The sequence below is a fragment of the Caldimonas tepidiphila genome (assembly GCF_003569765.1).
Classification (GTDB): Bacteria; Pseudomonadota; Gammaproteobacteria; order Burkholderiales; family Burkholderiaceae_C; genus Caldimonas; species Caldimonas tepidiphila.
The window spans coordinates 1-55,786 of record NZ_QXMG01000034.1 but is presented as its reverse complement, the minus strand read 5'-3'; the positions used below and the strand labels follow the sequence as shown (position 1 = coordinate 55,786).

Sequence of the window (55,786 nt, the reverse complement as noted above, 5' to 3'; positions counted from 1 at the left end):
TGTCGGAGTGGTTCTCCTCGCTGACCAAGCACTGGCAGCTGCTGATGGGTGGCTTCATCATCCTCGTCGTCGCGCTGATGCCGCAGGGCCTCGCCGGCGGCATCGCCTCGCTGCGCCAGCGGCTTGCCCGCCGCCCGGCCGCCCCCGCAACAGAAGCCCCGCCCGCCCGCCCGGCGGCGCGTCCCCCGGCCCGCGGCGGCGACGGCACCCCGCAGATCACGCCCCAGCACAAGGAGCAGACGCCATGAGCAGCAGCACCCCGATGCTCAGCGCCAGCGCGCTCACCCGCCGCTTCGGCGCGCTCAAGGCGGTCGAGGACGTGTCGCTCGACCTCGCCGCCGACCAGATCCATGCCGTGATCGGCACCAACGGCGCCGGCAAGTCCACGCTGATCAACCTGCTGTCCGGGGAGCTTGCGGCGAGCTCGGGCACGGTGCGGCTGATGGGCGAGGACATCACCGCCTGGTCGCAGCCGAGGCGCGCGAAGGCCGGGCTCGGGCGCAGCTACCAGCGCAACAACATCTTCCTGCCGCTGACGGTGCGCGAGAACTGCCGGCTCGCCGCGCAGACGCACGCGCAGCATCCGTGGAAGGTCTGGCAGTCGGCGCAGGCCTGCGCCTTGAGCTGCGGGCGCGCCGACGAGGCGATGGAGCGCGCCGGCCTCGCCGCCGCCGCGAACCGGCCCGCCGCGAGCCTGTCGCATGGCCAGAAGCGCCAGCTCGAGGTGGCGATGTGCCTCGCGACGCAGCCGCGCGTGCTGCTGCTCGACGAGCCGCTCGCCGGCATGGGCGCCGAGGAGTCGGAGCGCATGCTCGCGCTGCTGCGCCGGCTGCGCGAGGGCCACGCGATCCTGCTCGTCGAGCACGACATGGACGCGGTGTTCGCGGTCGCGGACCGCATCACCGTGATGGTCAACGGCATGGTGATCGCGTCGGACGCCCCCGGCGCGATCCGCAGCAACCGCGACGTGCAGAACGCCTACCTGGGCGAGCACGCCTGAGGGCCCCGCGATGAACGACAAGACGACCTCCGGCGAGCCGCTGATCGACGCGCAGGGACTGCACGCCTGGTACGGCAGCAGCCACATCCTGCACGGCATCGATTTCCGCCTGCACCGCGGCGAGACGGTCGGCCTGCTCGGGCGCAACGGCATGGGCAAGTCCACGCTGATCCGCACCCTGCTCGGCCACGTGCGCCAGCGCGAGGGCCGCATCCGCGTGCAGGGCCGCGACCTCTCGAAGGGACAGCCCTACGAGGTGGCCAAGCTCGGAATCGCCTACGTGCCCGAGGGCCGTGGCATCTTCCCGACGCTCACCGTCAAGGAGAACCTCGTGATGGCGGCGCGGGCGGGCCTGCGCGGCCAGCGCGACTGGACCTTCGAGCGCATCCTCGAGACCTTCCCGCGCCTGTCCGAGCGGCTCGGCAACCTCGGCTCGCAGCTCTCCGGCGGCGAGCAGCAGATGCTCTCGATCGGCCGCGCGCTGATGACCAACCCGGACGCGATCATCCTCGACGAGGCCACCGAGGGCCTCGCGCCGCTGATCGTCAACGAGATCTGGCGCGTGATCGGCGAGATCCGCCGCAGCGGCCTGGCCACCCTGGTGGTGGACCGCAACTACCGCACCGTGATGGCCCACTCCGACCGGCTGCTCGTGCTCGAGAAGGGCCGCCGGGTGCTCGAGGGCCCGGCCGGCGAGCTGCAGCAGCGCCCCGAGGAGCTGGGACGCTACCTGGGGGTGTGAGCGGCGCGGGCCGGGCCGGTTTCCTGCGTTCGCCTCCTCTTTCGGGTTTTCCCCATGCCTCGTTGACAGGCTTGTGGACAACTTGGTGGCGGCGGGTGCAAGTAGTTGTTGCAGAAGGTTTTTCCTGCACTGCCTCGAAATGAGGCAGCGCAGGGCGCCCGCCCGGTGCGCGGCGCGCGGCCGCGGCGCTCAGGCGCCCGGCAGCAGCTGCCTGATCACCTTCACGAGGTCGGCGCTGCCGATCGGCTTGACCAGCCAGCCGCTCGCGCCGAGCTTCTTCGCCTCGTCGCGCTTGGCCTGCTGGCTCTCGGTGGTGAGCGCGAGGATGGGCGTGAAGCGCAGGATCTGGCGTGCCGCCCGGATCAGCTCCAGCCCGTCCATCTTCGGCATGTTGATGTCGGTGATCATCAGGTCGGGCTTGAGGCCGGCCTTGAGCTTGTCGAGCGCCTGGGCGCCGTCGGCGGCGGTGTCGACCTTGAAGCCGGCGATCTCCAGCGAGGACTTGAGGCTCATCAGCATGGTGGCGGAATCGTCGACGATCAGGAGGTGTTTCATCGTTTGCTTTCTTCGTTCGGGTGGCGGGGACTCTCCGCCGCCTGGGGACATGCCCAGGGCAGCAGCAGGCTGAAGACGCTGCCCACCCCGGGGTGGCTGACGACGGTGACGCGGCCGCCGTGGCTGGTGACGATGCCGTGCACCGCCGCCAGCCCGAGGCCGGTGCCCTCGCCGACAGGCTTGGTGGTGAAAAAGGGTTCGAAGATCTTGGGCTGCAACTCCGGCGGGATGCCCTCGCCGTCGTCGATCACGCGCAGCCGCGCCATCTTGCGCCGCCCGGGCACGGGGTCGACCTCGGGCGGCGCGGGCACGAGATCGGCCACGATGCGCACCAGCCCGCCGCGGCTGCGCATCGCGTGCACGGCGTTGTTCACGAGGTTGAGCAGCGCCTGCTCCATGCGCACCGCATCGACCCGCACCCAGCATCCGGCCGCGGCCTTCACGCTCAGCCGCACGCCGGGCGGCAGGCCGGCCTCGAACAGCGGGCGGCTGCGCTCGAGCAGCTCGTCCAGCGCCAGCGTCTCGATCTGCTGCGGCGTCTGGCGCGAGAAATCCAGCAGCTGCCGCACGAGCGCGCCCGCCTTGTGGCTCGCGGACAGGATGCGCGCGAGGTTGCGCGCCTGGCGCGAGCCCTCGGCCGCCTCGAGTTGGCACAGCTCCGCGAGCCCCATGATCGAGCCGAGCAGGTTGTTGAAGTCGTGCGCGATGCCGGCCGCCAGCGTCGCGATCGCCTGGAGCTTGTCGAACTCGCGCAGCCGCTCGTCGATCTGGCGCTGCTGGGTCACGTCGTAGATCGCGCCCTGCCAGACCACCGCTTCGCCGAGCTCCTGGTGCACCTGGCTGTGCACCCGCACCCAGCGCACGCGCTGCCCGGCGCCGATGAGGCGCAGCGTCGCCGGCTGCGTGCGCAGCGTCGCGCGGCTGCGCTCGAGCCCGGCCTTCAGGTCCTCCCGGTCGTCCGGATGGACCGCGAGGAAAAGCGGCGAGGCGTCGTCGACCAGCGTCGCCGGCTCCACCCCGCTCAGCTCGGCGAGGCCCTTGCTCGCATAGGGCAGGCGGTAGCGGCCGTGCGCGTCGCTCACCAGCCGGAACAGCACGCCCGGCATCTGCTCCGCGGTGCGCTGCGCCAGCAGCAGCTTGTCCTCCAGCGCCTTGCGCTGCTCCAGGCGCAGCAGCACGCAGTCGCTCGCCCCGCCGTCGCCCTCGCCCTGCAGCCTGCGGCTGGCGTTGAAGAGCACGTGCACGTCGCTGCCGTCGGCGGCGCGCAGGATCAGCGAGGCCTCCTCGACACGGCCCTCGAGCTGCAGCGCCGGCCGCAGCACCATCTGGTGATAGATGCGCGCGCCCGGGCTCAGCAGCTCATCGAAGCGGCGCCCCTGCAACGCGCCGGGCGGCAGCTGCAGCATGTGCAGCAGCGTCGCGTTCGCGGCGAGCACGCGCCCGTCGTCCGCGATGCTGAGCAGCCCGCACGGCATCGTGTCGGGGTCGAGCGGCAGTTCCTGGGCTGAGTGCGGCATCGGGGATCAGGCGGCGGCCTGCGCCAGGTAGTCGGCGATCACCGCGCGCGTCTCCTGCGGATGGCTCACATGCGGGCAGTGGCCGGTGGCGCGCATGCGCACCAGCGTGCTGCCGCGCAGCTGCCGGTGCAGGTACTCGCCCACCTCGGCCGGCACGACCATGTCCTGCGCGCACTGCATGATCAGCGCCGGCGTGCGCAGCTCGGGCAGCAGCGCGCGATGGTCGGAGAGGAAGGTGACGCGCGCGAACTCGCGCGTGATCAGCGGGTCGAGCGCGCAGAAGCTCTCGCGCAGCTCCTCGGCGAGCTCCGGGCGCTCCGGGTTCTGCATCACGGTGGCGGCGAGGAAGCTGGCCCAGCCGAGGTGGTTGCGGTCCATCAGCTCGAGCAGGCCCTCCAGGTCGGTGCGAGCGAAGCCGCCGCGGTAGTGCGGCGGGTCGTCGAGGTAGCAGGGCGACGGGGCGACGAGCACCAGGCGCTCGAAGCGCTGCGGCGCGCGCAGCGCGGCCAGCACGCCGATCATCGCACCCACCGAATGGCCGACGAAGCAGACCGGGTCGCCCCCCAGCGCCTCGCAGATCCCGATCACGTCCTGCGCGTAGCCCTCGAGGCTGCCGTGGCGGCTGTCGTAGGCGGCGCGGTCCGAGCGGCCGGCACCGACATGGTCGAAGCACGCCACGCGCCAGCCGGCCTCGAAGGCCGGCGCGACGTGCCGCCACATCGACTGGTCGCAGCCGAAGCCGTGCGCAAAGAGCAGCACCCGCCGCCCCTCGCCGCGGATGCGGACGTTGTTGCGGTGCAGGATCGCAGGAGCATCCATCGTCTTGCTCCGCGGCTCAGGCGCCGAGCGCCTGCGCGACCGCCTGCTGCAGCTGCGCGCGCCCGAAGGGCTTGGCCAGCCGGTGCGTCGCGCCGGCGAGGTCGGCGGTGTGCAGGTTGAACTCGGGCGACAGCACGCGCCGCCCGCCCGAGATCGCGAGGATCGGCAGCGCCGCGTGGCTGCGGCGCAGCTCGACGATCACCTGCGCGCCGTCGACCTGCGGCATCAGCACGTCGGTGATCACCAGGTCGAAGCGGCCCTGCGCGAAGCGCCGCAGCCCCTCGCCGCCATCGGCGGCCTCGGTCACTTGGTGTCCGTCGAGCTCCAGCATCTGGTGCACGGTGTCGCGCAGCAGCTCGTCGTCGTCGATCAACAGGATGCGGGCCATGCGGGGCCTCCTTCAGAACAGTTCGATGCGCGCACCCGGCTCGCCGGGCTGGGCCTCGGTCGCCGCGTCGGGGTCGCGGTGCAGCGCCTCGCTGGCCAGGTAGTCGGCCACCAGCGCCTGTGCGCGCTCGTCGAGGTCGGGGTTGTGCAGCCGGCCGCCGCGCAGCCGCGCGACCAGCTCGGCCGCGAGGGCCTGGCGCGCGTCGAAGGCGGGCGCGACGCGGTCGACGATCTGCTTGAACACGTCGTGGAACTGCGCCGTGTCGAGCAGCCCGGCGATGCCGTGGTCGAGTTCGGTGTTGTGCTGCGTCACCGCGGTCATCAGCATGCGGTAGAACTCGCGCATGTCGACGTAGCTCTCGTCGAGCTGGCGCGTTAGCGCCGACAGGCGCGCGGACTCGGCCTCGTTGTGCCGGGTGCGGGCCTGGAACTCCTCGCTGTAGCCGTTCTCGACCGTCTTCACCAGCGCGGCGATGTCGTGGTCGATGCGCCCGGCGGTCGCGTTCGACTCGGTCGCGAGCCGCCGCACCTCGCCGGCGAGCACCGCGAAGCCCCGGCCGGCCTCGCCGCCACGGGCCGCCTCGATCGCGGCGTTGATCGCCAGGATCTCGGTCTGGCGCGCCATGCGGCGGATCGTGTCGGTGAGATCCTGCAGCTTCTTCACCTCGCTCACGAGGCGGCCGAAATGCTGGCGCTCCTCGGCGATCTGCAGCGGCAGCTGCCGCACGAAGGCGCCGAGCTCGGCGATGATCGCCGCGTTCTGCTCGATGCCTTCCTGCATCGCCTCGCTCTGCTCGCGGGCATGCTGCAGGTAGTCCACCAGCCGCGACGACAGGCGCCGCAAGTCGCCCGCGCGCGCCATGCCGTCGAGCGCCTGCGTCTCCGACAGCGAGATGGCGCGCTGCAGCTGGGCGTAGACCTGCGCGTCGAGCTCGCCCATGCGCCCGGTGGCGAGGCAGGGCTCGTCGGCGGCGGGGACGATCGCCGCCGGCCCGGGCGCGCGCCGGGGCCAGCGCAGCGCGAAGCGCCGCCACAGCGACGGGGCGGCCGCCGCCGCGTCCTGCACCAGGGTCCTCAGGCCGGACATGGCTGCTCCTCGCCGGCCGCGCCGAGCACGGCCGCCAGCCACGGGTCCGCCGGCAGCGCGTCGATGCGCGGCGCGAGCGCCAGCAGCACCTGCAGCACCGCCGCATGCAGGTGCTCGCAACGGCCGAGATGCACCGTCGGCTTCTCCGCCTCGCGCAGGTACTGCATCAGCGCCTCCGCGTCCTCCACCGTCACCTGGCCTTCCAGCGCGGCGTGTTCCTTGAGATAACGGATGCCCATCAGATCAGCTCCTTCGGGTTGAGCACCATCAGCACGCTGCCGTCGCCCATCAGCGCGGTGCCGGCGAAGCCGGTGAGGCCGGCGAGCACGCCCTCGAGCGGCTTGAGGATGATGTCGCTGGCGCCGTGGAACTGGTCGACCACCAGGCCGACGTTCTCGCCGGCGATGCGCACCACCAGCACGGCAAGCTCGCCGTCGTCGTTGGCGAGCTCCGGCGCGTCGAGCGCGAGCAGCTCCCCGAGGCCGCGCAGCGGCACGATGCGCCCGCGCAGCACCGCGGTGCGTGCCTGCTTGAAGCGGTGGATGTCCTCGGCGTGCACGCGCACCGTCTCGACGATCAGGTCCATCGGCACGCCGAAGCGGCGGCCCGCGGCCTCGACGATCATCACGTTGGTGACCGCCATCGACAGCGGCAGCGACAGCCGGATCGTCGTGCCCAGCCCGCTGCGGCTCGACAGCGCGACCTGGCCGTTGACGCGCTCGACCGCGGTGCGCACCACGTCCATGCCGACGCCGCGCCCGGAGAGGTCGGAGATCGTCTCGGCGGTCGAGAAGCCGGGCAGGAAGATTAGCTGCACCGCGTCCTCGTCGGAGAGCGTCGCGGCGCGCTCGGCCGGCACCAGCCCCTGCGCCACCGCCTTCTCGCGCACCCGCGCCGCGTCGACGCCGGCGCCGTCGTCGTCGATCTCGATCACGACGCGGTCGCTGTCCTGCCGGGCGCGGATGCGGATCGTGCCCTGCGCCGGCTTGCCGGCGGCCAGGCGCCGCGCCGGCGGCTCGATGCCGTGGTCCAGGCTGTTGCGCAGCACATGGATCAGCGGGTCGGCCAGTGCCTCGATCACGTTCTTGTCGGCCTCGGTGTCCTCGCCCTCGATGAGGAGCTGCACCTCCTTGCCGAGCTTCTTCGAGATGTCGCGCACCAGCCGGCCGAAGCGCTGGAAGATCACGCCCACGGGCAGCATGCGCACCTCCATGATGGCGCGCTGCATGTCCTCGGCGATGCGGTTGATGACCGAGTACTGCGCCTTGATCTCGCGCGCCAGCTCGCGCTGCGCGAACACGCTCTCGGCGCGCTCGGCCAGGTAGGGCAGCGCGTTCTTGGCCACCACCATCTCGCCGATCAGGTCCATCAGCCGGTCGATCTTCTCCTGGCCGACCTTGAGCACGCGCTGAGTGCGCTCGCCGCCGCCCTCCTCGTCGCGGCGCGCCTCGCCGGCCTCGGCGGCGTCCGCCGCCTGCGCCTCGGCGCCGACCGCCGCGGGGCCGTGGCGGCGCGCCCAGGCGGCGAGCTCCGCCGCCGCGACGCCCGCGGGCAGCGCGTCGAGCGCGGCGAGCGCCGCGCCGCCCTCGGCCGGGGCCGCCTGCAGCAGCCCGCGCAGCGCGCGGCGGCCCGCCTCGGTCGCACCGGGGCTGCCGCCGCTGCGCGACAGCAGCTCGATCTGCTCGCCCCACAGCCGCAGCGCCTGCTCGCGCAGCACGGGGCTGTCGCCCGCGTCGGCCGCCACCGCATGCCACTGCAGCTGCTCCGGCACGAAGCGGAAGTGCTGCTGCAGATCCGCCAGCGGCGCCGTGCTCAGCAGCACGAGATCGAGGTTGCAGCGGTAGCAGTCCCAGTCGGCGAAACCCTCCCCCTGCGGCCAGGGCACGGCCGGCAGCGCCTGCACGTGCTCGAGCCCCGGCGCCGTCAGCACCAGGCGCCACGGGTCCTCGCCCTTGAAGAAGCACTCGGCCTCGGGCAGGTAGCGCAGCGCGGTGGCGCCCTCGTGCGCGTCGAGCAGCTCCCGAGGCAGGCGGGCGAGCCAGTGCGGCGCGGCCGCCGGCTGCGCCTGCGGCCTCACCACCGCCTGCGCCGCCGGGGCGGGCACCGCGCCGTCGAGCAGGCTGCGCAGCGCGCTGGCGAGCCGGTGCGAACGGTCCTCGGCGGCGCCGTCGAGCGAGCCCTGGCGCTCGATGCGGTCGACGAGCTCGGCGGTGTAGTCCATCGCCTCGAGCAGCGCGTCGGCGAGGTCGGGCCCGTAGGCCAGCTCGCCGTGGCGCACCCGGTCGAGGACGTCCTCGCCGGCATGCACCACGCGCTCGAGCGCCTTGAACTCGAACAGGCCGCAGTTGCCCTTGAGCGTGTGCACCGAGCGGAACAGGTCGTTGAGCAGCGCCGCGTTGGCTGGATCGCGCTCGACGTCGAGCAGGCGCTGGCCGATCGCCTCCAGGCACTCGCGCGCCTCGGTGACGAACTGGTCGAGGAGTTCGGCGGCATTCATTGCGGCACCTTCCGGGCGGCGCGCAGCGCGGTCGCGCGCTCGCCGAGCAGCAGCGCGGCGGTGAGCACGAGCGCCCCTGGCCGCGCGGGTTTGACGAGATAGGCGTTGGCGCCCGCGGCCAGCGCCGCGCTGCGGTCCTGCACCTGCGCCTCGGTGGAGACCATCACCACCGGCGCCTGGTGGCGCGCGGGCAGTCGGCGCAGCTCGCGCACGAAGCTGTAGCCGTCCATCTTGGGCATGTTGATGTCCACGACGTAGAGGTCGAAGGCCGCGTCCCCGGCCTGCGCGTGCACCTGCTCCAGCCCCTCGAGCCCGTTTCCGGCCTCCTCGACCTGCCAGCCCGCGTCGGCGAGCAGCTTGCGGTGGTACATGCGCACGGTGGCGGCATCGTCGATGACGAGGATGCGGGTCATTTCAGGGGCCTCTGGTGAACCATGGCGTCGGGGAAGCGGCGCACGTTGAACAGCGACGAGATCCGGCTCATCGACTCCGAATGACCCAGGCAGATGAAGCCCCCGGGCACCAGCGCGTCGTACATCGCCTCGGCGGCGACGCGCCGCGACAGGTCGTCGAAATAGATCAGCAGGTTGCGGCAGAAGATCACGTCGATGTCGCGGAAGCGCCGCGTGTCGTTCGCGTCGGTGAGGTTGACGCGGCTGAACTCGACCGACTCGACCAGCTCGCGCGAGATGCGCCACTGCCCGTCGGGCATCGGCTTGAAGTACTTGTCGAGGTAGGCCTGGGGCAGCTGCGCCACCGAGCGCTGCGAGAACACGCCGCGCTGCGCCGCGGCGAGCACGTTGGTGTCGATGTCCGAGGACAGGATCTCGACCTCGTAGGCGTCGATCTGCGCCCAGCGCTCGAGCAGGTAGATCGCGATCGAGTACGGCTCCTCGCCGGTGGACGAGGGCACCGACCAGATGCGGATGCGCTCGCCCGGCTGCTTGCGCGCCGCGACCTCGTCGAGCATGTGCCGCACCAGGCAGTCGAACTGGTAGGCCTCGCGGAAGAAGTAGGTCTCGTTGACCGTCATCGAGTTGACTAGGTGCTGCAGCTCCGCGCCCGAGGCCTCGAAGCGCAGCGAGACGAAGTAGTCGCGGAAATTCGACGCGCCCGTCGCCTCGATGCGCTCGACGAGGCGCTTGTCGACGAAGTAGCGCTTGCCCGCGTCGAAGCGCATCCCCGTCTTGCGGTAGAAGAACTCGGCGAACTTCTCGAAGTCCGCGTCCGAGATGGTCGGCTTGTCCGACCCCGCCGCCGATGAAACGCTCGGGGTTCTCATGCCGCGCGGATCCGCTCTTGCGCCAGCTCGGCGGCGAAGGAAATGTAGGGCTCGTCGGCGAAGCGCGCGCGCACCGCCTCGAGCGCCGGCAGCATCGCCTCATCGCCCACCTCGGCAGCGAGGTCCAGCGCGGCGCCGACCACGTTGACCTGCGTCTCCTCCAGCAGCACCCGGCCCAGCCAGCGCGGCACGTCCGCGTGGCGCAGCTCGCCCAGCAGGTTGACCGCGAAGATGCGCACGTCGCCGTCGGCGTCCGCGAGCAGCGCGTCGATCGACGGCGCCACCGCTGCCGGCAGCCCGGCGAGCACCTCGATCGCGCCGTTGCGCAGCGCCGCGTCCTCGCTGCGCAGCAGTGGCAGCAGCCCCTGCACCACCGGCTCGCCGCCGATGCGCGCGAGGCTCGCGAACAGCGCGGCGCGCACGCTCGCGTCGACCTCCCGCGCCAGCCGGGCGCACAGCGGCGCGGCCGCGGCCTCGTGCGTCGCGAGGTCGCGCGCGGCCCAGCGGCGCGCTTCCGCGTCCTCGTCGCCGAGCTGGGCGACGAGCCCCTCGAAGTCGCGCGCGTGGGCGCGCGGCTCGACGAGGTGCAGCGCCACGGTCCGGTCGCTCGTCTTCTTCAGTCCCATCACGGATTCCTTTGTTCCTTCAGCGCAGCCAGCTGCGCAGTTGCGCGGCGATCGCGCCGCAGGGCAGCACCAGCGAGGCGCCTCCGCGCTGGATCAGCTCCTGCGGCATGCCGAACACGACGGCGGTGTCGGCGGACTCGGCGACCGTGCGGCCCCCCGCCTGGTGCAGCCGCGTCATCGCCGCGGCGCCGTCGTAGCCCATGCCGGTGAGCATCACGCCGACGAGCTGCTGCGGCGCGAACACCTTCATGGCGCTGTCGACCAGCACGTCGACCGACGGGTGCCAGGGCATGCCGGCCGATTCGGGGCGCGGCAGCGCGTAGGGCTGGCCGCCGCGCAGGCTGACCGCGAGGTCGGTGCCGGCGCGGCCGATGTAGACCCGCCCGGGCTCGAGCGGCATCGGCGCTGCGACCTCGCGCACGTCGAGCGGGCACATCGCGTCCATGCGGCGCGCGAAGGCGTCGGTGAAGTTCAGCGGCATGTGCTGCGCGATCAGCACCGGCCACGGGAAGTCGGCCGGCAGCTTGGGCAGGATCTCCTCCAGCGTGCGCGGCCCGCCGGTGGACACGCCCACCAGCACCGCACCGGGCACCGCAGCCCCGTCCGGCGCGGGCCGCGCGGCGGCGGTCGGGGCCGCCGCTCGCGGAGGCACGGCCGGCCGTGCCGCCGGCTTTGCGGCGGGCTGCCCCGCGGCGCCCGACGCGCGGCCGACGCGTGCCCGGCAGGCCGCGCCCACTTTCTCGACGAGCTGCGCGCGGATGTCGTCCACGTGCAGCGAGATGGTGCCGCCGGGCTTGGCGATGAAGTCCACCGCGCCGAGCGCGAGCGCCTCGAAGGTCGCGAGCGCCCCCTTCTCGGTGAGCGAGGACACCATCACCACCGGGGTCGGGCGCGCCGCCATCATCAGCGACAGCGCGCTCAGCCCGTCCATCTCCGGCATGTTGATGTCCAGCGTCACCGCGTCGGGCTGCACCGCCAGCAACTGCTCCACGCCCTCGCGCCCGTTGCGCGCCACGTGCACCTCGTAGCCGGCTTCCGCCAGCACGCCGCCCAGCAGCTTGCGCATCAGCGCCGAATCGTCGACGACGAGCACCTTCCTCACGAACCGCCTCCGCTCCCCGCTCAGGCTGCCAGCGGCAGCTCCGTGTCGCCGCCGTCGGCGAAGCCCGACATCGCGCCGATCTCCTGGCCCTGCAGCAGGTGCTCGGGCTCGATCAGCATCACGAGGCGCTTGCCGCCGTCGAGGTTGGCGACGCGGCCGATCAACCGGCTCTGGTCGTGCGACAGCGCCGGCGCCGGCACGATCTGGCTGCGCGGGATGCGCAGCACCTCGGCCACCGAGTCGACGATGAACCCGGTGCGCATGCCCGCGAACAGGTAGACCATGATGCGCTGGCCCTCGTTGCGCTCGATCGTCGGCAGCCCGAGCCGCGTGCGCTGGTCGATCACCGGCAGCACGGTGCCGCGCAGGTTGATCACGCCCTCGACGAAGGCCGGCGTCTTGGGCACGCGCGTCAGCGCCTCGGGCACGCGCACGATCTCCTGCACGCTCATGATCGGCACGCCGAACTCCTCGGCGCCCAGGCGGAAGATCACCACCTGGGTGTCGTCGTCGGAACTCTCGTTCATCTCGTCCTCGTTGCGGTTCGTCGCTTCCTCGCCGGCGGCTCCCGGGTACTGCGCGAGGCGCCCGGCGCCCTCGATCGCCTCGCCGATCTGCGGCATGTGCAGCAGCCGGTCGGTGGCGATGATGGACACCAGCCGCTTGCCGCCGTCGAGGCGGCAGATCGACGAGAACTCCCGGAGCTGCTCGTCGGCCGCCAGCACGCCGGGCATCGCCTCGGCCTGCGAGCGCGGCACGCTCATCACTTCCTTGACCGCGTCGGTCACGAGGCCGACGTGCAGCCCGCCCGGCAGCCCGGTGACGACGATGCGCTGCTGCGCGCCGTCCTCGACGCTCGGCAGCCCGAAGAGCCGGCGCAGGCTCACCAGCGGCAGCAGCCGCTGGCGCAGCGACATCACGCCGACCACGTGGCCCGGCGCGTTCGGCAGCACGCTCAGGGAGTCGGGCATCTGCACGATCTCCTGCACCTCGGCGATGTCGAGCGCGTACTCCTGGCCTGCAACCGAGAAGGACACCAGGCGCAGCTCGTCGCTGCCGTCGGACTCGTCGTCAGCCTGCCCGCCGCCGGCCTCGACGCGGGCGCCCGCGCGGCCCGACGCGAGTCCGCCGCCGATGCCACTGAAGTGGCCCTCGACCAGCTTCGAGAAGTCCACCGTCAGCAGCATCTCGCTGCCGTCCCCGGCAGCGCGCTTGATGACGCCGGTGAGGTAGTCCGCGGCAACGATCGACTGGATGCTGTCGGCCGCCTCGATCTCGCCGGACTCGACGCTCACGACGCTCGCGACGCGGTCCACCACGAAGCCCAGCGGCTGGCCGAGGTTGATCACGAGCGCGCGGGTCGCGTCGTCGTGCGCGCACTCCTCGCAGCCGAAGAGGCGGCGCAGGTCGATGATCGGCAGCACGCGGCCGCGCAGGTTCGCCAGGCCCGCCAGCGAGGCCGGCGCCAGCGGCAGCCTCGCCACCTCGGGCACGCGGATGATCTCCTGCACCGGCCCCATCGGCACGGCGAACATCTCGCCCGCCACCGAGAAGGTGACGAACTGGTTGTTGCCGCCCTCGATGTCCTCGCCTTCGGCGGAGAACTGTTCGGATGCGCTCATCGCGCACCTCCTTCCTGTTCAGTGGGGTGGGTCAGGCGCTCTGGAGCTCGTCGGCGAGCGAGGCGATCTCCTCGATCGCGGCGGCCAGCTCCTCCGCCCCCTGCGACTGCTGCTTCGCGGCGCTGGCGGCCTCCTCGGCGGACTTCTCGGCCTCGGTGGCGGCCGAGGCGATCTGCTGCACCGCGACCTTGACCTGCGAGACGGCGGCGGCGATCTCCTGCGAGGCGGCGACCGCCTCCTTGTTGCCGCGCTCGATCTGCTGCACGTCGCCCTCGATCTTCAGCAGAGAGGCAGTGATCGACTTGGCCCTCTCCACCTCGCCGTGTGCCGCGGTGACGATCTCGTGCAGGTCACGCCCGACCAGGCCGATCTGGTCCTGGATCGACTTGACCATGTCCTTGATGCGGTCCGCGTTCTCGGCCGAGTCGTGCGCAAGGTTGCGGATGTCGGTGGCGACGACCACGAAGCCCTTGCCGTACTCGCCGGCGCGCGCCGCCTCGATGCTGCCGTTGACGGCGAGCATGTTGGTCTGGATGCTGACCTGCGTGATCGCGTCGACGATCTTGTCGATCTTGCGCGACACGAGCTCCAGGTCCTTGACCTGCTTGATGCTCGCCTGCGTGGCGGCGGCGCTCGAGGACACGCCGGTGATCAGCTCGTCGAGGTTGCGCTTGTTGTCGCCCATCAGCGCGGCGATCGCCTTGGAGCGCTCTCCGCCCTGCACCGCGCGCTGCTCGGCGAGTTGCGCGCCCTTCTCGATCTGCGCCACGGCAGCGGCGGACTCGGTGGTCGCGGCGGCCTGGGACTGCGCGCCCTTGCGGATCTGCTCGAGCGCCACCATGATCTGGCTCGCCGAGCGATTGATCTCCTGCACGGCCGACGACAGCTCCTCGGCGGAGGAGGCCACCTCCTCGGCGCTCTTGGCGATGTCGGTGGAGTTCTTCAGCTCGTCAGCGATCTCGGACAGGCCCTGCGCGGTCTGCTCGCACACGCCCAGCGCCTGCGTCTGCTCGCCCACGGTCTTGTTGGCCTCCTCGCAGGCCGCACCCTGCTCGGTGGCGGCGGCGGCGATCTGCTCGGCGCCCTTGAGCGCCTGCTGCGCGGCAACGTTGCTCTGACCGGCGGCAGTGGCGATCTCGGCGGCGCCGCCCGCGATCTCGGCCGCGTCCATGCGGATCTGCTCAAGCTGCTGCAGGATCACTCCGCCCTTCTGGACCTCGCCCTTGACGCGCTCGGCGGAATTGTTGATGCCCTCGGCGATGACCTGCACCTCGCCCTGGATCTGGCCGACGAGATCCTGGATCTGCTTGGCGCTCTTCTCCGAGGTCTCGGCGAGCGTGCGCACCTCGTCAGCGACCACCGCAAAGCCCTTGCCGTGCTTGCCGGCGCGCGCGGCCTCGATCGCGGCGTTGAGCGCGAGCAGGTTGGTCTGGTCGGCGATGCGCGCCACGGCCTTGACGATCTCGCCGATGTTGGCCGCCTGGCGCTCGAGCTCGGTCATCATCTTGACCGACTCGGCCTGGCGGTCCGCGGCGGTGGCGACGTTGCCGACCGTGGCCTGCACCTCGCCGTTGATCTGGGCGGCGAGCGTCTGCATGCCCTGCGCCATGTTCTGCGCGAGGGTGACGGCCTGGAGCTGGCGCGTGATCGAGCCCGAGACCTGGTTCATCGCGGCGAGCGATTCCTGCGCCGCGCCCGCGGCCTCCTCGGCACCGGTGGCGATCTGCTGCGTCGCGCGCTTGAGCTCCTCGGCGGCCGACGCCGCCTCGTTGATGCCCGAGGAGAGCTGGCTGGAGGCGGCGGCGACGCGCTCGGCGGCCTGCTGCTGCTTGGCCAGCGTGCGGGCGCGCTTGCGCTGCTGGTCGGCGTCGCGGGCGACCTGCTTGGACACCACGCCGGCGGCAGCGTGCACGGCGAACGGAGCGTCGGCAGCGGCAAGGGGCTTGCGGACGAGGGACATCGGGAATCTCCTGGAAGGGGCGCTCAGGCCGGCACGTTCGGAACCGCCGGACGCGGCTCGCGAGGGTTGCAAAACTCGGCAGCAAGGGCGGGGACGCCGCTGCGGCCGGGATCGGGCGCCGCGCGCCGGCCTGCTCGTCGGCCTGGTGGGCGGCACCTTTCTGCTTTTCGGTTCCGGCCCCGATCCGCTGCATCAGGCGAAGCCTGAGAGGGACTGCTCCAATGCCTGACACTTATTCAGGCATTTACCGGAGTGTTACGGGTGAGGAATTTGCGAGCGTGGCCGGGGCCGGCCCGCAGGGGAGACGCGGGCAGCCGTGGGCGACCCTCGCCGAGGGCGGGGGCCGGAGGGCGGGCGCCGGGCTGCTCAGTCCTGGTGCGGCGACACGAGGCCGTGGCGCACCGCGTAGAGCACGAGCTTCGGGAGGTCGCGGATGTTGAGCCGCTCCATGATCTGGGCGCGGTGCGTCTCGACGGTCTTGACGCTCAGCCCCAGGTCGTAGGCGATCTTCTTCATGTTCTCGCCCGCGGCGACGAGCTTGAGGATCTCGAGCTGCCGCGGCGTGAGCGGCGACTCCTTCGCCGCACTCTCCGGCGCCGGCGCCTGGGTCTGCGCGTCCTGTACTTGCGCAGGCAGGGGCGCCGGCTCCGGCACGGCGGCAGCCAGTGCGGCAGCCGGCGCGGCCGCAGGCGCCGCCGAGGAAAGCGCCTGCTCGACGACCGTGCCGGACACCGAGGGGCTCAGGTAGCGTCCACCCGCGCACAGCGCGTCGAGCGCGAAGCTCAGCTCGACCGCCGCGGCGTCCTTCAGCAGGTAGCCGTCGGCGCCCGCGCGCAGCGCCTGCATCACGAAGTCGGCTCCCTGGTACATCGAGACGATCAGCACCTTGGTGCCGGGGCTCGCCTGCTTGACGAGCGGCAGCGCGTCGATGCCGTTGAGCCGCGGCATCGTGATGTCGAGCACCAGCAGCGCCGGCGCGAGCTCCCGCGCCAGCGCGACCGCGCGCTCGCCGTCATCCGCCTCGCCGACGACCTCGTAGCCGTCGAAGTCCTCGATCAGCGACCGCAGGCCCGCCCGAACCAGCCGGTGGTCGTCCGCCAGGATGACTGTCGTCTTTTTCTTCATTGGATCTTCGTCTCGCTCTTCCAGGGCAGCACCGCCTCGACGCGGGTGCCCTGCCCCGGCGCGGAGGACACCGTCAGTTCGCCCCCTTGCAGGCGTGCCCGTTCCATCATGCCGACGAGGCCGAGGCTCGGCCGCTCGGCCTGCCGCGCCCCGGCCTGCTCCGCCGCGAAGCCGATGCCGTCGTCCGTGATGCGCAGCACCAGCCCGTCGGCGCTCGCGCCGCGCAGCTCGACCTCGATGCAGCGCGCGTCGGCATGGCGCAGCGCGTTGGACAGCGACTCCTGCACGATGCGGTAGCAGGCGATGCCGAGGTCGGGATCGAGCGGCTCCCTGCCCAGCGCCACCCGCAGCGAGATCGGGGTGCCGTGCAGGCGCTGCTGCTCCTCGATGTGCCAGCGCAGCGCCGCCTCCAGGCCCAGCGTCCCGAGCTGCGGCGGGTGCAGCAGCAGCGACAGGCTGCGCACCCGGCTGAGCGTGCGCTCGGTCATCGCGGCGGCGCTGGCGATCAGCGCCAGCGGCTCCTCGCCCTGCACGCGCCGCTGCAGCTTGGCGAACTGCACGCGGATCGCGCTCAGGCACTGCCCGATCTCGTCGTGCAGCTCGCGCGCGATCGAGCGGCGCTCGTGCTCCTGCAGCTCGATCAGCCGCCCCGACAGCGCCGCCAGCTCCTGCTGCACGCGCGTCACCTGGCGCTGCATCCGGTTCATCTCGTCGACATCGCGCACGATCTTCAGCACCGCCGGGCGGTCGTCGAAGTGCACCGCGCTGGTGCCGACCGAGGCCTCGAAGCGGCTGCCGTCGAGCCGGCACATCGTCCGCGGCAGGAAGCGCGGGTCGCGCTCCCCGCTCGCGAGGACGCGTTGCATGCGCTGCTCGACCCCCGACCAGTACGGGGGCAGCACGAGCCCGTTCAGCGGGTGGCCCTCCAGCACCTGCGTGCCGTCCGGGTCGAAGAGCTCTTGCGCGGCGCGGTTGGCATAGGTGATCCGGCCCTCCCGCACGATCAGCACCGCCTCGGGCAGCATCGCCAGCAGCTGGGCGAGCTCGTCCGCGCTGCGCCGCGCGCCGGCCTCGGACTCTCGTGCCTTGCGCGCGGACAGCCGCAGGCTGCGATGCAGCCGCCCGACCAGCAGGTACAGCAGCAGCCCGCTCAGCATCACGAAGACCCCGCTCTCCAGCAGGTGCAGCTGCAGCAGGCGCGGGCCTGCCGTGTAGGTCTGCAGCAGGTGGTCCGCCCCCGCGATCCAGAGGGCACTGACCACGACGTAGATCAGGGCGATGTTCAGCGGGGACAGCACACAGGCGCGCGCGGGCCGCTCGGTGCCACGGGACAGCATGAAGGACGACAGCTCAGCGGAAAAGGTACGGACGCCTGCAAGTGTGCACTCGTCCGCCCCGCGCCTGTCGCCGCGTCAAGCGCCGTTTGGCGGCGCTTTTCAGGCCTTATCGCCCGCCCTGAACAGGCCGAGGCGGGACAGGTCCGCCGCCGCCAGCAGCTCTCCTGCCGTCGCCTCCAGCGCCGGAAGCGGCTCGCCCAGCCGGCCGAGCCGCTCGATCAGCGCCTCGAGCCGCTCGTCGAAGAGGTAGGCCATCGCCCACGAGGGGAACCAGCGCTCCCCCCCGGCAGGGGTGACGGGCCACTCCAGCAGCATCTCGTGCCTCGGGTCCCGGCGGATGGAGTCCATCACCTCCTCCAGCGCGGCGCGCGGGCCCTCGAGCACCTGCGCGAAGTGATCCCCCGAGAAGAACAGCAGCCCGGTGACCCCGAGTCGCGCATTGCGCCCGGTGGCGACCTCGAGGATCCGGCGCGGCTCGGGCCCGCAGGGATCGACCCGGGCCCGGCTGACGTAGAAGACGCGGTGGACGTGAGGCATTTCATCGGTCCTTCCGGAGGTGCAGCGGCAGCGGAACCGGCGATCGGCTCGCCGGAAGCCGGGGCGCGACGCGGGGCGAGGCCATGGCGCGTTTCAGGAGACGGGCAGCCGCGGCGGCCGCAGGGCCGGGCCCGGCGCCGCTTGCTCGAGATAGTCGGTGACGTCCTCGAGCGGCAGCGGCCGGGCGAAGAGGTAGCCCTGCACCTCGTCGCAGGCGACCCTCTTCAAGAGGTCCAGCGTGTCCGCATCCTCCACCCCCTCGGCGACCACCGTCAGGTTCAGCGCGCGCGCCAGGTCGCAGATCGCCTTGATGAAGCCGTAGCGGCTCACGCCCTCGGAGGCCTGCGTGACGAAGGTGCGGTCGAGCTTCACGACGTCGACCGGGAAGCGGCGCAGGTAGGAGATGCTCGAGTAGCCGGTGCCGAAGTCGTCGACCGCGAGCTGCACGCCGAGCGCCTTGAGCGCGCGCAGCGTCTCGGCGGAGGACTCCATGTCCTCGATGAAGGCGCTCTCGGTCAGCTCCAGCTCGAGCAGGCCGGGATCGAGCCCGGTCTGCTCGAGGATCTGCCGCACCTCCGGCACCAGCTGCGGCGAGCGCAGCTGCCGCCCCGACAGGTTCACCGAGACCCGCAGCGGACGACCGAGCCGCACCACGAGCCGGCGCGTGTCGATGCAGGCGCGGCGCAGCACCCACAGCCCGAGCGCCTCGATCATCCCGGTCTCCTCGGCCACCGGGATGAACTCCAGCGGCGACACCAGGCCCCGCTCGGGGTGGCGCCAGCGCACCAGCGCCTCCATGCCGACCGACCGCAGCGTCCCCACCCGCAGCCGCGGCTGGTAATGGAGCTCGAACTCCTCGTTCTCCAGCGCGGCGCGCAGCTCGAGCTCGAGCGTCATCCGCCGCTTGGCCACGACGCTCATCTCGGGCAGGAAGAAGTGGTGGCAGTTGCGGCCCGCCGCCTTGGAGCGGTACATCGCGATGTCCGCGTGCTGGAACAGCTCCTCGCGGGTGCCGCCGTGCTCCGGGCTCATCGCGATGCCAATGGACGCCGACGGGAACACCTCCGCCCCGCCGATGCTCACCGGGGGCGCCAGCGCCTGCAGCAGCCGCGCGGCGATGCGCTCGGCGGACTCGCGGCCGTCGGCGCAATGCGCGACGACGACGAACTCGTCGCCGCCGCGCCGGGCCACGACGTCGCCGGCGCGCAGCACGGACTTGAAGCGGCGCGCCACCTCGCACAGCAGCGCGTCGCCGGCCTCGTGGCCCATCGAGTCGTTGAGCTGCTTGAAGCGGTCGAGGTCGATCAGCATCACCGCGATGCGGCCGTCGCGCGGCGCGAAGCGCAGCAGTTCCTGCAGGTGCTCGTTGAGGTAGTTGCGGTTGGGCAGGCCGGTGAGCGTGTCGTGCGTGGCGAGGTGCCGCAGGTGGAGCTCGGCCTGCTTGCGCTCGGTGATGTCGGTGTGGATGCCGGCCCATTCGCGCACCGCCCCGTCGGGCCCGGCCAGCGGCACCGCGCGCACGCTCATGTGGCGGTAGCTGCCGTCGGCGCGCCGCAGGCGGTGCTCGAACTGCGGCAGCACGCCGCCGCGGGTGGCATGCAGCCACATCGCCGTGGTCGTCCCGCGGTCGTCGGGGTGGACGGCGTCGAGCCAGCCCCGCCCCTGCAGCGCCTCGAAGGGCTGCCCGGTGAAGGCCGTCCAGGTCGGCTGCGGCTCGTCGAAGCAGCCGGCGGTCGAGGCGGTCCAGACGATCGCGCTGGTGGCGCTGACCAGGGTGCGGAAACGCTCCTCGCTCGCGCGCAGCGCCGACTCGGCCGCACGCCGCTCCTCGGCCTCGCGTCGCTGGTCGAGCACGAGCGCCGCGGTGTTGACCAGCATCGCCATCGACTCGCGCTCCCGCACGGTCGGCTCGCGCACCTCGCCGCAGTACGACGCGAGCGTGCCCAGCACCCGCCCCTCGAAGGACAGGATCGGCTGGGACCAGCAGGCGCGCAGGCCGTGGGCGAGCGCCAGGTCGCGGAAGTCGGCCCACAGCGGGTCGTTCGCGATGTCGCGTACGATGACCGGCCGGCCGAGGTGGGCCGCGGTGCCGCAGGAGCCGACGCGGGGGCCGATCGCCACCCCGTCGATCGCCGCGTTGTAGCCCTCGGGCAGCGACGGGGCCGCGCCGTGGCGCAGGTGCCGGCCGTCCTCGTCGAGCAGCAGGATCGAGGCCTTCACGAGGCCGCCCGAGCGCTCCTCGGCGACGCGGGCCAGGGCATCGAGCAGGACCGGCAGCGGCGCCCCCGAGATCGCGAGCTCGAGCACCTTCTTCTGACCCAGGGCCAGCGCTTCGCCACGTTTCTGCGCCGTGATGTCGACGACGATGCCGAGCATGCGCTCGACCTTGCCGGCGCTGCGGTAGACGCTGCCGTGCGCGCTGATCCAGTGCACGCTGCCGTCGGGCCAGACCACCCGGCACTGGAAGCGCCAGTCATGGTGCCGGCACAGCGCCTCCTCGATCGTGGCGCGCACGTCCGCGCGGTCCTCGGGATGGACATGCTCGAAGAAGGTCTCGCAACTCCAGTCCTCGACCGGTTCCGCGTAGCCGAAGCACCGGCCGCAGCGCAGCGAGCAGCGCATCGTGCGACCCTGCAGGTTCAGGTCCCAGTCGCCGATCTCGGCGGCCTCGAGCGTGAACTGCAGGCGCGAGGCAGTCTCGCGCAGCTCCTCGCGCGAGCGCTGCAGCGCGGTGACGTCCCGCGAGACCGACAGCAGGCGCTCGACCCGCCCCCCGCTGCCGAGGATGGGCGTGACCTTCACGTCCCACCACCTCGGGCTGCCCTTGGCCGTCGGGCAGAAGGCGTCGAAATGGCCGACCCGCCCCTGGCGCGCCGCCTCGAGCGCCGCCTCCATGAGCGGGCGGCCGTCCTGCGGCCAGAACGATGTCCACGCCCTGCCGCGCCAGCGACCGAAGTCGTCGATCTCCATCGCACATTGACCGTTGCCGTTCATCGCGAGCAGCGAGCCGTCGAGATCGAGCACCTTCACGCAGTCGGGGCTGCTCTCGAACATCCATTCGCTCAGTCCCGGGGAGCACGGCACCGCCCCCCCGCCCTCGCCCGTCGGCATCACGGGAGGCGGATCGAGGATCGGCAGGGGATCGGGCAGGGTCATGGCTTCGGGGCTGGCCTGGCAGGAGACGTGAGTGGGATTTCGGCCGGGCACGAGGCCGGACGCATCAGGATAAGCCCGAGCAGGAATGCTCCGATTCCCGAGGCCGCCGCCCGGGGGCCCGCGCACCGCGGGCCGCGCGGGCCCGCCGGCGGTTCAGGCCGCCACCTGGCTCCAGGCCTTCTCGAGCCGCTTGACGCTCACCGGCTGCGGCGTGCGCAGCTCCTGCGCGAACATGCTGATGCGCAGCTCCTCCAGCAGCCAGCGGAACTCGTCGAGCCGCGCGTCGGGGGTGCCCTTGAGCTCGGCGACGCGACGCTGCCAGCGCTGCTCGAGCGGGCGGATCTCGGCCAGCTTCTGCGCGTCGCGCGCCGGGTCGGCGCGCAGCTTGTCGAGCCGCAGCACGATGCCCTTCAGGTAGCGCGGGAAGTGCTGCAGCTGCGACCAGGGCGCCGTGCTCAGGAAGCGCTTCGGCACAAGCCGCGCGAGCTGCGCGGCGATGTCGTCGGCGACCTCCTTCGGCGCGCGGCTGTCCTTGAGCTTGCGCGCCGCGGCGGCGTACTCGGCGAGGATCGTGGCGCCCAGCCGCGCCACCTCCTGCGCGATCAGGTTCAGCCGCGTGCGGCCCTCGTCGATGCGCGCCTTGAAGCCCGCCGCGTCGGTGGGCAGCGGCTCGGCGAGGAAGGCACGCTCGAGCGCCACGTCGATGATCTGCTGGCGCAGCTCCTCCTGCGTGCCGAGCGCCATGTAGGCCACCGCCATCTTCTGCAGGTCCGGGACGTTCTTCTCGAGGTACTTCAGCGGCTCCTTGATCGCCAGCGCCACCAGCCGGCGCAGCCCGGCGCGGTGCTTCGCCGCGGCGATCTCGGGCTCGTCGAAGACCTCGATCTCGACGTGCGTGCCCTTGTCGATCAGCGCCGGGAAGCCGATCAGCGTCTGCGCCCCGCGCCGCACCTCCATCAGCTCGGGCAGCTCGCCGAAGGTCCACGCGGTGTACTGCGCCGGGGCGGCGGGCGGCGCCGGCGCCTTCCCGGCCGGCCGGACCTCGGCGCGCTCCTCGGGGCGCGCCTCGCGCGGCGGACGGCCGGCGGCAGGCGCGGCAGCACCCTTGCCGGCCGCCGGCGCAGGCGCCGCGGCGGTGCCGCCCACCTTCAGCGCCGCGAGCGCCTGGAAGGCGCTGCGCGCCTGGTGGCCGAGCTCGGCCTTGAGCGCCGCGAGGTTGCGTCCCATGCCGAGCTGGCGGCCGTGCTCGTCGACGACGCGGAAGTTCATGAACAGGTGCGGCGAGAGCTGCTCGAGCTTGAAGTCGCCGCGCTTGATGTCGAGCTGCGTCCTCTGGCGTACCGCGGCGAGCAGCGCCTCGACCAGGCTTCCCTGGCCGAAGGGGGTCGAGTCGATGAAGCCCTGCACGAAGTCCGGCAGCGGCACCAGCCGCGCACGCGGCTTCTGGTGCAGGCTTTTCAGCAGCGCCATCACCTTGTCCTTGAGCATGCCGGGCACCAGCCACTCGCAGCGCTCCTCGCTGACCTGGTTGAGCGCGTAGATCGGCAGCGCGACCGTCACGCCGTCCTTGGGGTCGCCCGGGTCGTGCAGGTAACTCGCGCTGCAGTCGATGCCGCCGAGGCGGATCGTCTTCGGGAAGGCGCCGCTGGTGATGCCGGCCGCCTCGTGCCGCATCAGCTCCTCCTTCGACAGCATCAGCAGCTTGGGCTGGCGTTTCACTTCCTCTCGGTACCAGCGCTCGAAGGTGTGGCCGGAGTAGACGTCCGGCGGGAGCTGCTGCTCGTAGAAGGCGTAGATCAGCTCGTCGTCGACCAGCACGTCCTGACGGCGCGACTTGTGCTCGAGCTCCTCCACCTGGCGCACCATCTTCTGGTTGTGCGCGAGGAAGGGCAGCTTCGTCTCCCACTCGCCCTCGACGAGCGCGGCGCGGATGAAGATCTCGCGCGCCTGCACGGGATCGACCTTGCCGAAGTTGACGCGACGGTTGTTGTAGATCACTAGGCCGTAGAGCGTCGCGCGCTCGAGCGCGATCACCTCGGCGGCCTTCTTCTCCCAGTGCGGCTCGAGCAGCTGCTTCTTCAAGAGGTGCCCGGCGATCCACGGCAGCCACTGCGGCTCGATCGCCGCGAGCCCCCGGCCGAACAGCCGCGTGGTCTCGACGAGCTCGGCCGCGACCAGCCAGCGCCCCGGCTTCTTGCTCAGGTGCGCGCCCGGATGGCGCCAGAACTTGATGCCGCGCGCGCCGAGGTACCAATCGTCCTCGTCGCTCTTGAGGCCGATGTTGCCCAGCAGGCCCGCGAGCATCGCGAGGTGGATCTGCTCGTAGGTCGCGGGGCTGTCGTTGAGCCGCCAGCCGTGCTCGGCGACGACCGTGTGCAGCTGGCTGTGGATGTCGCGCCACTCGCGCACGCGGCGCGGGCTGACGAAGTTGTCGCGCAAGAGCTGCTCGTGCTTGCGGTGGCTGAGCTTGTGCTCGCCCGTGCCGCCGCGCGACTCGCCGAGCCACTTCCACAGCCTCAGGTAGCCCATGAACTCCGACTTCTCGTCGTCGAACTTCTTGTGCTTCTCGTCGGCGGCCTGCTGCTGCTCCATCGGGCGGTCGCGCACGTCCTGCACGCTGAGCGCGGACGCGATCACCAGCACCTCGGAGAGGGACTGCCGCTCGCGCGCCTCCAGGATCATGCGGCCCACGCGCGGGTCGAGCGGCAGGCGCGACAGCTCCTTGCCGATTGGCGTGAGCTCGTTGGCGTCGTCCACCGCGCCGAGTTCGTTGAGCAGCGCGTAGCCGTCGGCGATCGCCTTGCGCGGCGGCGGCTCGAGGAAGGGGAAGTCCTCGACGTGCCCCAGACCGAGCGACTTCATGCGCAGGATCACGCCGGCGAGCGACGAGCGCAGGATCTCCGGGTCGCTGAAGGGCGGGCGCGACGTCCAGTCCTTCTCGTCGTAGAGCCGGATGCAGATGCCGTTGGACACGCGGCCGCAGCGGCCGGCGCGCTGGTTCGCCGCCGCCTGGCTCACGGGCTCGACCTGCAGCTGCTCGACCTTGTTGCGGTAGCTGTAGCGCTTGACGCGCGCCTGGCCCGAATCGACCACGTAGCGGATGCCGGGCACCGTCAGCGAGGTCTCGGCGACGTTGGTCGCGAGCACGATGCGGGGTGCTGCGCCCGGCTCGAACACGCGGTCCTGCTCCTGCTGGCTCAATCGCGCGAACAGCGGCAGGATCTCGACGCCGGGCGGATGGTGGCGCCGCAGGTGCTCGGCCGCCTCGCGGATCTCGCGCTCGCCCGGCAGGAACACGAGCACGGCGCCCGGGCCCTGGCGCCACAGCTCGTCCACCGCGTCGGTGATCGCGTTGTTCAGGTCGTAGTCGCGGTCCTCCTCGAAGGGCCGCCAGCGCATCTCGACCGGGTAGAGCCGGCCGCTGACCATGATCACCGGCGCCGGCCCGTGGCGGCTCTCGAAGTGGCGCGCGAAGCGCTCGGCGTCGATCGTCGCGGAAGTCACGACGATCTTCAGGTCCGGCCGCCGCGGCAGCAGCTGCTTCAGGTAGCCGAGCAGGAAGTCGATGTTGAGGCTGCGCTCGTGCGCCTCGTCGATGATCAGCGTGTCGTAGGCACGCAGCAGCGGGTCGGTCTGCGTCTCGGCGAGCAGGATGCCGTCGGTCATCAGCTTGACCGATGCGCCAGGCTGCAACCGGTCCTGGAAGCGGACCTTGTAGCCGACCACCTCGCCCAGCGGCGTCTCCAGTTCCTGCGCGATGCGCTTGGCGACGCTGGAAGCCGCGATGCGCCGCGGCTGCGTGTGGCCGATCAGGCCGGCGCCGCCGGCACCGCGCCCGCGGCCCAGCGCCAGCGCGATCTTCGGCAGCTGGGTGGTCTTGCCCGAGCCGGTCTCGCCGCAGACGATCACCACCTGGTGCTGGGCCATCGCCTGCGCGATCTCGTCGCGCCGGGCGGAGACCGGCAGCGATTCGGGGAATCGGATCTCGGGGACCGGGTTGGCCGGCGGCGCGCTGCGGGGCGCGCGGACGGGCCTCTCGGGCCGGTCAGGCCGGTCGGGGCGCGCGCCGGGCGCGGGGCGCCCCGTGGTGGAAGCGGTCATCAGGGGCTTCGTGCAAAAATCCGGCATTATTTCAAAGCCCTCCCCGGCGGGCATCCCAACCCTTCCTCGCCCCTACCCCCAGCCCCGATGAGCCTGGTTTTTCCACATACCTTCGTGCCGTGGTTTCGCTCGGTGGCGCCCTACATCCACGCGCACCGCGGCAAGACCTTCGTCGTCGCGATCGCCGGCGAATTGGTCGCCGCCGGCAAGCTCGCCACCTTCGCGCAGGACCTCGCGATCATCCATGCGATGGGCATCAAGGTCGTGCTCGTGCACGGTTTTCGCCCGCAGGTCGAGGAGCAGCTGCAGGCGAAAGGCAAGACCTCGCGTTTCAGCCACGGCATGCGCATCACCGACGCGGTGGCGCTCGACTGCGCGCAGGAGGCCGCCGGCCAGCTGCGCTACGAGATCGAGGCCGCCTTTTCGCAGGGCCTGCCCAACACGCCGATGGCGCACAGCCAGATCCGCGTCGTGTCGGGCAATTTCATCACCGCGCGGCCGGTGGGCATCGTCGACGGCGTCGATTTCCAGCACACCGGCCTCGTGCGCCGCATCGACGCCACCGGCATCCGCCAGGCGGTCGAATTCGGCGCGCTGGTGATGCTGTCGCCCTTCGGCTTTTCGCCGACCGGCGAGGCCTTCAATCTCAGCATGGAGGACGTCGCGGCGAGCGCGGCGATCGCGCTGCAGGCCGACAAGCTGATTTACGTCACCGAGGTCAAGGGCATTCCGCTCGACCCGTCCGACCCGGGCAGCGAGATCGACACCGAGCTCGCGCTCGTCGACGCGAAGAAGCTGCTCTCCGCGCTGCCGAATCCGATCCAGCCGACCGATACCGCGTTCTATCTGCAGCACGCGGTGAAAGCCTGCGAGCAGGGCGTCGAGCGCGTGCACATCATCCCGTATTCCGTGGACGGCTCGATCCTGATGGAGTCGTTCACGCACGACGGCATCGGCACGATGATCGTCGACGAGAAACTCGAGAGCCTGCGCGAGGCCACCGCCGATGACATCGGCGGCATCCTGCAGCTGATCGAGCCCTTCGAAAAGGACGGCACGCTCGTCAAGCGGGACCGCACCGAGATCGAGCGCGACATCGGCCATTACACGGTGATCGAGCACGACGGCGTGATTTTCGGCTGCGCGGCGCTCTATCCCTACCCCGAGGCCCGCACCGCGGAAATGGCGGCGCTGACTGTTTCGCCCGCGGTGCAGGGCGAGGGCGACGGCGAGCGCATCCTCAAGCGCGTCGAGCAGCGCGCGAAGGCGATGGGCCTGACCAGCATCTTCGTGCTGACGACGCGTACGATGCACTGGTTCCTGCGCCGCGGATTCACGCAGGTCGATCCCGACTGGCTGCCCGAGGCGCGCAAGCGCAAGTACAACTGGGACCGCCGCTCTCAGGTGCTGGTCAAGAAACTGAGCTGAGGCGGGTCTTTGGCCCCCCGCGGCTCCCCGCCACCCACAATCCCCATTCATCCCCCAAGGAAAAAGGAAACGAGATGCCCCGCAACGTGCAATGCGTGATGCTGAAGAAGGAAGCCGAAGGCCTGGACTTCGCCCCCTACCCGGGCGAGTTGGGCAAGCGCATCTATGAAAACGTCAGCAAGGAAGCCTGGCAGGGCTGGCTGAAGCACCAGACCATGCTGGTGAACGAAAACCGCCTGAACCTCGCCGACGCCCGCGCGCGCCAATACCTGGCGCGCCAGATGGAGCGCTATTTCTTCGGCGAAGGCGCCGAGCAACCGGCAGGCTACGTTCCTCCCTCCGCCTGAAACCCGTTTCCGGCGCGGCATGCCGGTGCGGCGAAGGCGCGCGCCGGCATGCCGAGGCCCTCGCATCGCCGCGCCTGCGCAGACCGCCGCAGCCCCGCTTCCCCTTCCCCCGGCAGCCCCCGCCGACCTTGCGCCCGCCCGGTTCCCGGGCCTGCGATCACGCCGCGCCCGCACCTCCTTCGACGCAGCGCAACATCTCCGGAATGTGTTTGCGAATCATTCTTGTTTGCACATAGAATGCGCCCATCCCTTGAAGGAGATTCCCATGATCCGACGTATCGCCGCCCCGCTGAGCCTGCTTGCCGCCGCCCTGGCGACCAGCCCTGCCGCGTTCGCGCAGGAAAAGGTGCTGAACCTCTATTCGGCCCGCCACTACAGCACGGACGAGGCCCTCTACAGCAACTTCACGAAGGCCACCGGCATCAAGATCAACCGGGTCGACGCCGATGACGCCGGCATCCTGGCTCGCCTCAAGAGCGAGGGCAGCGCAAGCCCGGCCGACGTGGTGCTGCTGGTCGATGCCGCGCGCCTGTGGCGCGCGGAAGTCGACGGCCTGTTCCAGCCGGTCAAGAGCAAGGTGCTGGACGAGCGGATCCCGGCGACGCTGCGCAGCAAGGACGAGGGCCAGGGCCCGCAGTGGTTCGGTTTCTCGACGCGCGCCCGCGTCGTCGTCTACAACAAGACGGCGGTGAAGAAGGACGACGTCGATACCTACGAGGAGCTCGGCGACCCGAAGAACAAGGGCAAGGTCTGCACGCGTTCGGGATCGCACCCCTATAACGTCTCGCTGTTCGGCGCGATGATGGAGCACCTCGGTCCGCAGAAAACCGAGCAGTGGCTCAAGGGCGTCGTGGACAACATGGCGCGCGCCCCCAAGGGTGGCGACACCGACCAGATCAAGGCGGTCGCAAGCGGCGAATGCGGCATCGCGATCACCAACACCTATTACCTCGCCCGCCTGATGCGCTCCTCCTCGCCCGACGATCGCGCGGTGATCGAGAAAGTGGGCGTGGTGTTCCCGAACCAGCAGAGCTGGGGCACGCACGTGAACATCGCCGGTGGCGCGGTCGCCCGCAATGCCCCCAACCGCGAGGCGGCAGTCAAGTTCCTCGAATACCTGGCGAGCAACGACGCGCAGAACTATTTCGCCAACGGCAACAACGAGTGGCCGGTGGTCAAGGGCCTGCGCCTGAGCAATCCGGCCCTCGAGGCGATGGGCGACTTCAAGACCGAGACGATTCCCGTGTCGGTGGTGGGCATGAACCAGGTGAAGGTCCAGCAGATGCTCGACCGCGTCGGCTACAAGTAAATCCCCTGCCGGCCCGCCCGGCAAGCACTCCCGAACCCGCAGTGCCGCAAGGCCTGCGGGTTTCTTGTTTCCCGAATATGCAGGCAAACGAGGGGTTCGAAGGCAGGGGCGCTTGTGAAGCGCCGGAGGTGGCGTTAATATCGCGCCCCATGGAGGTGCCACAGCACCATTTGTTCAACTCCCAAGGCTGCAAATCACATGGCTACTTACCACGAACTCCTCGCCCAGAGACAAGAACTTGAAAAGCAAATCGAGGCCGCGCGCAAGCAGGAACTCGCGGATGCCATCGCCAAGGTCAAGGCCCTGATGTCCCAGTACGGTCTGACGATGGCCGACATCACCAGCAGCAAGGCCTCGTCCGCCAAGGGCACCAAGGTCGCGCCGAAATACCGCAACGCGGAAACCGGCGAAACCTGGACCGGCCGTGGCCGCCAGCCGAAATGGGTCGAGGCGGCACTTGCTTCCGGCAAGAAGCTGGAAGACCTGGCCGTCTGATTTCCTGCGGACCGATAAACACGGGCGGCCCGTTCCGCCCCACGCTGCTTGACAAGCCCGCCTCGCGCGGGCTTTTTTCATGCCTGCCCGTCTCTCGGGCAGCGCCCCTTCCTTCTGGCAAAAGGGGAATTCCGGCCCGAGTCCTGCGCCCGGCATGCCCGGAACACAGGAGAAACACCGGGCACGAGAACAGCCTTTTGTAAAGGGCGTGGCCAGCCGTTTCCGGCGCGCCGCACTCCTTTCTTCCGAAGGGAAAACGTTTCGTCCCAAGGCCCCGGCCGCACCGCTGCGGCGCCGGCCGGGCACAATCGCGCCCATGCCCCGCCGCCCTGCCCCCGCTCGCCTCGCCCCCTGGGCGCTGATGGCGCTGCTGCTGCTGAAGGCGGCCCTGCCGGGCGTGCTGGTCGCGGCGGCGCAGGTGAACGGCGTCCGGCTGGTGGAGCTGTGCACCGTCTACGGGGTGCAGACGATCGCGGTCGATCATCGGGGGGCGCCGCTCGACGGTGCCCCGGCCGGCAGCGGGGACGTGCCTGCGGCGACCGGTTGCGCGCTGGCCTCGCTGCCCGCCTTCGACCTGCCGGTGGGCGAAGGAACACCGCCTGCGGCGCCGGCAGCCCTTGCCGGCCCCCGGGTGGCCGCGGCGCTCGACGCGCCGCCCGCCGACGACCCCAGCCGGACCTGGTGGTCCCGCCTCAAGCAGGCCCCGCCGCAGGCCTGAACCCCCTGCCGCCGCGCCGTGAACCCTCCTCCCGGGCTCGCGGCGCTCCCGGGCACGCGGCCGCTGCCGCGTGCCTGTCCTGCACGAGACGACGAAGACCATGAAACGATTCCTGATTGCCGCGACCGCGCTCGCGCTGTCGCTGCTGACCTCCGCCCACGCCCACGACTACCAGCTTGGCCCGATCCGCATCGCCCACCCGTGGGCCCGCGCCACGGTGGCCGGCCAGCCCGCCGGCGGCGCCTACCTGAAGCTGGAGAACGCCGGCCCGGCCGACCGGCTGCTGTCGGTGCGCTCGCCGGTGGCGGCCTCGGCCGAGCTGCACCTGATGACGATGGACGGCAACATCATGCGCATGCGCGAGGTCGACGCCATCGCGCTGCCGGCAGGCCAGACGGTGGAATTCAAGCCCGGCGGCCTGCACATCATGCTGACGGGCCTGAAGGCGCCGCTGAAGCAGGGCGAGCGCGTGCCGCTGACGCTGCGTTTCGAGAAGGCCGGCGAGGTGAACGTCGAGCTCGCGGTGGAGTCCGCCGCCTCGTCGGGCGGCGACAAGCCGGCCGCGGGCGCCGCGACGAAGCACCACCACCACTGAGGACCCGCCTCCGGCGCGACCTCTCCCCCCGCTCAGCCCGGGCCGTCGAGCGCCCGGGCTGCGCCGAGCAGCGCCGGATTCTCCGCGGTGATGACCCAGGTCGGCATCGCGTCGAGGTAGCCGCGGAAGCGCCCCTTGGCGACGAAGCACTCGCGAAAGCGCGAGCGCGCGAACCAGTCGCCCAGGCGCGGCACGATGCCGCCGCCGATGTAGACGCCACCGTGCGCGCCGAGCGCGAGCGCCAGGTTGCCGGCCACCGAGCCGAGCAGCGCGCAGAAGAGTTCGAGCGCGGCGACGCAGTCGGCATCGCCACCGCCGAGCGCTGCCTGCGCGATCGCCGGCGCGCCGAGCACGGCGGCGGGTCGCCCGGCCAGCGTGCAGACCGCCTCGTAGAGATTCTCGAGCCCCGGCCCGGACAAGGCCCGCTCGGCGGAGACATGCTCGAAGCGCCGGCGCAGCACCGCGATCACCTCGGCCTCGAAGTCGTCGCCGGCCGCAAGCGTCGCATGCCCGCCCTCGCCGTTGATCGCCACCCAGTGCCCGCCCGGCACCGGCAGCAGCCCCGAGACGCCCAGGCCCGTGCCAGGGCCGAGCAGCGCCTTCGGCGCGCCGGCCCGTGCCTCGCCGCCGCCGATCGCGCGCAGCTCGCCCGGACCCAGCCCCGGCAGCGACAGCGCCAGCGCGGTGAAGTCGTTGAGCACGAGCAGGCGCTCGAGGCCCAGTGCCTCCCTCAGCTCCCGGATCGAGAAGGACCAGGACAGGTTGGTCATCTGCACATGGTCGCCGCTCACCGGGTTGGCAATGCCGATCGCGCACCACGCCGGCTGCGGCTTGGCATGCTGCGCGAGGTAGTGGCGCATCGCGTCGAGCAGGCCGGCATGCGCCGCGTTCGGATAAGTCGCCATGTCGGAGATCGGCGCGTCGGGGGCCGCCAGCCAGCCGAAGCGGGCATGGGTGCCGCCGACGTCGCCGACCAGGCGGGGGTAGGTGTCCGGGTGCATGGGCAGGCTGTGCGTCGGAGTGAAGGGCTCGGGGAATCTTAGGCCGCTCCCTGCCTGCACGCGCCGTGCCCGCGCGGGCGCGCGGCGCCTCAGCCGCGCGCCGGCTTCAGTGGCTGGCGCTCGCGCACCACGCGCAGCACGATTGCGGTCGAGGTGACCGACAGCATGCAGTACTTCTGCAGCACCGCGTCGAGGTGGCCGACGTCGCGCACCGCGATCTCCAGCACCCAGCTGTCCTCGCCAGTGACGTTGTAGGCGCTCAGCACCTCGGGCGTGTCCTCCAGCGCGCGCAGCATGCGCGACTGCTCGCAGCGTCCCACCCGCACCACGGCGCGGATCGCGTAACCGAGCCGCGCGGGATCGACCACCGCACGGTAGCCGGTGATCACGCCGGCGGCCTCGAGCCGCCGCACGCGCTCGGTCACCGCCGGCTGGCTCAGGTGCACCCGGCGGCCGAGCTCGGCCATCGAGATGCGTGCGTCGGCCTGAAGCTCGGCGAGGATGCGGCAATCATGTATGTCGAATTCAAGGTTCACGGCAAAACTCCTTTCCCTCCTTGATTTTCAAGGAGAGAGGCCGCGTCTTCCTTCGAAACGCCATTCACCGCTGCGAGCGGCTTTCATACGATTTCCGGCATGGAACTCGCCTCCCCCGTCTCCGCCGCGTCGCGCGGCCCCGGCCTGCCGCCGCTGATCCTCGCCTGCCTCGCCGCCACCTGGCTGATCTGGGGCTCGACCTATCTCGCGATCAAGTACGCGCTGCCGAGCTTCCCGCCCTTTTTCCAGATGGGCAGCCGCTTCCTCGTCGCCGGCCTGCTGCTGTTCGTGTGGATGCGCTGGCGCGGCGCGCCGCTGCCCGACGCGCGCCAGTGGCGCAACGCGGCGGTGGTGGGCGCGCTGATGCTCGGCGGCGGCATGGGCGGCACCGCGGTCGCGGAGCAGACGGTCGGCTCGGGGCTGGTGGTGGCCTTCATCGCGGTGGTGCCGCTGATGATCGCGGCGCTGAACCTGCTGTGGCGCGTCTACCCCGCCCGGCACGAGCTCGCCGGCATCGGCGTCGGGCTCGCCGGTGTGCTGATGCTGACGCAGGGCAGCGGTTTCCAGTCCTCGCCGCAGGGCCTCGCGGCGATCGCGATCGCCTGCCTCACCTGGTCGCTCGGCAGCGTGCTGAGCCAGCGGCGGCTGCCGCTCGCGCCCGGAGCGATGGGCTTCGCCAGCGAGATGATCTGCGGCGGCGCGCTGCTGCTCGCGCTCGCGCTGCTGACCGGCGAGCGGCCGCAGTGGCCGCCGCAGCCGCTCGCGGTCGCCGCGTGGTCCTACCTCGTCGTGTTCGGCTCGCTCGTCGCCTTCAACGCCTACATGGTGCTGCTGGCGCGGGCGAGCACCGGGCTCGCGTCGAGCTACACCTTCGTCAACCCGGTGATCGCGATGCTGCTCGGCGTCGCGGTGGCCGGCGAGCGCATCAGCGCCTACGAGTGGCTCGCGGCCGGCGTGGTGCTCGCCGGCGTGCTGCTGATGCTCGGCGGCGCCCGGCTGCGGCCCGGGCGCTGAGCCGGCCGCGCCGGCGGCTCAGGCCGGCGCCGCCTCCTCCCGCTGCGGCAGCTCGCCGCCACGCCAGGCGCGGATCGCGCAGTACTTGAACTCCGGGATCTTGCCGAAGGGGTCGAGCGCCGGGTTGGTGAGCTTGTTGATCGCCGACTCGCGGTAGCAGAAGGGCACGAAGATCGCGCCGCGCGGCGAGCTGTCGTCGGCGCGCGCGTAGAGCGTCACCTGCCCGCGGCGCGACGCGAGCGTGATCAGCTCGCCCGGCTGCGCGCCCAGCGCCTCGAGGTCCAGCGGGTGCACGAAGGCGACCGGATCGGGCTCGAGCGCGTCGAGCACGCTGGCACGCCGCGTCATGCTGCCGGTGTGCCAGTGCTCCAGCTGCCGCCCGGTGATCAGCACCAGCGGGAACTCGGCGTCGGGCCGCTCGTTCGCGGGAATCACGTCGGCCGGCACGAAGCGCGCGCGGCCCGTGGCGGTCGGGAATGACTCGGTGAACACCACCGGCTGGCCCGGCGCGCCCTCCTCGGGGCAGGGATAGGTCACCGCATCCTCGCGCTGCAGCCGCTCCCAGCTGATGCCGGCGATGCTCGGCATGCTGCGCCGCATCTCGTCAAACACTGCGCCGACGTCCGGGTAGTCCCAGGCGAGCCCGAGCCGCTGCGCCATCTGCTGGATGATCCACAGGTCCTGGCGCGCGTCGCCCGGCGGCGGCACCGCCTGGCGGCCGAGCTGCACCAGCCGGTCGGTGTTCGTGAAGCTGCCGGTCTTCTCGGGGAAGGCGCTCGCGGGCAGCACCACGTCGGCCAGCGCCGCGGTCTCGGTCAGGAAGATGTCCTGCACGACGAGGACGTCGAGCGCGGCCAGCGCCTCGCGGGCGTGGTTCGCGTCGGGGTCGGACATCGCCGGGTTCTCGCCCATGATGTAGAGCCCGCGCACCTCGCGCGCGAGCGCCGCGTCCATCACCTCGACCACGGTCAGGCCGGGCTTGTCGTCGAGCGCGGCGCCCCAGAACCGCTCGAACTTCTCCTTCGCCCCGGGCGCGTCCACGCGCTGGTAGTCGGGGTACATCATCGGGATCAGGCCCGCGTCGGACGCGCCCTGCACGTTGTTCTGGCCGCGCAGCGGGTGCAGCCCGGTGCCGGGGCGGCCGATCTGCCCGGTCATCAGCGCCAGCGCGATCAGGCAGCGCGCGTTGTCGGTGCCGTGCACGTGCTGGCTCACGCCCATGCCCCACAGGATCATCGAGCCCTTCGAGGTGGCGTAGGCACGCGCGACCTCGCGCAGCGTGTCGGCGTCGATGCCGCAGAGCGGCGCCATCGCCTCGGGGCTGTACGCGGCGACATTGGCCTCCAGCTCCTCGAAGCCGATCGTGCGGCTCTCGATGAAGGCCGGGTCGATCAGCCCCTCGTGGACGATCACGTGCATCATCGCGTTGAGCATCGCGACGTCGGTGTCGGGCTTGAAGGCGAGGTGCTTCCACGCCAGCCGCGACAGGTCGGTGCGGCGCGGATCGCAGACGACGAGCTTCGTGCCCCGCTTCACCGCGTTCTTGATCCAGCTCGACGCGACCGGGTGGTTCACGCTCGGGTTCGCGCCGATCACGATCACCACCTCGGCCTTGAGCACGTCCATCACCGGGTTCGACACCGCGCCGGAGCCGATGCCCTCCAGCAGCGCCGCGACCGACGAGGCATGGCACAGCCGCGTGCAGTGGTCGACGTTGTTCGAGCCGAAGCCGGTGCGCACGAGCTTCTGGAACAGGTAGGCCTCCTCGTTGCTTCCCTTGGCCGAGCCGAAGCCGACCAGCGCGCGGCCGCCGTGCGTGTCGCGGATCGCGCGCAGCCGGCCTGCCGCCAGGTCGAGCGCCTCCTCCCAGCTCGCCTCGCGGAAGGTCTCGTGCCAGCGGGCGGGATCGAGCGGCAGGTCAGCGCGCTTCGGCGGCGCGTCGGCGCGGCGGATCAGCGGTTTGGTGAGGCGCTGCGGGTTGTGGATGTAGTCGAAGCCGAAGCGGCCCTTCACGCACAGCCGCCCGTGGTTGGCCGGGCCGTCGCGGCCCTCGACCTGCACGATGCGTTCGTCCTTGACATGGAAGGTGAGCTGGCAGCCGACGCCGCAATAGGGGCAGACCGACTCCACCTTGCGGTCGGGCTCGACGACCGGCGTGCTCAGCGCCACGACCGGCGCGAGCACCCTCTCGAGCGGCGCCGGAAATGCGCCGGCCGCCCGCCCCGCAGGCGAGCGTGCCGCGGTCGCGGACGCCGGCGACAGCGCGCCCGTCGGGCAGGCCTGCACGCACTCGCCGCAGGCGACGCAGGTCGATGCGCCCATCGCGTCGTCCATGTCGAACACGATCTTCTCGTGCGCGCCCCGGTAGGCCAGGCCGATCACGTCGTTGACCTGCTCGTCGCGGCAGGCGCGCACGCAGCGCGTGCACTGGATGCAGGCCGCGAGGTTCACCGCGATCGCGGGGTGCGACAGGTCAGTCGCCGGCTGCACGCGCGCCTCGAAGCGCGGCTCGCCCACGTCCAGTCGCTCGACCCACTGCTGCAACTCGCTGTCGGCACGGCGCGCGGCCGGGGGCACGTCGGACTGCAGCAGCTCGAGCACCATCTTCTGCGCGCTGCGCGCCCGCGGGCTCGCGCTCTGCACCTGCATGCCCGGCGAGGGCTTGCGGCAGCACGAGGGCGCGAGCGTGCGCTCGCCGGCGATCTCGACCACGCAGGCGCGGCAGTTGCCGGCGGGCGTCAGCCCGTCGCCGTGGCACAGGTGCGGGATCTCGACGCCGTGGCGCTGCGCCGCTTCCAGGATGCTCTCGCCGGCCTCGGCCTGCACGGGCTGGCCGTCGAGCGTGAAGTCGATCGCTTCGATTCGGGGGGAAAGGACGGCGTTCATGCGAGGCCCAGCTCCTGCGGGAAGTAACGGATGACGCAATCGACCGGGTTCGGCGCGGCCTGACCGAGGCCGCAGATCGACGCATCGCGCATCACCTGCGACAGCTCGGCAAGCAGCCCGGTGTCCCAGCTCTCGCGCTCGACAAGCGCCCTCGCCTTCGCGGTGCCGACGCGGCAGGGCGTGCACTGGCCGCAGGACTCGTCCTCGAAGAAGCGCATCATGTTGCGCGCGGCGTCGACCGCGCGGTCGCAATGCGTGTCGCTGCTGGAAAGCACCATCACCGCCGCGGAGCCGATGAAGCAGCCGTGGAACTGCAGCGTGTCGAAGTCCAGCGGCGTGTCGGCGAGGCTCGCCGGCAGGATCCCGCCCGACGCGCCGCCCGGCAGGTAGGCATAGAGCTCGTGGCCGTCGAGCATGCCGCCGGCGTACTCGTCGACGAGCTCGCGCAAGGTGATGCCGGCCGGCGCCAAGTGCACGCCCGGCTTCTTCACCCGGCCCGACACCGAGAACGATCGCAGGCCCTTGCGCCCGTTGCGGCCCTGCGCGGCCAGCCACTCGTGGCCGCGCTCGAGGATGTCGCGCACCCAGTACAACGTCTCGAAGTTGTGCGCGAGCGTCGGCCGGCCGAACAGGCCGACCTGCGCCACGTAGGGCGGCCGCAAGCGCGGCATGCCGCGCTTGCCCTCGATCGACTCGATCATCGCGGACTCCTCGCCGCAGATGTAGGCGCCGGCGCCGCGGCGCAGCTCGATCCTCGGCAGCGTCATGCCCGCGGGCGGCTCGGCCTGCAGCCGCGCGAGCTCGCGCTGCAGCAGCGCGCGGCAGCCGTGGTACTCGTCGCGCAGGTAGATCCAGATCGCGTCCACGCCGACCGCCCAGGCCGCGATCAGCATGCCCTCGAGGAAGCGGTGCGGATCGCGCTCGAGGTAATGCCGGTCCTTGAAGGTGCCGGGCTCGCCCTCGTCGATGTTCACCGCCATCAGCCGTGGCGCGGGCTCCGCGCGCACCAGGCGCCACTTGCGCCCCGACGGGAAACCGGCGCCGCCGAGGCCGCGCAGGCCCGAGTCCTCCATCGTGCGCAGCACTGCCTCGACCGGCCGTGCGCCCCGCAGGCACTCGGCCAGCGTGCGGTAGCCGCCCGCGGCACGGTAGGCGTCGAGGTCGACGGCCTCCGGGATCCCGTCGTCGACCTGCCCCGCCGCGACGCAGGCCGCGACCGCCTCGGGCGTCGCGTTCGGCACCGGTCGCTGATGCACCACCGCGACCGGCGCCTGCTCGCAGCGCCCGACGCAGGGGGCCTCGAGCACGCGCACGTCGGCACCGAGCAGCGCCGGCAGCTTCTCCATCAGCGCCTTCGCGCCCGCCATCTCGCAGGACAGGCTGCCGCAGACGCGCACCGTCAGCCGCGGCGGCGCGTCGAAGCCACCCTCGGCGTTCTCGCGCACCACGTCGAAGTGGTGGTAGAAGCTCGCCACCTCGTGGACCTCGGCCTGCGACAGGGACATCAGCTGCGCCAGCGCCGCGAGGTGCGCGGTCGTGAGCCGGCCGAAGCGGTCGTTGAGCGCGTGCAGGTGCTCGATCAGCAGGTCACGCCGCAGCGGGGCGTCGCCGAGCGTCTCGCGCACCTCCCCGAGCGTCGCCGGCTCGACCTGCCGGCCCTTCGGCTGGCGGCGCTTGCGCTCGCGCAGCGCGGCGTCCAGCACCTGCAGCGGGATCACCGCGGTGTTCATCGCGCCACTCCGGCTGCGGGCTTCAAATCGGCTTTCGCATGCATATTGGGTGTCTCCTGCAGGCTTGTGATGTCGGAGAAGCGTAACGACAATGCCGCAGGGAAATATGCAGAACTGCGCATATTCGGCCCTGCCCTGCCTATGCACGGGAAAGAGAAGGACACCATGCTGCGCATCACGATACGCCCCCACTGGGAACTCGTTCCCGAGCGCGAGAACGCGGTCGACACGACCGGCCTGCTCGTGCTGCTCGCCGCGGTGCAGGACACCGGCTCGCTGGCGCAGGCGGCGCGCAGCGTCGGCTGGTCCTACCGGCACGCCTGGGGCCAGGTGAAGCAGGCCGAGGCGCTGTTCGGGCGGCCGCTGATCGACGCCGGCCGCGGGCGCGGCTCGACGCTGACGGAGGTCGGGCTGAAGCTGATCTGGGCCGACCGGCGCATCGCCGCGCGGCTGTCCCCGCTGCTGGAGTCGCTCGCGTCCGAGCTGGAGGGCGAGCTCGAACGCACGCTGGTGCTGGAGGACGCGCGCGCGGTGCTGCGGCTCGACGCGAGCCACGGCTTCGCGGTCGCGGCACTGGTCGAGCAGCTGGAAGCCGGGGGCACCACGGTCGAGCTGCGCTACCGCAACAGCCTGGAGTCGGTCGCGGCCCTGGCGCGCGGCGAATGCGACCTCGCCGGCTTCCACGTGCCGAGCGGCGAGCTCGAGACGCCGGCGCTCGCCCGCTACCTGCGCTGGCTCAAGCCGGCCGAGCACCGGCTGCTGCACCTTGCGCACCGCACGCAGGGCCTCTTCGTGGCGCGCGGCAACCCGAAGCGCATCCGCTCGCTGGCGGACCTGGCGCGCGCCGACGTGCGCTTCGTCAACCGGCCCGAAGGCTCCGGCACGCGCGTGCTGACCGAGCTGCTGCTGGCGCGCCAGGGCCTGTCGCCCCAGCAGGTGGCGGGCTACGACGACACCGAGCTGACCCATGCGGCGGTGGCGGCCTACATCGCCAGCGGCATGGCCGACGCCGGCATCGGCGTGCAGACCGCCGCGACGCGCTTCGGGCTGCACTTCATCCCGCTGCTGCGCGAGCGCTATTTCCTCGCACTGCCGGCCGCCGCGCTCGGACGGCCGCAACTGCAGCCGGCGCTCGCGCTGATGCAGTCCCCGGCGCTGCGCGCGGCGATCGCCGCGCTGGCCGGCTACGACGCGCGCGACACCGGCCGGCTGCTGTCACTGCGCGAGGCCTTCGAGCTCCCCGGCTGACCCAAGGGAGCCGCTCCTGCCCGCCAGGGAATCCCGCTCAGCGGGATTCGGCCGGCGTCGCGGAGTGGTTGCGCGCCTGCAATGCGGGACGGAGCGCTTCCGGCGGCGCGGCAGCCGCCTGCCGTTCCGCCAGGGTCTTGTTGATCTCCAGGCCGCGGCGGTAGTAGTCCTCCGCGACCACGGGATCCGGCTGCCGGATGGCGATCACGGTGGTCGCCACCCCCGCCACGATGACCAGCGACGGGCCGCCCAGCACGAGCCACATCATCGGCTCGCGCCACCACGGTCCGGACTTGGGATCCGATTCGGAACGATTCTTTGCGGCATTCATGAGGTACTGCTCCTTGGTGTGCGGTGCCGTCATCGCGGCACCAGGAAGGTGGACTTCTCGATCACGCGGTGCGAGGGCGTATCGCCCTCGGCACGGCGTTCGATCTCGAAGCGGATCGGATGGGTGCTGCCGGCCAGCGGTGCAGCCGCCTCGGCAGACAGTTGCACGCGCACCGGCACCCGGCGTGCGCCGGCGGGGCCGACTTCGACGACCTCGGCATCCGCGACCTTCAGCCCGGGGATGCCGGCGACGTCGATGCGATAGCGCTGGACGGCCTCGGTCGTGTTCATGATCTGGAGTTGATAGACGTTCTCGATCCGCCCCTCCTCGACGATTCTCGCAAGGGTGCTGCGGTCGCGGATGACGTCCACCTTGAAGGGGCTGCGCTGCGCGACGCTGACCACGAACGCCGCCGAGATCAGCACGAGGATCGCGCCGTAGATCAGCACGCGGGGGCGCAGCGCCCGTCGGAACATCTGCCCGCGGCTCCAGCCCTGCGCCAGTCCGTTCTGGGTGGAGTACCTGACGAGCCCGCGCGCGTAGCCCATCTTGTCCATCACGCCGTCGCAGACGTCGATGCAGGCGGCGCACCCGATGCACTCGTACTGCAGGCCCTTGCGGATGTCGATGCCGGTCGGGCAGACCTGCACGCACAAGGTGCAGTCGATGCAGGCGCCGAGCCCGAGCTGCTTCGGGTCGGCCTTGCGGCTGCGCGAACCCCGCGGCTCCCCCCGGGCTTCGTCATAGGTGATGATCATCGTGTCCTTGTCGAACATCGCGCTCTGGAAGCGCGCGTAGGGACACATGTACTTGCAGACCTGCTCCCGCAGGTAGCCGGCATTGCCGTAGGTGGCGAAGCCGTAGAACAGCACCCAGAAGGTCTCCCAGGGACCGAAGCCGAGACCCAGCGCTTCGGCGGCGAGGGTATGGATCGGGGTGAAGTAGCCGACGAAGGTGAAGCCGGTCCACAGGCCGATCAGGATCCAGACCAGCTGCTTGGCGCCCTTGCGCAGGAGCTTGTCGAGGTCCCAGCGGCGCTGGTCGAGTTTCATGCGTGCCGCACGATCCCCTTCGATCCTGCGCTCGACCCAGCCATAGATTTCGGTGTAGACGGTCTGCGGGCAGGCGTAGCCGCACCACAGTCGCCCCGCCACTGCCGTGAAGAAGAACAGGCCGAGTGCCGACAGCACCAACAGGCCCGTCAGGTAGATGAAGTCCTGCGGGTACAGGACGAGATTGAAGATATAGAAGCGGCGCGCCCCGAGGTCGAACAGCACGGCCTGCCGGCCGTTCCATTCGAGCCAGGGCAGCCCGTAGAAAACCAGCTGGGTGAGCCACACCAGGGCCCAGCGCCAGCGGGTGAACCAGCCGGAGACGGCCCGGGCGTAGATCCTGGGCTGGGCCTGGTAGAGCGAGACCGTCCTGACGCCCTCTCCCGCATCAGGCGCAGGAGGGGGCGAGTCGGACAGTCGGGGGCCGGGTGAATTCATGCTGTGATCGCCGCTGAGGAACACCGGATACGGAGATCAGGCCCCCAGGGATACAGGGGCGGCGTGTCGCCGCCCCGCTGCTCACTTGGAGGAGCCGGCCTGGGCAGTCTGCGTCGTGTTGGACAGGTTCCACACATAGGCCGCGAGCACGTGGATCTGCGGCTCGGTCAGCTTGTGCGCATGCGCGGGCATCATGTTGTTCTTGCCGTTCGTGATGACGCTCACGATGGCCTGCTCGCCCCAGCCGTGCAGCCACACCTTGTCGGTGAGGTTGGGGGCCCCCATCGCCTGGTTGCCCTTGCCGTCGGCGCCGTGGCATGCCGCGCACGCCGCGAACTTCGGCTTGCCGAGTTGCGCCGCGATCGAGTTGTGCGCGCTGCCCGAGAGGCTCAGCACGTAGTGGGCGAGGTTGCGCACGTCCTCGGCCGAGCCGACGGCCGCCGCCATCGGGGGCATCACGCCGGTGCGGCCGTTCGCGATCGTCTGCTTGATGGTCTCGTGCTCGCCGCCGTAGAGCCAGTCGCCGTCGGTCAGGTTCGGGAAGCCCTTGCTGCCGCGTGCATCGGAGCCGTGGCACTGCGCGCAGTTGTTGACGAACAGCCGCTCGCCGATACCCATCGCCTGGGAGTCCAGGGCGAGTTGCGCGGCGTCCTTGGACGTGAACTGGGCGTACAGCGGCTCCAGCTGGACCTTTGCCTTCTCGACTTCGGCGTTGTACTGGCCGACCTGCGACCAGCCCCACTTGCCTTGATAGACGCCCAGGCCGGGATACAGGACGAGGTAGACCGCGGAGAACACGATCGTGATGATGAACAGCCACATCCACCAGCGCGGCAGCGGGTTGTTCAGTTCCTGCAGGTTGCCGTCCCAGACGTGCCCGGTGGTGTTGTCCTCGGCGGACATGACCGTGCGGCGGCTGGCGACGACCAGCACGAACACGCAGAACGCCATGCCGGCGATGGTGATGGCGGCGATGAAGATCGCCCACCCGCTGCTGAAGAAGTCACTCATGGTTCCTCCTCCTCCTTCTTATTCAGACTGGAAGGGCAACTGGGCCGCTTCCTCGAAATTGCCTTGATTCCGCCGTGAGTAGGCCCAGGCGCAGATGCCCAGGAAGCACAGCAGCGCGAGCACCGTGACGATGGAGCGGAAGTCGTTGACGTCCATGACGAGCGCTCCTTACTTCACTGCGGTGCCGAGCACCTGCAGGTAGGCGATCACGGCCTCCATCTCGGTCTTGCCCTTGACCTCGTCGGCGGCCTTGGCGATCTCCTCGTCGGTGTAGGGGACGCCCACCTTGCGCAGCGCGGCCATCTTCGGCGCGATCTCGGCCGGGTTGAGCGCGGCGTTGACCAGCCAGGGATACGAAGGCATGTTCGACTCGGGCACCAGATCACGCGGGTTGATCAGGTGGATGCGATGCCATTCGTCGCTGTACTTGCCGCCGACGCGGTGCAGGTCCGGACCCGTGCGCTTGGAGCCCCACTGGAAGGGGTGGTCGTAGACGAACTCGCCAGCCACCGAGTAGTGGCCGTAGCGCAGCGTCTCGGCGCGGAAGGGACGGATCATCTGCGAGTGGCAGTTGTAGCAGCCTTCGCGGATGTAGACGTCACGCCCGGCGAGCTGCAGCGCGCTGTAGGGCTTGAGGCCCGTCACCGCCTCGGTCGTCGACTTCTGGAAGAACAGCGGCACGATTTCCACCAGACCGCCGAAGAGGATGACCACCAGGATCAGGGCGATCATCAGGAAGTTGTTGGTCTCGATGGTCTCGTGCGAGAAACCACCGGACTTCTTTTGCTCAGCCATGTCGGATTCCTTTCAACTGCAGGGGCTTCAGGCGTGGGCTGCAGCAGCCGGGATGGCGGCGGCCGCCGGCTTGCCCCGCATCGCCGTCATCACCATGTTCCAGGCCATGATCACCATGCCGGTCAGGTAGAGGGCGCCACCGGCCAGGCGGATCACGTAGAACGGATAGGAGGCCTTCACGCTCTCGACGAAGCTGTAGGCGAGGGTGCCGTCGGCGTTGACCGCGCGCCACATCAGGCCCTGCATCACTCCGGCGATCCACATCGCGGCGATGTAGAGCACGATGCCGATGGTGGCGACCCAGAAGTGGAGTTCGATGGCCTTGACGCTGTACATCGTCTTCTGGCCGAACAGGCGCGGCAGCAGGTAGTAGAGCGAGCCCATCGAGATCAGGCCCACCCAGCCCAGCGCGCCGGAGTGCACGTGGCCGACGGTCCAGTCGGTGTAGTGCGACAGCGCGTTGACGGTCTTGATGGCCATCATCGGGCCCTCGAAGGTGCTCATGCCGTAGAACGACAGCGACACGATCAGGAACTTCAGGATCGGGTCGTCACGCAGCTTGTGCCAGGCACCGGACAGCGTCATGATGCCGTTGATCATGCCGCCCCAGCTCGGCGCGAGCAGGATCAGCGAGAACAGCATGCCCACGCTCTGCGTCCAGTCGGGCAGCGCGGTGTAGTGCAGGTGGTGCGGACCCGCCCACATGTAGGTGAAGATCAGAGCCCAGAAGTGCACGATCGACAGGCGGTACGAGTACACCGGGCGCTCGGCCTGCTTCGGAACGAAGTAGTACATCATCCCGAGGAAGCCTGCGGTCAGGAAGAAGCCCACCGCGTTGTGGCCGTACCACCACTGCACCATGGCGTCCTGCACGCCAGCGTAGGCGGAGTAGCTCTTGAGGCCGCTGACCGGCACGGCCGCGCTGTTGACGATGTGCAGCAGCGCGACGGCCAGGATGAAGGCGCCGTAGAACCAGTTCGCGACGTAGATGTGGCGCACCTTGCGGATGCCGACGGTGCCGAAGAACACCACCGCATAGGCAACCCACACCGCGGCGATCAGGATGTCGATCGGCCACTCCAGCTCGGCGTATTCCTTGCCGCTGGTGAAGCCCAGCGGCAGCGAAACGACTGCGGACAGGATGACGGCTTGCCAACCCCAGAAGGTGAAGGCAGCGAGCTTGTCGGAGATGAGGCGCACCTGGCAGGTCCGCTGGACCACGTAGTAGCTGGTCGCGAACAGTGCGCAGCCGCCGAACGCGAAGATCACCGCGTTGGTGTGCAGCGGACGCAGGCGCCCGTAGCTCAGCCAGGGGATGCCGTTGATCAGCTCGGGGAAGGCCAGCTGAGCGGCGACCACGACGCCGACCAGCATGCCGATCACGCCCCAGATCACGGCCATCACCGCGAACTGGCGCACGACCGTGTCGTTGTAGTTCGCAGCCCGCGCGGCTGCGAACGTTGATGTCGAACTCATGGCACCTCTCTCCAAAATAAGGTCTTGAAATGACGTCGGAATTATTCGGGCGGCTACCGAAGACCCACTTGAGGCGTGTCAACGGATGGGGAAACCCGTAGGTCTATACGGGGAGACCCGGAGGGCGGCAGGTCGTCGAGCAGGATGCGCTCGCCCTCCCTCTCGATGTTCTCGAACTGGCCGGAATGGAGTGCCCACCAGAACAGGCCGATGATCAGGAACACCAGCACCACCGACAGCGGAATCAGCAGGTAGAGAATGTCCATCGTCGTGTTCAGGCGGGTTGGGGGCGGCTTGCATCGCCGGGAAGGTCTCGCGACGCCTCGCGATCCGCGCCGCCGGAGCGGGCGAGCCGGGTGGCGTTGAGCACGACGAACAGCGAGCTGCCCGCCATGCCCAGCCCCGCCAGCCAGGGCGGCATCCAGCCGACGAGCGCGAGCGGGATCGACACCGCGTTGTAGAGGGCCGACCAGGCGAGGTTCTGCCGGATGATGCGCAGCGTGCGCACGGCCAGCGCGCGCGCCTCGACGATGTCGCCGAGCCGGCCGCTCAGCACCGTGAAGTCGGAGCGCGCCTGGGTCAGCGGCGCGCCCTGCCCCATCGCGAACGACACGTCGGCCTTGGCGAGCACCGGCCCGTCGTTGAGCCCGTCGCCCACCATCACCACCCGCAGGCCCGCCTGCTGAGCCAGCGTGACCGCCGCGAGCTTGTCCTCCGGACTGGCGCCAGCCTGCACGTCCTGCACGCCGAGCTCGTCCCCCACCACGCGGGCCGCGGCCGGCCGGTCGCCCGACAGCAGCTTGACCTTCACGCCCTGGGCCTGCAGCGCCGCCAGTGCCGCGCGGGCATCCGGCCTCAGGCTCTCGACGAAGCCGAAACGCGCCACCGTCACGCCGTCGCAGCTCAACCAGGCTTGCGGCGCATCGGCCTGCATCCGGCGATGTCCGTCCACGGGCTTGCCCAGCTGCCACAGGCGTCCTTGCGCGTCGCGGCCCTCGAGCCCCTGGCCGGCCACTTCCCGCACCTCGCTCCAGGCGGCGGCGGCGCCCGAAGGTGCGGCCTCGCGCAGGGCGCGCGACACCGGATGCAGCGACAGCGCCGCCAGCGAGCCGGCATGGGCCAGCACCGCCTCGCGGGACCAGCCGGCCACCGGCTCCACCTCCGCCAGCGCGAGCCGGTCCTGGGTCACGGTGCCGGTCTTGTCGAAGACGAACAGGTCGGCCTGCGCGAGCGCCTCCAGCGCCTGGAGCCGCTGCACCAGGATGCCCCGCCGCGCCAGCGTACCGGTGGCCGCCAGCAACGCCGAGGGCGTGGCGAGCGAGATGGCGCAGGGGCAGGTGACGATCAGCACCGCGACCGCCACCCACACGCTGCGCGACGGATCGATGAAGCTCCAGGCGAGCGCCGAGCCGGCCGCCGCGATCAGCACGCCCCACAGGAAGGGCACGGCGACCCGGTCGGCCAGCCGGGCGAGCTCGGGCCGGTCGAGCGAGGCCCGCTCCATCAGGCTGACGATGCGTGCGTAGCGGGTGTCGTCGCCGACCCTGTCGACCCGCATCACCACCGGCGCAGAGAGATTGAAGCTGCCGGCGACCACCGCGTGGCCCGGCGAGCGCAGCACCGACCGGGACTCGCCGGTCAGCAGGGCCTCGTCCACCTGCGCGCTGCCCTCGAGCAGCGTGCCGTCGGCCGGGAAGGCCTGGCCGGCACGCACGCGCACCCGGTCGCCCACGCTCAGCCGCCGCAGCGACACGGCCTCGACCGTGCCGTCCTCGCGCAGCCGGTCGACCGTCTCGGGCAGACGCCGCATCAGGCCCTCGAGCGCCCCCGCGGCCCTGCCGCGCGCCTTCAGCTCCAGGTGCCGGCCGCACAGCAGGAAGAACACGAACATCGTCAGCGAGTCGAAATAGACCTCGTGACCGAAGATGCCGCCCGGGTCGAAGGTGGCGCCGGTGCTGGCGACGAAGGTGACGACGATGCCGATGCTCACCGGCACGTCCATGCCGATGCGGCGCGCCCGGAGATGGGCCAGGGCCCCCTTGAAGAACGGGCCGGCGGCGAACAGCACCACCGGGATCGACAGCAGCCAGCTCGCCCATTGCAGCAGCTGCCAGATGTCGCCCGTCATGTCGCCCGGCGTCGAGTAGTAGGTCGGCACCGCGTACATCATCACCTGCATCATGCAGAAGCCCGCGACGAAGAGGCGCCACAGCGAGCGGCGCTGCTCCGCGCGCCGCGCCGCCTCGGCCTGCACCGACAGCGCCGGATAGGCCCGGTAGCCGGCCTTCTCGACCGCCTCGACCAGGGCCGAGGCCCGGGTGCGCCGCGGGTCCCAGCGGACATGGGCCCGCCTCGTGGCCGGCAGCACCTCGGCCGACAGCACGCCCGGCAGTCCCTGCAGCGCCTGCTCGATCGTGATCGAGCAGGCCGCGCAGTACATGCCCTCGATCGCGAACACCGAGTCGCCCGTGCGCGCACCGCCCTCGCCTTCACTCCAGCGGGTGAAGGTATCGAGTTCGGCCGGATCGTCGAGAACGGCGGCGTCGCCGGGAGATGGCAACGCGCCGCCCACGCCGGCCGGGCTCGGCGACAATGTTTCAGCAGGGTGCATCAGCAGGAGCCGCCCGGGGCGGTACGGCAAACGGGCGCCGTGCGAAGCACAGTCATCTCAACCCTTGCCGAGTGTGAATCTACGAAATGCCTCCGACCCAGGCCATGACATATGTCAAGACCGCCGCGTTTGCGGTCCTGAGCGCGGCGCTCTCGCTGTGCGGGCTGCCGACTCTTGCCCAGGACGCGGCCCAGAAGCTGCCCACCGTGAAGCTGAATGCCGGGCTCCACGTCATCGAGGCGGAGGTGGCGCGCACGCCCGAGGAGCGCGCGATCGGGCTCATGCATCGCAAGGAAATGCCGGCCAACCACGGGATGCTGTTCGTCTTCGAACAACCGGCGACGCAGTGCTTCTGGATGAAGAACACGCTGCTGCCCTTGTCGATCGCCTTCCTGGCGGACGACGGGACGGTGGTGAACGTGGCCGACATGAAGCCGCAGAGCCTGGATTCCCACTGCTCCAAGGCACCGGTGCGGCTCGCGCTGGAAATGAACAAGGGCTGGTTCGAACGGCGCGGCATCCGCGAAGGCAGCCGCCTGAGCGGGCCCGGTTTCACGCCGGCCCGCTAGGACCCGCCGGCACGATCAGCAGGAAAAGAAAAAAGCCGGCCCTCGCGGGCCGGCTTTTCGGTTCGGGCGGAAAAACCGCTCAGGCGAAATTCGCTTCCGCGAATTCCCAGTTGACCAGATTGTTCAGGAAGGTCTCGACGAACTTCGGGCGCAGGTTGCGGTAGTCCACGTAGTACGCGTGCTCCCACACGTCCACCGTCAGCAGGGGCTTGTCGGCGGTGGTCAGCGGCGTGGCGGCGTTGCTGGTGTTGACGATGTCCACCGAGCCGTCCGACTTCTTGACCAGCCAGGTCCAGCCGGAGCCGAAGTTGCCGACGGCCGACTTCGAGAAGGCTTCCTTGAAGGCCGCGTAGCTGCCGAACTTGGCGTTGATCGCGTCGGCCAGCGCCCCCTTGGGCTCGCCGCCGCCGTTGGGCTTCATGCAGTTCCAGAAGAAGGTGTGATTCCACACCTGCGCCGCGTTGTTGAAAACGCCGCCGCTGGACTTCTTGATGATGTCCTCCAGGCCGAGCGATTCGAACTCGGTGCCCTTGATGAGGTTGTTGAGGTTCACCACGTAAGCGTTGTGATGCTTGCCGTAGTGGTACTCGAAGGTTTCCTTGCTCATGTGGGGCGCGAGTGCGTCCATCGCATAGGGCAGCGGGGGCAGGGTATGTTCCATCGTGTCGATTCCTTTCAAGGTGCGCATCGTAGGCCGCGGCGATTTTAGGCAGAGCTTCACATTTCTGCTGGCGGCGCCAGCGGTGCCGGCGGGGTCTCCACCGCGTCGACCGTCGCCTGCAGGCGCCCGTCGGCCAGCACCGCGACCAGCGACTGGCCGGGTTGCAGCCCCTTGACGGATGACAGGCCGCGACCCGCGGGATCTTCCAGGTAGGCATAACCGCGCTGCAGCACCCGGGCCGGGTTGACGCTCGTCAGCCGCGACTCCAGGGCCTGCAGCCGCCGGGCCTCCTCGCGGCAGCGGGCCGGCGCCGCGCGCTGCAGCCGTTCCCCCGCCTGTCTCAGCCGCTGAGCCGCGAGCGCCTGGCGCTGGCGCACCGAGGCGGCGAGCCGCTGCTCGAGCAGGCTCAGGCGCCCCCGCAGGGCCTGCACGCGTTGCGACGGGCGCGACAGCCTCAGCGACAGCTGGTCCAGCCGCTGCGCGTCCCGGTCGAGCCGGCGCTGGACGCCGCGCTGCATCGCCTGCGCCACCGCGCCCAGCGCCGCGAGGCTGTCGTCCCGACGAGGCGCCGACAGTTCGGCGGCGGCAGTCGGCGTCGGTGCGCGCAGGTCGGCCACGAAGTCGCAGATGCTGAAGTCGGTCTCGTGCCCGACCCCGCAGACCACGGGCAGCGGGCAGGCGGCCACCGCGCGCGCCACGCGCTCGTCGTTGAAGGCCCACAGGTCCTCGAGCGAGCCGCCACCGCGGCACAGGATCAGCGCGTCGACCTCGGCCCGCTCGCCCGCCAAGCGCAGCGCCCGCACCAGCGCCTCCGGCGCCTCCGGCCCCTGCACCAGCGAGGGATAGACCACCACGCCGACATGCGGCGCGCGGCGCGCGAGCGCGGTCAGCACGTCGTGCAGCGCCGCCGCGTGCAAGGAGGTCACGATCCCGAGACGCCGCGGAAACGCCGGCAGCCGCCGCTTGCGCCCCGGATCGAACAGCCCCTCCGCCTCCAGCCGCGCCTTCAGGCGCAGGAACTGCTCGAACAAGGCGCCCTGCCCGGCCGGCCGCATCGCCTCCGCCACCAGTTGCAGGTCGCCCCGTGCGTTGTAGACGGTCAGGCGGCCGCGCACCTCGACGAGCATGCCCTCGCGGGGCTGGAAGTCCAGCAGCGAGGCCGCGCGGCGGAACATCGCGCCGCGGATCAGGGCGGGCTCGGCGGCCTCGTCGTCCTTCAGCGCGAAATAGCAGTGCCCGCTCGGCGCCCGCGTGAAGCTCGACAGCTCGCCGCGCACCGTGCAGGCGGCGAAGCGGGCGGCCAGCGCATCGGCCACCGCCTGCAGCAAGGCGGACACAGACCAAACCAGCCGTCCCTGTCCCGGGACGGCTTCGCCCCTCGAGCCAAGGGGGCCCATCAGCGCGCTCCCGGGGCAGGGAGCATGCCCGTCCGAGGCGAGAACTCCACAAGCCGGCGCATCCGGGACTTGCGTGCGAGTGCTGCTGTCACGCTCTCGTAATGCGGTGCAAGTGCTTGATTTGTCACTGCTTTTTGATGCTTAAGTTTGCGGCAAAATGTTCAAAGCCGCATGAAATGGGGCTTCGCGGGCAGTCGAGGGGGGTTTACCCACAAAGTTATCCACAGGAAAAGTGGATGAGTGGGGGCTTGACAAGCCGGCACGAAGCCACCGGTCGCGCGCCCCCGGGCAAGCGTGAACTTGTGTCGAGGAAGCGGGGTGCGGCAGTTCCCGTGCCCGTGCTTGCGGCGATAATGCGCGGCTGTCTTGAACGCTCTCGAGGACCGGATTTGCTTTCGATCATACAAGCCGCTGGCTGGCCGATCTGGCCGCTGATTCTGTGTTCGGTGGCTGCGCTGGCCCTCGTGATCGAGCGCTTCGCCAGCCTGCGCGCGGTGCGCGTGGCGCCCCCCAACCTCGTCGAGGAGGTGGTGACGGTGACACGCACCGGCCTGCCCTCGCCGGACGTCGTGAACAAGCTCGCGCAGAACTCGCTGATGGGCGACGTGCTCGCCTCCGGCATGCGCGCCCTGCTCGCCGAGCCGGGTCTCAGCGAGGACAAGCTGCGCGGCGCCTTCGAATCCGCGGGCCGCAGCGCCGTGCACCGCATGGAGCGCTACCTCAACGCGCTGGGCACCATCGCTGCCGTCGCACCGCTGCTGGGCCTGCTCGGCACCGTCGTCGGCATGATCGAGATCTTCAACGCGCACGGTGGCGGAGTCGGCACGCCCGGCGTCGCGGGCGATCCGCAGCAGCTCGCCCACGGCATCTCGGTCGCGCTCTACAACACCGCCTTCGGGCTGATCGTCGCGATCCCGGCGCTGACCTTCCACCGCTACTTCCGCCGCCGCATCGAGAGCTTCACGCTCGACCTCGAGCAGGCGGCCGAGCGGATGGCGTCGCACCTGCTGCGCTACACCCACGTCCGTTGAGGCGCGCGCGATGGCGATGAACTTCCGCAAGCGGCCGGTCGACGAGCCGGAGATCAACCTGATCCCCTTCATCGACGTGCTGCTGGTGATCCTGATCTTCCTGATGCTGACGACGACCTACTCGCGCTTCACGGAGCTGAAGGTGAACCTGCCGGTGGCCGACTCGGACGCGGCGCGCAACCGGCCGCGCGAGATCGTCGTGTCGGTGTCGGCGGAGGGGCAGTACGCGGTCAACCGCAAGCCGGTCGACGGACGCCACGTGGAGTTGCTGGCCGGCGAGATGGCCGCTGCGGCCGACGGCCACAACGACATGATGGTGATCATCTCCGCCGACGCGACGGCCGCCCACCAGAGCGTGATCAACGTGATGGACGCCGCGCGCCGCGCCGGGCTCAGCCAGCTGACCTTCGCGACCCGGACGCAGGGCGGCGAGGGCGGGCGCTGAGACGACAGCCTCGCCGCCCGCCCGCTTGAGCCCCCCCTCCCCCCGCCCGACGCCGACCCAGCGGCTGCAGGCCGCCTGGCTGCGACGCGGCCCGCTGGCCGTCGCGCTGCTGCCGGTGGCAGGCGTCTACGGGCTGCTGCACGCGCTGCGCACCGTGCTCTACCGGGCAGGCCTGCTGAAGCGGCATCGCCTGCCGGTGCCGGTCGTCGTCGTCGGCAACGTGATCGCCGGCGGCGCCGGCAAGACGCCGACGGCGATGGCCCTGGTGAGGCATCTGCGCCGGACGGGCTGGCACCCGGGCATCGTCTCGCGGGGGCACGGCGGCCGGGCCGAAGGCACGCGCCCGGTCGGCGCCGCGAGCGACCCGGCGGACTGCGGCGACGAGCCGGTGCTGATGGCCCTGCGCACCGGCGTGCCGGTGCAGGTCGGACGGGACCGGGTGGCCGCCGCGCGGGCGCTGCTCGCCGCGCACCCGGAGATCGACGTGCTGGTCTGCGACGACGGCCTGCAGCACCTGCGCCTGGCGCGCGACCTCGAGGTGCTGGTGTTCGACGAGCGCGGCGCCGGCAACGGCTGGCCGCTGCCGGCGGGCCCCTTGCGCGAGAGTGCCGGCCGGCGTGCCGACCTGCTGCTCTACAACGCGCCCGCCCCCTCCACTCCCCGGCCGGGATTCCTGGCCTGCCGCGCAGTGGGGCCGGCCGTGCCGCTCGCCAACTGGCGCGCAGGCCGCACCGACGGGATGCCGCTGGCGGACCTGCGGGGGCGCCGACTGATGGCGGCGGCAGGCATCGCGCACCCGCGCCGCTTCTTCTCGATGCTCGCCGCGCAGGGCCTGGAGTTCGAGCCCTGCCCGCTGCCGGACCATCACCGCTACGCCGCGCTGCCCTGGGCCGGCCGGGACTTCGAGGCCGTGCTCGTCACGGAGAAGGATGCGGTCAAGCTGCGCCCCGGCCCCGGCAACGAGCCGGTGCGGGTCGTGACGCTAGACTTCGAGCCCGAGCCCGGCTTCTTCGCCGCCCTCGACTCCCGGCTCGAGAAGCTGCGCCGGCGCTGATTCCCGCCACCCCGATTTCCCACGCAGGACCCCTCCCATGGATACCCGTTTGCTCGAATTGCTGGTCTGCCCGGTGTGCAAGGGCCCGCTCGAACACCACCGCGACGCGCAGGAGCTGGTCTGCCGCGCCGACCGGCTCGCCTTCCCGGTGCACGACGGCATCCCGGTGATGCTCGAATCGGCGGCCCGGGTCGTTCCCGAGCCCGAGGAGCCGAAGCCGGCGCTGTCGCTGCCGCCCGCGCCATGAGCTTCACCGTCCTGATCCCGGCGCGGCTCGCCTCGACGCGGCTGCCCCGCAAGCCGCTGGCCGACCTCGCCGGCAAGCCGATGGTGGTGCGCGTCGCCGAGCGTGCGCAGCGCAGCGCCGCCCGTGCGGTGGTCGTCGCCACCGACGAGGCGGAGATCGTCGCGGCCTGCGCCGCGCACGGCGTGCAGGCGGTGCTGACGCGTGCCGACCATGCCACCGGCAGCGACCGGCTCGCCGAGGCCTGCGAGCAGCTCGGCCTCGACGGCCGCGACCTGGTCGTCAACGTGCAGGGCGACGAGCCCTTGATCGACCCGGCGCTGATCGACGCCTGTGCCGAAGTGTTGCAATTAAGCAACGATTGCGTCATGAGCACGGCCGCGCACGAGCTGCGGGAGGTCGAGGAGTTCACCAACCCGAACGTCGTCAAGGTCGTCCTCGATGGCGCGTCGCGGGCGCTGTACTTCTCGCGCGCACCGCTGCCCTGGTGGCGCGACGGCTTCGCCGGCGGCGTGCATAGCCTCCCCTCGCCGGCCCCGCTGCGACACATCGGCATCTACGGCTATCACGCGGGCTTCCTGCGCCGCTTCCCGACGCTGCCGCCCAGCCCACTCGAGACGGTCGAATCGCTCGAGCAGCTGCGTGTGCTCTGGCACGGCGAACGCATCGCGGTGCATGTCACGCAGAACGCGCCCGGCCCCGGCGTCGATACCCCGGAGGATCTCGAGCGCGTGAGGGCCATGCTCCACAGCGGGGCGTAAGCTGACGAGAGGAAACTGCATGCTATCCTCGGCCGTAACAAAAACACGCCGGTCTGAGACAGCTCCCTGACACGGTGCTCCATCTGTATAAGGAACTCCATGCGATTGATTCTCCTGGGCGCGCCCGGCGCCGGTAAAGGTACGCAAGCAGCCTTCATCTGCCAGAAATACGGCATTCCGCAGATCTCCACCGGTGACATGCTGCGTGCCGCCGTGAAGGCCGGCACCCCGCTGGGCGTCGAGGCCAAGAAGGTGATGGACGCCGGCGGCCTCGTCAGCGACGACATCATCATCGGGCTGGTGAAGGAGCGCATCGCCCAGCCGGACTGTGCCCAGGGCTTCCTGTTCGACGGCTTCCCGCGCACGATCCCGCAGGCCGAGGCCATGCGCAGCGCCGGCGTCAAGCTCGACCTGGTGCTCGAGATCGACGTGCCGGACGAGGCGATCATCGAGCGCATGAGCGGCCGCCGCGTGCACGTGGCATCGGGCCGCACCTACCACGTCAAGTACAACCCGCCGAAGCTCGAGGGCCGGGACGACGTGACGGGCGAGGAGCTGATCCAGCGCGAGGACGACAAGGAAGAGACGGTGCGCAAGCGCCTGCAGGTCTACCAGAGCCAGACCCGCCCGCTCGTCGACTACTACTCGCAGTGGGCCGCCACCGGCGACGCCCAGGCTCCGCGCTACCGCAAGATCAGCGGCGTGGGCAGCGTCGACGAGATCACCGCGCGCGCGCTCGAGGCGCTCGCCTGAGCCCTTCGTCCCCGCGACACGACAAGCCGCTCGCCGAGCGGCTTTCTTTTGCCCGAGAATTGACGTTGACGTAAACGTCAAGACGAACGATCCACACACCACCTAAGAGGAGCACAAGACATGGACATCCAGGGCAAGGTCTTCATCGTCACCGGCGGCGCATCGGGGCTCGGCGAGGGCACGGCGCGCATGCTCGCGCGCGAGGGCGGCAAGGTCGTCGTGGCCGACCTGCAGGCCGAGAAGGGCGAGGCGCTCGCGGCGGAGCTCGGCGGCGCCTTCGTGCGCTGCGACGTGTCCTCGGAGGACGACGGCCGCGCCGCGGTCGCGCGCGCCTGCGAGCTCGGCAAGCTCGTCGGCCTCGTCAACTGCGCCGGCATCGCGCCGGCAGCCAAAACGGTCGGCAAGGACGGCGCGCATGCGCTCGCGCTCTACACCAAGGTCCTGACCGTCAACCTGATCGGCACCTTCAACATGATCCGCCTCGCCGCCGAGGCGATGTGCCGCAACGAGCCCGAGCCGACCGGCGAGCGCGGCGTGCTGATCTCGACCGCGAGCGTCGCCGCCTACGACGGGCAGATCGGCCAGGCTGCCTACTCCGCGTCCAAGGGTGGCGTGGTCGGCATGACGCTGCCGATCGCGCGCGACCTAGCGCGCAACGGCATCCGCAACATGACGATCGCGCCGGGCATCTTCGGCACGCCGATGCTGTTCGGCATGCCGCAGGAGGTGCAGGATGCGCTCGCCGCGAGCGTGCCCTTCCCGAGCCGGCTCGGCACGCCGGCCGACTACGCGAAGCTCGTGCACCAGATCATCACCAACGACATGCTCAACGGCGAGGTGATCCGCCTCGACGGCGCGATCCGGCTGCCGCCGAAGTGAGCCGAGCGCCGGCGGCAGCCGGCACGCGATGTGCATGCTGCCGCTGCCGATGAAGCCCCTGCACGCCTTCCCTGCCTCGCCTCCCCGCGGCCACGGCCGCGCCGCAACGCGGCTGCTCGCGATCGCGTCGTTGGCGCTCGGGCTGCTCGCCTGCGCCCCCCTCGCCCCGCCGCCCGCGCTGCGCGCCGACCAGCCCGAGTTGGCGACGGCCGCCGTCGCGCAGGCCGGCTGGAGCGGGACACGCCACGCCGTGGCCGCGGCGCACCCGCTCGCCGCGGAGGCGGGAGAGCGGCTGCTGCGCGCGGGCGGCAGCGCGCTCGACGCGGCGATCGGCGCGCAGATGGTGCTGGCGCTGGTCGAGCCGCAGTCGAGCGGCATCGGCGGCGGCGGCTTCCTGATGCACTGGGACGGACGGCGGGTGCAGGCCTACGACGGCCGCGAGACCGCCCCGGCGGCGGCCGACGAGCGCCTGTTCCTGGACGCCGCCGGCCGCCCGCTGCCCTTCGCCGAGGCAGTGGTCGGCGGCCGCTCGGTCGGCGTGCCCGGCCTCGTGCGCATGCTCGAACTCGCGCACCGCCAGCACGGCCGGCTGCCCTGGGGCGCCCTGTTCGAGCCGGCGATCGGGCTGGCCGAGCAGGGCTTCGAGATCGGCCCGCGGCTGCACCGGCAACTGCAGGACGACCCCCACCTGCGGCAGGACCCGCTCGCGCGCCGCTTCTACTACCGCCCGGACGGCAGCGCCCTGCCGGCGGGCACGCGCCTGCGCAACCCCGAGCTCGCCGCGATCCTGCGCCGCATCGCCCGCGAAGGCAGCAGCGCACTGCACACGGGCGAGGTGGCGCAGGCGATCGTGCGCGCGGTGCGGGAGCACCCCCGCCATCCGGGGACGCTGACGCTCGCCGACCTCGCCGGCTACCGCCCGCTGGAGCGCGAGCCCCTGTGCCATGACTGGCAGGCCTGGCGGCTGTGCGGCATGCCGCCGCCCTCCTCCGGCGCGATCGCGATCGGGCAGATCCTCGGCCTGCTCGCGCACCGGCCCGCGGGGCAAGCGCTGCAAGCGGGCCTGCCGACGCCGCAACTGCTGCACGACTACAGCGAGGCCGCCCGGCTCGCCTTCGCCGACCGCGCGCTCTACGTGGCCGATCCCGACTTCGTGCCGGCGCCCGCCGGCGACTGGCGCTCGCTGCTTGCGCCGGCCTATCTCGCCGAGCGCGCCCGACTCATCGGCGAGAAGGCGATGGGCCGGGCCCCGGCCGGCACGCCCGGTAGCGCGGCCGAGCGCACCGCGCTCGCGCCCGACTCGAGTCCGGAACTGCCCGCCACCACCCACATCTCTGTGATCGACGCCGCAGGACGCGCGGTCGCGCTGACGAGTTCGATCGAGGCGCAGTTCGGCGCGCGGCTGATGGTCGGCACCGGCGCGGGCCGCGCCGGCGGCTTCCTGCTGAACAACCAGCTCACGGGGCTTTGTTGCACAAATGGCAGCGAGGGCGCCGGGCGGGGCGTGGCTTGACAGCGC

Annotated in this window: 51 protein-coding genes and 1 pseudogene (1 of these 52 cut by a window edge); 20 read left to right on the top strand and 32 right to left on the bottom strand. The window is 71.1% G+C overall.

Annotated features, from left to right (window positions below):
• The 3 genes in view from D3A59_RS17690 to D3A59_RS17680 are tightly spaced (at most 10 nt apart) and all read left to right on the top strand, a layout consistent with a single transcriptional unit that may run on beyond the window.
• On the top strand, positions 1–248 hold the 3' portion of the coding sequence (locus D3A59_RS17690; protein ID WP_119156651.1) for a branched-chain amino acid ABC transporter permease. 829 nt of this gene lie to the left of the window's left edge; the window shows 248 of its 1,077 coding nt (coding positions 830–1,077); its start codon lies beyond the left edge, outside the window; it ends in the stop codon at positions 246–248.
• On the top strand, positions 245–1,000 hold the full coding sequence (locus D3A59_RS17685; RefSeq protein WP_119156649.1) for an ABC transporter ATP-binding protein: 756 nt from the start codon (positions 245–247) through the stop codon (positions 998–1,000). The genes D3A59_RS17690 and D3A59_RS17685 overlap by 4 nt, the downstream gene beginning before the upstream one ends.
• A gap of 10 nt (positions 1,001–1,010) precedes the next feature.
• On the top strand, positions 1,011–1,742 hold the full coding sequence (locus D3A59_RS17680; RefSeq protein WP_119156647.1) for an ABC transporter ATP-binding protein: 732 nt from the start codon (positions 1,011–1,013) through the stop codon (positions 1,740–1,742).
• 189 nt (positions 1,743–1,931) lie between these two features.
• Here D3A59_RS17680 and D3A59_RS17675 read toward each other — a convergent pair whose 3' ends face one another.
• From D3A59_RS17675 to hrpA, 18 genes are all read right to left on the bottom strand, one after another.
• On the bottom strand, positions 1,932–2,297 hold the full coding sequence (locus tag D3A59_RS17675) for a response regulator (protein ID WP_119156645.1): 366 nt from the start codon (positions 2,295–2,297) through the stop codon (positions 1,932–1,934).
• On the bottom strand, positions 2,294–3,814 hold the full coding sequence (locus D3A59_RS17670; RefSeq protein ID WP_119156643.1) for an ATP-binding protein: 1,521 nt from the start codon (positions 3,812–3,814) through the stop codon (positions 2,294–2,296). The genes D3A59_RS17675 and D3A59_RS17670 overlap by 4 nt, the downstream gene beginning before the upstream one ends.
• Positions 3,815–3,820: 6 nt before the next feature.
• The gene (locus tag D3A59_RS17665; protein WP_119156641.1) at positions 3,821–4,633 is read right to left on the bottom strand and encodes an alpha/beta fold hydrolase; all 813 of its coding nucleotides are present in this window, start codon (positions 4,631–4,633) and stop codon (positions 3,821–3,823) included.
• Between the two features lie 16 nt (positions 4,634–4,649).
• Complete coding sequence (locus tag D3A59_RS17660) at positions 4,650–5,021, bottom strand: response regulator transcription factor (RefSeq protein ID WP_119156639.1); 372 nt, start codon at positions 5,019–5,021, stop codon at positions 4,650–4,652.
• A gap of 12 nt (positions 5,022–5,033) precedes the next feature.
• Positions 5,034–6,107 (bottom strand): methyl-accepting chemotaxis protein, encoded by a 1,074-nt coding sequence (locus D3A59_RS17655; protein ID WP_119156638.1) that lies wholly within the window; start codon positions 6,105–6,107, stop codon positions 5,034–5,036.
• Positions 6,095–6,346 carry a hypothetical protein gene (locus tag D3A59_RS17650; protein WP_119156636.1) on the bottom strand — a complete coding sequence of 84 codons (252 nt, stop codon included), beginning with the start codon at positions 6,344–6,346 and terminating at the stop codon, positions 6,095–6,097. Before D3A59_RS17650 ends, D3A59_RS17655 begins: the two co-directional genes overlap by 13 nt.
• On the bottom strand, positions 6,346–8,604 hold the full coding sequence (locus tag D3A59_RS17645; protein WP_119156634.1) for a chemotaxis protein CheA: 2,259 nt from the start codon (positions 8,602–8,604) through the stop codon (positions 6,346–6,348). The genes D3A59_RS17650 and D3A59_RS17645 overlap by 1 nt, the downstream gene beginning before the upstream one ends.
• Positions 8,601–9,017, bottom strand: coding sequence for a response regulator (locus D3A59_RS17640; protein WP_119156632.1), 417 nt, complete (start codon positions 9,015–9,017; stop codon positions 8,601–8,603). Before D3A59_RS17640 ends, D3A59_RS17645 begins: the two co-directional genes overlap by 4 nt.
• The gene (locus D3A59_RS17635; RefSeq protein ID WP_119156630.1) at positions 9,014–9,886 is read right to left on the bottom strand and encodes a CheR family methyltransferase; all 873 of its coding nucleotides are present in this window, start codon (positions 9,884–9,886) and stop codon (positions 9,014–9,016) included. The genes D3A59_RS17640 and D3A59_RS17635 overlap by 4 nt, the downstream gene beginning before the upstream one ends.
• Positions 9,883–10,512 (bottom strand): HEAT repeat domain-containing protein, encoded by a 630-nt coding sequence (locus tag D3A59_RS17630; RefSeq protein WP_119156628.1) that lies wholly within the window; start codon positions 10,510–10,512, stop codon positions 9,883–9,885. The genes D3A59_RS17635 and D3A59_RS17630 overlap by 4 nt, the downstream gene beginning before the upstream one ends.
• 19 nt (positions 10,513–10,531) lie before the next feature.
• On the bottom strand, positions 10,532–11,614 hold the full coding sequence (gene cheB, locus D3A59_RS17625; protein WP_119156627.1) for a chemotaxis-specific protein-glutamate methyltransferase CheB: 1,083 nt from the start codon (positions 11,612–11,614) through the stop codon (positions 10,532–10,534).
• Positions 11,615–11,634: 20 nt separating this feature from the next.
• On the bottom strand, positions 11,635–13,236 hold the full coding sequence (locus D3A59_RS17620) for a chemotaxis protein CheW (protein WP_119156625.1): 1,602 nt from the start codon (positions 13,234–13,236) through the stop codon (positions 11,635–11,637).
• A 31-nt stretch (positions 13,237–13,267) separates the two neighbouring features.
• Positions 13,268–15,196, bottom strand: a complete 1,929-nt coding sequence (locus D3A59_RS17615) for a methyl-accepting chemotaxis protein (RefSeq protein WP_119156623.1) — start codon at positions 15,194–15,196, stop codon at positions 13,268–13,270.
• A 366-nt stretch (positions 15,197–15,562) separates the two neighbouring features.
• Positions 15,563–16,321 carry a response regulator transcription factor gene (locus tag D3A59_RS17610; RefSeq protein WP_119156621.1) on the bottom strand — a complete coding sequence of 253 codons (759 nt, stop codon included), beginning with the start codon at positions 16,319–16,321 and terminating at the stop codon, positions 15,563–15,565.
• Complete coding sequence (locus D3A59_RS17605; RefSeq protein WP_119156620.1) at positions 16,318–17,658, bottom strand: PAS domain-containing sensor histidine kinase; 1,341 nt, start codon at positions 17,656–17,658, stop codon at positions 16,318–16,320. Before D3A59_RS17605 ends, D3A59_RS17610 begins: the two co-directional genes overlap by 4 nt.
• Positions 17,659–17,757: 99 nt before the next feature.
• The gene (locus tag D3A59_RS25995; protein WP_205665224.1) at positions 17,758–18,195 is read right to left on the bottom strand and encodes a BLUF domain-containing protein; all 438 of its coding nucleotides are present in this window, start codon (positions 18,193–18,195) and stop codon (positions 17,758–17,760) included.
• Between the two features lie 93 nt (positions 18,196–18,288).
• Positions 18,289–21,351, bottom strand: a complete 3,063-nt coding sequence (locus tag D3A59_RS17595) for a sensor domain-containing protein (protein ID WP_119156618.1) — start codon at positions 21,349–21,351, stop codon at positions 18,289–18,291.
• Positions 21,352–21,504: 153 nt separating this feature from the next.
• Positions 21,505–25,452, bottom strand: a complete 3,948-nt coding sequence (gene hrpA, locus D3A59_RS17590; RefSeq protein ID WP_119156616.1) for an ATP-dependent RNA helicase HrpA — start codon at positions 25,450–25,452, stop codon at positions 21,505–21,507.
• Positions 25,453–25,539: 87 nt separating this feature from the next.
• On the opposite strand from hrpA, the gene argA reads away from it, so the two are divergent.
• The 6 genes from argA (at position 25,540) to D3A59_RS17560 (ending at position 30,344) form a co-directional block, all read left to right on the top strand.
• Positions 25,540–26,880, top strand: a complete 1,341-nt coding sequence (gene argA, locus D3A59_RS17585; protein ID WP_119156614.1) for an amino-acid N-acetyltransferase — start codon at positions 25,540–25,542, stop codon at positions 26,878–26,880.
• A 74-nt stretch (positions 26,881–26,954) separates the two neighbouring features.
• A complete protein-coding gene (locus D3A59_RS17580; RefSeq protein ID WP_119156613.1) occupies positions 26,955–27,227 on the top strand; it encodes an oxidative damage protection protein in 273 nt (90 codons plus the stop codon).
• 265 nt (positions 27,228–27,492) lie between these two features.
• Positions 27,493–28,536, top strand: a complete 1,044-nt coding sequence (locus D3A59_RS17575) for an extracellular solute-binding protein (RefSeq protein ID WP_119156611.1) — start codon at positions 27,493–27,495, stop codon at positions 28,534–28,536.
• A 198-nt stretch (positions 28,537–28,734) separates the two neighbouring features.
• Positions 28,735–29,031, top strand: a complete 297-nt coding sequence (locus D3A59_RS17570) for an H-NS histone family protein (protein WP_119156609.1) — start codon at positions 28,735–28,737, stop codon at positions 29,029–29,031.
• A gap of 316 nt (positions 29,032–29,347) precedes the next feature.
• A complete protein-coding gene (locus D3A59_RS17565) occupies positions 29,348–29,749 on the top strand; it encodes a hypothetical protein (RefSeq protein ID WP_157991578.1) in 402 nt (133 codons plus the stop codon).
• Between the two features lie 100 nt (positions 29,750–29,849).
• Positions 29,850–30,344, top strand: coding sequence for a copper chaperone PCu(A)C (locus tag D3A59_RS17560; protein WP_119156606.1), 495 nt, complete (start codon positions 29,850–29,852; stop codon positions 30,342–30,344).
• A gap of 32 nt (positions 30,345–30,376) precedes the next feature.
• Here the strand turns inward: D3A59_RS17560 and D3A59_RS17555 are convergent, their stop codons facing one another.
• Positions 30,377–31,345, bottom strand: a complete 969-nt coding sequence (locus D3A59_RS17555; RefSeq protein ID WP_119156603.1) for a glucokinase — start codon at positions 31,343–31,345, stop codon at positions 30,377–30,379.
• 89 nt (positions 31,346–31,434) lie between these two features.
• Positions 31,435–31,881 carry an Lrp/AsnC family transcriptional regulator gene (locus D3A59_RS17550; protein WP_272868077.1) on the bottom strand — a complete coding sequence of 149 codons (447 nt, stop codon included), beginning with the start codon at positions 31,879–31,881 and terminating at the stop codon, positions 31,435–31,437.
• Positions 31,882–31,980: 99 nt separating this feature from the next.
• On the opposite strand from D3A59_RS17550, the gene yedA reads away from it, so the two are divergent.
• The gene (yedA, locus tag D3A59_RS17545; protein WP_119156602.1) at positions 31,981–32,895 is read left to right on the top strand and encodes a drug/metabolite exporter YedA; all 915 of its coding nucleotides are present in this window, start codon (positions 31,981–31,983) and stop codon (positions 32,893–32,895) included.
• Positions 32,896–32,913: 18 nt separating this feature from the next.
• Here yedA and fdhF read toward each other — a convergent pair whose 3' ends face one another.
• Positions 32,914–35,781: a formate dehydrogenase subunit alpha gene (gene fdhF, locus D3A59_RS17540; protein ID WP_119156600.1), complete on the bottom strand. Its 2,868-nt coding sequence runs from the start codon at positions 35,779–35,781 to the stop codon at positions 32,914–32,916.
• A complete protein-coding gene (locus D3A59_RS17535; protein WP_119156592.1) occupies positions 35,778–37,511 on the bottom strand; it encodes an NADH-ubiquinone oxidoreductase-F iron-sulfur binding region domain-containing protein in 1,734 nt (577 codons plus the stop codon). Before D3A59_RS17535 ends, fdhF begins: the two co-directional genes overlap by 4 nt.
• A gap of 165 nt (positions 37,512–37,676) precedes the next feature.
• Here D3A59_RS17535 and D3A59_RS17530 point away from each other — a divergent pair, with 165 nt between their 5' ends.
• Positions 37,677–38,759 (top strand): substrate-binding domain-containing protein, encoded by a 1,083-nt coding sequence (locus tag D3A59_RS17530; protein ID WP_119156590.1) that lies wholly within the window; start codon positions 37,677–37,679, stop codon positions 38,757–38,759.
• A gap of 37 nt (positions 38,760–38,796) precedes the next feature.
• On the opposite strand, the gene D3A59_RS17525 is transcribed toward D3A59_RS17530, so the two are convergent.
• The 8 genes and pseudogenes from D3A59_RS17525 to D3A59_RS17490 form a co-directional block, all read right to left on the bottom strand.
• Complete coding sequence (locus D3A59_RS17525; RefSeq protein WP_119156661.1) at positions 38,797–39,090, bottom strand: FixH family protein; 294 nt, start codon at positions 39,088–39,090, stop codon at positions 38,797–38,799.
• Positions 39,091–39,119: 29 nt separating this feature from the next.
• Complete coding sequence (gene ccoG / locus D3A59_RS17520; protein ID WP_119156588.1) at positions 39,120–40,580, bottom strand: cytochrome c oxidase accessory protein CcoG; 1,461 nt, start codon at positions 40,578–40,580, stop codon at positions 39,120–39,122.
• Between the two features lie 81 nt (positions 40,581–40,661).
• Positions 40,662–41,591, bottom strand: a complete 930-nt coding sequence (ccoP, locus tag D3A59_RS17515; RefSeq protein ID WP_119156586.1) for a cytochrome-c oxidase, cbb3-type subunit III — start codon at positions 41,589–41,591, stop codon at positions 40,662–40,664.
• An 18-nt stretch (positions 41,592–41,609) separates the two neighbouring features.
• A complete protein-coding gene (locus D3A59_RS17510) occupies positions 41,610–41,747 on the bottom strand; it encodes a cbb3-type cytochrome oxidase subunit 3 (protein ID WP_119156584.1) in 138 nt (45 codons plus the stop codon).
• A gap of 12 nt (positions 41,748–41,759) precedes the next feature.
• Positions 41,760–42,386 (bottom strand): cytochrome-c oxidase, cbb3-type subunit II, encoded by a 627-nt coding sequence (ccoO, locus tag D3A59_RS17505; RefSeq protein WP_119156582.1) that lies wholly within the window; start codon positions 42,384–42,386, stop codon positions 41,760–41,762.
• Positions 42,387–42,413: 27 nt separating this feature from the next.
• Positions 42,414–43,862 (bottom strand): cytochrome-c oxidase, cbb3-type subunit I, encoded by a 1,449-nt coding sequence (gene ccoN / locus D3A59_RS17500; protein ID WP_119156580.1) that lies wholly within the window; start codon positions 43,860–43,862, stop codon positions 42,414–42,416.
• Between the two features lie 131 nt (positions 43,863–43,993).
• Positions 43,994–44,128: pseudogene (ccoS, locus tag D3A59_RS26430) on the bottom strand (cbb3-type cytochrome oxidase assembly protein CcoS); the annotation flags it as partial.
• 8 nt (positions 44,129–44,136) lie between these two features.
• Entirely contained in the window at positions 44,137–46,473 is a 2,337-nt protein-coding gene (locus D3A59_RS17490; protein WP_119156660.1) for a heavy metal translocating P-type ATPase, read from the bottom strand.
• 86 nt (positions 46,474–46,559) lie between these two features.
• On the opposite strand from D3A59_RS17490, the gene D3A59_RS17485 reads away from it, so the two are divergent.
• On the top strand, positions 46,560–47,042 hold the full coding sequence (locus D3A59_RS17485; RefSeq protein ID WP_119156576.1) for a DUF192 domain-containing protein: 483 nt from the start codon (positions 46,560–46,562) through the stop codon (positions 47,040–47,042).
• A gap of 79 nt (positions 47,043–47,121) precedes the next feature.
• Here D3A59_RS17485 and D3A59_RS17480 read toward each other — a convergent pair whose 3' ends face one another.
• Positions 47,122–47,703 (bottom strand): superoxide dismutase, encoded by a 582-nt coding sequence (locus D3A59_RS17480; RefSeq protein ID WP_119156574.1) that lies wholly within the window; start codon positions 47,701–47,703, stop codon positions 47,122–47,124.
• Between the two features lie 56 nt (positions 47,704–47,759).
• Positions 47,760–49,100: an exodeoxyribonuclease VII large subunit gene (xseA, locus tag D3A59_RS17475; RefSeq protein ID WP_119156572.1), complete on the bottom strand. Its 1,341-nt coding sequence runs from the start codon at positions 49,098–49,100 to the stop codon at positions 47,760–47,762.
• Between the two features lie 389 nt (positions 49,101–49,489).
• Between xseA and D3A59_RS17470 the strand changes: the two genes are divergently transcribed.
• The 8 genes from D3A59_RS17470 (at position 49,490) to D3A59_RS17435 (ending at position 55,780) form a co-directional block, all read left to right on the top strand.
• A complete protein-coding gene (locus D3A59_RS17470; RefSeq protein WP_119156571.1) occupies positions 49,490–50,131 on the top strand; it encodes a MotA/TolQ/ExbB proton channel family protein in 642 nt (213 codons plus the stop codon).
• A 16-nt stretch (positions 50,132–50,147) separates the two neighbouring features.
• Positions 50,148–50,576, top strand: coding sequence for an ExbD/TolR family protein (locus D3A59_RS17465; protein ID WP_119156659.1), 429 nt, complete (start codon positions 50,148–50,150; stop codon positions 50,574–50,576).
• 25 nt (positions 50,577–50,601) lie between these two features.
• On the top strand, positions 50,602–51,630 hold the full coding sequence (gene lpxK, locus D3A59_RS17460; protein ID WP_119156569.1) for a tetraacyldisaccharide 4'-kinase: 1,029 nt from the start codon (positions 50,602–50,604) through the stop codon (positions 51,628–51,630).
• A gap of 37 nt (positions 51,631–51,667) precedes the next feature.
• Positions 51,668–51,877: a Trm112 family protein gene (locus tag D3A59_RS17455; protein WP_119156567.1), complete on the top strand. Its 210-nt coding sequence runs from the start codon at positions 51,668–51,670 to the stop codon at positions 51,875–51,877.
• A complete protein-coding gene (gene kdsB / locus D3A59_RS17450; protein WP_119156565.1) occupies positions 51,874–52,635 on the top strand; it encodes a 3-deoxy-manno-octulosonate cytidylyltransferase in 762 nt (253 codons plus the stop codon). Before D3A59_RS17455 ends, kdsB begins: the two co-directional genes overlap by 4 nt.
• 99 nt (positions 52,636–52,734) lie before the next feature.
• Positions 52,735–53,388: an adenylate kinase gene (adk, locus tag D3A59_RS17445; protein ID WP_119156563.1), complete on the top strand. Its 654-nt coding sequence runs from the start codon at positions 52,735–52,737 to the stop codon at positions 53,386–53,388.
• 120 nt (positions 53,389–53,508) lie between these two features.
• On the top strand, positions 53,509–54,267 hold the full coding sequence (locus D3A59_RS17440) for a 3-hydroxyacyl-CoA dehydrogenase (protein ID WP_119156562.1): 759 nt from the start codon (positions 53,509–53,511) through the stop codon (positions 54,265–54,267).
• A gap of 34 nt (positions 54,268–54,301) precedes the next feature.
• Positions 54,302–55,780, top strand: coding sequence for a gamma-glutamyltransferase family protein (locus tag D3A59_RS17435; protein ID WP_336470422.1), 1,479 nt, complete (start codon positions 54,302–54,304; stop codon positions 55,778–55,780).
• Positions 55,781–55,786 lie beyond the last annotated feature (6 nt).

Excerpts from the sequence above, each read along its gene's own strand:
- D3A59_RS17575 (WP_119156611.1), top strand. The coding sequence starts at position 27,493 with ATGATCCGACGTATCGCCGCCCCGCTGAGCCTGCTTGCCGCCGCCCTG.
- yedA (WP_119156602.1), top strand. The coding sequence starts at position 31,981 with ATGGAACTCGCCTCCCCCGTCTCCGCCGCGTCGCGCGGCCCCGGCCTG.
- D3A59_RS17635 (WP_119156630.1), bottom strand. The coding sequence starts at position 9,886 with ATGAGAACCCCGAGCGTTTCATCGGCGGCGGGGTCGGACAAGCCGACC.
- D3A59_RS17490 (WP_119156660.1), bottom strand. The coding sequence starts at position 46,473 with ATGCACCCTGCTGAAACATTGTCGCCGAGCCCGGCCGGCGTGGGCGGC.
- D3A59_RS17465 (WP_119156659.1), top strand. The coding sequence starts at position 50,148 with ATGAACTTCCGCAAGCGGCCGGTCGACGAGCCGGAGATCAACCTGATC.
- D3A59_RS17685 (WP_119156649.1), top strand. The coding sequence starts at position 245 with ATGAGCAGCAGCACCCCGATGCTCAGCGCCAGCGCGCTCACCCGCCGC.
- D3A59_RS17680 (WP_119156647.1), top strand. The coding sequence starts at position 1,011 with ATGAACGACAAGACGACCTCCGGCGAGCCGCTGATCGACGCGCAGGGA.
- D3A59_RS17645 (WP_119156634.1), bottom strand. The coding sequence starts at position 8,604 with ATGAATGCCGCCGAACTCCTCGACCAGTTCGTCACCGAGGCGCGCGAG.
- D3A59_RS17650 (WP_119156636.1), bottom strand. The coding sequence starts at position 6,346 with ATGGGCATCCGTTATCTCAAGGAACACGCCGCGCTGGAAGGCCAGGTG.
- xseA (WP_119156572.1), bottom strand. The coding sequence starts at position 49,100 with ATGGGCCCCCTTGGCTCGAGGGGCGAAGCCGTCCCGGGACAGGGACGG.
- D3A59_RS17620 (WP_119156625.1), bottom strand. The coding sequence starts at position 13,236 with ATGAGCGCATCCGAACAGTTCTCCGCCGAAGGCGAGGACATCGAGGGC.
- D3A59_RS17455 (WP_119156567.1), top strand. The coding sequence starts at position 51,668 with ATGGATACCCGTTTGCTCGAATTGCTGGTCTGCCCGGTGTGCAAGGGC.
- D3A59_RS17535 (WP_119156592.1), bottom strand. The coding sequence starts at position 37,511 with ATGAACACCGCGGTGATCCCGCTGCAGGTGCTGGACGCCGCGCTGCGC.
- D3A59_RS17440 (WP_119156562.1), top strand. The coding sequence starts at position 53,509 with ATGGACATCCAGGGCAAGGTCTTCATCGTCACCGGCGGCGCATCGGGG.
- D3A59_RS25995 (WP_205665224.1), bottom strand. The coding sequence starts at position 18,195 with ATGCCTCACGTCCACCGCGTCTTCTACGTCAGCCGGGCCCGGGTCGAT.
- D3A59_RS17610 (WP_119156621.1), bottom strand. The coding sequence starts at position 16,321 with ATGAAGAAAAAGACGACAGTCATCCTGGCGGACGACCACCGGCTGGTT.
- D3A59_RS17665 (WP_119156641.1), bottom strand. The coding sequence starts at position 4,633 with ATGGATGCTCCTGCGATCCTGCACCGCAACAACGTCCGCATCCGCGGC.
- D3A59_RS17510 (WP_119156584.1), bottom strand. The coding sequence starts at position 41,747 with ATGGACGTCAACGACTTCCGCTCCATCGTCACGGTGCTCGCGCTGCTG.
- D3A59_RS17640 (WP_119156632.1), bottom strand. The coding sequence starts at position 9,017 with ATGACCCGCATCCTCGTCATCGACGATGCCGCCACCGTGCGCATGTAC.
- D3A59_RS17580 (WP_119156613.1), top strand. The coding sequence starts at position 26,955 with ATGCCCCGCAACGTGCAATGCGTGATGCTGAAGAAGGAAGCCGAAGGC.
- D3A59_RS17435 (WP_336470422.1), top strand. The coding sequence starts at position 54,302 with ATGCTGCCGCTGCCGATGAAGCCCCTGCACGCCTTCCCTGCCTCGCCT.
- D3A59_RS17615 (WP_119156623.1), bottom strand. The coding sequence starts at position 15,196 with ATGTCCCTCGTCCGCAAGCCCCTTGCCGCTGCCGACGCTCCGTTCGCC.
- kdsB (WP_119156565.1), top strand. The coding sequence starts at position 51,874 with ATGAGCTTCACCGTCCTGATCCCGGCGCGGCTCGCCTCGACGCGGCTG.
- D3A59_RS17675 (WP_119156645.1), bottom strand. The coding sequence starts at position 2,297 with ATGAAACACCTCCTGATCGTCGACGATTCCGCCACCATGCTGATGAGC.
- adk (WP_119156563.1), top strand. The coding sequence starts at position 52,735 with ATGCGATTGATTCTCCTGGGCGCGCCCGGCGCCGGTAAAGGTACGCAA.
- D3A59_RS17480 (WP_119156574.1), bottom strand. The coding sequence starts at position 47,703 with ATGGAACATACCCTGCCCCCGCTGCCCTATGCGATGGACGCACTCGCG.
- D3A59_RS17530 (WP_119156590.1), top strand. The coding sequence starts at position 37,677 with ATGCTGCGCATCACGATACGCCCCCACTGGGAACTCGTTCCCGAGCGC.
- D3A59_RS17670 (WP_119156643.1), bottom strand. The coding sequence starts at position 3,814 with ATGCCGCACTCAGCCCAGGAACTGCCGCTCGACCCCGACACGATGCCG.
- D3A59_RS17485 (WP_119156576.1), top strand. The coding sequence starts at position 46,560 with ATGCCTCCGACCCAGGCCATGACATATGTCAAGACCGCCGCGTTTGCG.
- D3A59_RS17555 (WP_119156603.1), bottom strand. The coding sequence starts at position 31,345 with ATGCACCCGGACACCTACCCCCGCCTGGTCGGCGACGTCGGCGGCACC.
- ccoG (WP_119156588.1), bottom strand. The coding sequence starts at position 40,580 with ATGAATTCACCCGGCCCCCGACTGTCCGACTCGCCCCCTCCTGCGCCT.
- D3A59_RS17660 (WP_119156639.1), bottom strand. The coding sequence starts at position 5,021 with ATGGCCCGCATCCTGTTGATCGACGACGACGAGCTGCTGCGCGACACC.
- D3A59_RS17595 (WP_119156618.1), bottom strand. The coding sequence starts at position 21,351 with ATGACCCTGCCCGATCCCCTGCCGATCCTCGATCCGCCTCCCGTGATG.
- D3A59_RS17605 (WP_119156620.1), bottom strand. The coding sequence starts at position 17,658 with ATGCTGTCCCGTGGCACCGAGCGGCCCGCGCGCGCCTGTGTGCTGTCC.
- D3A59_RS17565 (WP_157991578.1), top strand. The coding sequence starts at position 29,348 with ATGCCCCGCCGCCCTGCCCCCGCTCGCCTCGCCCCCTGGGCGCTGATG.
- ccoN (WP_119156580.1), bottom strand. The coding sequence starts at position 43,862 with ATGAGTTCGACATCAACGTTCGCAGCCGCGCGGGCTGCGAACTACAAC.
- hrpA (WP_119156616.1), bottom strand. The coding sequence starts at position 25,452 with ATGACCGCTTCCACCACGGGGCGCCCCGCGCCCGGCGCGCGCCCCGAC.
- D3A59_RS17525 (WP_119156661.1), bottom strand. The coding sequence starts at position 39,090 with ATGAATGCCGCAAAGAATCGTTCCGAATCGGATCCCAAGTCCGGACCG.
- D3A59_RS17560 (WP_119156606.1), top strand. The coding sequence starts at position 29,850 with ATGAAACGATTCCTGATTGCCGCGACCGCGCTCGCGCTGTCGCTGCTG.
- D3A59_RS17570 (WP_119156609.1), top strand. The coding sequence starts at position 28,735 with ATGGCTACTTACCACGAACTCCTCGCCCAGAGACAAGAACTTGAAAAG.
- D3A59_RS17655 (WP_119156638.1), bottom strand. The coding sequence starts at position 6,107 with ATGTCCGGCCTGAGGACCCTGGTGCAGGACGCGGCGGCGGCCGCCCCG.
- D3A59_RS17630 (WP_119156628.1), bottom strand. The coding sequence starts at position 10,512 with ATGGGACTGAAGAAGACGAGCGACCGGACCGTGGCGCTGCACCTCGTC.
- ccoO (WP_119156582.1), bottom strand. The coding sequence starts at position 42,386 with ATGGCTGAGCAAAAGAAGTCCGGTGGTTTCTCGCACGAGACCATCGAG.
- ccoP (WP_119156586.1), bottom strand. The coding sequence starts at position 41,591 with ATGAGTGACTTCTTCAGCAGCGGGTGGGCGATCTTCATCGCCGCCATC.
- fdhF (WP_119156600.1), bottom strand. The coding sequence starts at position 35,781 with ATGAACGCCGTCCTTTCCCCCCGAATCGAAGCGATCGACTTCACGCTC.
- argA (WP_119156614.1), top strand. The coding sequence starts at position 25,540 with ATGAGCCTGGTTTTTCCACATACCTTCGTGCCGTGGTTTCGCTCGGTG.